The sequence below is a fragment of the Streptomyces sp. NPDC002680 genome (genome assembly GCF_042889145.1).
GTDB classification, from domain to species: Bacteria; Actinomycetota; Actinomycetes; order Streptomycetales; family Streptomycetaceae; genus Streptomyces; species Streptomyces adonidis.
Genome location: NZ_JBIAQP010000019.1, coordinates 37464 through 94246 on the forward strand (window position 1 = coordinate 37464; position 56783 = coordinate 94246).

General features: G+C 70.5%; 53 protein-coding genes (1 of these 53 only partly in view). 20 read left to right on the top strand and 33 right to left on the bottom strand.

Going from position 1 to position 56783, the window contains the following annotated elements; genetic code table 11:
- Positions 1-104 precede the first annotated feature (104 nt).
- The 16 genes from ACFYXF_RS39065 to ACFYXF_RS39140 all read right to left on the bottom strand — a co-directional run bounded on the left by ACFYXF_RS39065 (position 105) and on the right by ACFYXF_RS39140 (position 15667).
- On the bottom strand, positions 105-767 hold the full coding sequence (locus tag ACFYXF_RS39065; protein ID WP_389356745.1) for an antibiotic biosynthesis monooxygenase family protein: 663 nt from the start codon (positions 765-767) through the stop codon (positions 105-107).
- Positions 768-778: 11 nt separating this feature from the next.
- Complete coding sequence (locus ACFYXF_RS39070; protein WP_389356746.1) at positions 779-1372, bottom strand: NADPH-dependent FMN reductase; 594 nt, start codon at positions 1370-1372, stop codon at positions 779-781.
- A 22-nt stretch (positions 1373-1394) separates the two neighbouring features.
- Positions 1395-2630, bottom strand: a complete 1236-nt coding sequence (locus ACFYXF_RS39075; RefSeq protein ID WP_389356747.1) for an MFS transporter — start codon at positions 2628-2630, stop codon at positions 1395-1397.
- Positions 2627-3595 (bottom strand): LLM class flavin-dependent oxidoreductase, encoded by a 969-nt coding sequence (locus ACFYXF_RS39080; RefSeq protein WP_389356748.1) that lies wholly within the window; start codon positions 3593-3595, stop codon positions 2627-2629. Before ACFYXF_RS39080 ends, ACFYXF_RS39075 begins: the two co-directional genes overlap by 4 nt.
- A 30-nt stretch (positions 3596-3625) precedes the next feature.
- Complete coding sequence (locus tag ACFYXF_RS39085) at positions 3626-3853, bottom strand: acyl-CoA carboxylase subunit epsilon (protein ID WP_389356749.1); 228 nt, start codon at positions 3851-3853, stop codon at positions 3626-3628.
- The gene (locus tag ACFYXF_RS39090) at positions 3850-5382 is read right to left on the bottom strand and encodes an acyl-CoA carboxylase subunit beta (RefSeq protein WP_389357006.1); all 1533 of its coding nucleotides are present in this window, start codon (positions 5380-5382) and stop codon (positions 3850-3852) included. Before ACFYXF_RS39090 ends, ACFYXF_RS39085 begins: the two co-directional genes overlap by 4 nt.
- A gap of 84 nt (positions 5383-5466) precedes the next feature.
- On the bottom strand, positions 5467-6237 hold the full coding sequence (locus tag ACFYXF_RS39095) for an SDR family oxidoreductase (protein ID WP_389356750.1): 771 nt from the start codon (positions 6235-6237) through the stop codon (positions 5467-5469).
- Positions 6234-8213: an SDR family oxidoreductase gene (locus ACFYXF_RS39100; protein ID WP_389356751.1), complete on the bottom strand. Its 1980-nt coding sequence runs from the start codon at positions 8211-8213 to the stop codon at positions 6234-6236. The genes ACFYXF_RS39095 and ACFYXF_RS39100 overlap by 4 nt, the downstream gene beginning before the upstream one ends.
- 3 nt (positions 8214-8216) lie before the next feature.
- Positions 8217-9164 (bottom strand): aromatase/cyclase, encoded by a 948-nt coding sequence (locus tag ACFYXF_RS39105; RefSeq protein ID WP_389356752.1) that lies wholly within the window; start codon positions 9162-9164, stop codon positions 8217-8219.
- 19 nt (positions 9165-9183) lie between these two features.
- A complete protein-coding gene (gene fabG, locus ACFYXF_RS39110; RefSeq protein WP_389356753.1) occupies positions 9184-9969 on the bottom strand; it encodes a 3-oxoacyl-ACP reductase FabG in 786 nt (261 codons plus the stop codon).
- 28 nt (positions 9970-9997) lie between these two features.
- Complete coding sequence (locus ACFYXF_RS39115; RefSeq protein ID WP_389356754.1) at positions 9998-10252, bottom strand: acyl carrier protein; 255 nt, start codon at positions 10250-10252, stop codon at positions 9998-10000.
- A 22-nt stretch (positions 10253-10274) separates the two neighbouring features.
- The gene (locus ACFYXF_RS39120) at positions 10275-11495 is read right to left on the bottom strand and encodes a ketosynthase chain-length factor (protein WP_389356755.1); all 1221 of its coding nucleotides are present in this window, start codon (positions 11493-11495) and stop codon (positions 10275-10277) included.
- Positions 11492-12766 carry a beta-ketoacyl-[acyl-carrier-protein] synthase family protein gene (locus ACFYXF_RS39125; RefSeq protein WP_389356756.1) on the bottom strand — a complete coding sequence of 425 codons (1275 nt, stop codon included), beginning with the start codon at positions 12764-12766 and terminating at the stop codon, positions 11492-11494. Before ACFYXF_RS39125 ends, ACFYXF_RS39120 begins: the two co-directional genes overlap by 4 nt.
- Positions 12763-13089: a TcmI family type II polyketide cyclase gene (locus tag ACFYXF_RS39130; RefSeq protein WP_389356757.1), complete on the bottom strand. Its 327-nt coding sequence runs from the start codon at positions 13087-13089 to the stop codon at positions 12763-12765. The genes ACFYXF_RS39125 and ACFYXF_RS39130 overlap by 4 nt, the downstream gene beginning before the upstream one ends.
- 67 nt (positions 13090-13156) lie before the next feature.
- The gene (locus ACFYXF_RS39135; protein ID WP_389356758.1) at positions 13157-14614 is read right to left on the bottom strand and encodes an FAD-dependent monooxygenase; all 1458 of its coding nucleotides are present in this window, start codon (positions 14612-14614) and stop codon (positions 13157-13159) included.
- A 213-nt stretch (positions 14615-14827) separates the two neighbouring features.
- Positions 14828-15667 carry a helix-turn-helix transcriptional regulator gene (locus ACFYXF_RS39140; protein WP_389356759.1) on the bottom strand — a complete coding sequence of 280 codons (840 nt, stop codon included), beginning with the start codon at positions 15665-15667 and terminating at the stop codon, positions 14828-14830.
- 105 nt (positions 15668-15772) lie between these two features.
- Between ACFYXF_RS39140 and ACFYXF_RS39145 the strand changes: the two genes are divergently transcribed.
- Complete coding sequence (locus tag ACFYXF_RS39145) at positions 15773-16480, top strand: SDR family oxidoreductase (protein WP_389356760.1); 708 nt, start codon at positions 15773-15775, stop codon at positions 16478-16480.
- 585 nt (positions 16481-17065) lie between these two features.
- Complete coding sequence (locus tag ACFYXF_RS39150; protein WP_389356761.1) at positions 17066-17770, top strand: response regulator transcription factor; 705 nt, start codon at positions 17066-17068, stop codon at positions 17768-17770.
- A gap of 58 nt (positions 17771-17828) precedes the next feature.
- Here the strand turns inward: ACFYXF_RS39150 and ACFYXF_RS39155 are convergent, their stop codons facing one another.
- The 4 genes from ACFYXF_RS39155 to ACFYXF_RS39170 all read right to left on the bottom strand — a co-directional run bounded on the left by ACFYXF_RS39155 (position 17829) and on the right by ACFYXF_RS39170 (position 24465).
- A complete protein-coding gene (locus tag ACFYXF_RS39155; RefSeq protein WP_389356762.1) occupies positions 17829-18554 on the bottom strand; it encodes a class I SAM-dependent methyltransferase in 726 nt (241 codons plus the stop codon).
- Between the two features lie 228 nt (positions 18555-18782).
- Positions 18783-21260, bottom strand: coding sequence for a SpoIIE family protein phosphatase (locus ACFYXF_RS39160; protein WP_389356763.1), 2478 nt, complete (start codon positions 21258-21260; stop codon positions 18783-18785).
- Between the two features lie 210 nt (positions 21261-21470).
- Positions 21471-23855, bottom strand: a complete 2385-nt coding sequence (locus ACFYXF_RS39165; RefSeq protein WP_389356764.1) for an MFS transporter — start codon at positions 23853-23855, stop codon at positions 21471-21473.
- Positions 23856-24021: 166 nt separating this feature from the next.
- Positions 24022-24465: an SRPBCC family protein gene (locus tag ACFYXF_RS39170; protein WP_389356765.1), complete on the bottom strand. Its 444-nt coding sequence runs from the start codon at positions 24463-24465 to the stop codon at positions 24022-24024.
- A gap of 175 nt (positions 24466-24640) precedes the next feature.
- Here ACFYXF_RS39170 and ACFYXF_RS39175 point away from each other — a divergent pair, with 175 nt between their 5' ends.
- Together ACFYXF_RS39175 and ACFYXF_RS39180 are read left to right on the top strand one after the other, a co-directional pair.
- Entirely contained in the window at positions 24641-25699 is a 1059-nt protein-coding gene (locus tag ACFYXF_RS39175) for an Rv2578c family radical SAM protein (protein WP_389356766.1), read from the top strand.
- 64 nt (positions 25700-25763) lie between these two features.
- Positions 25764-26300, top strand: a complete 537-nt coding sequence (locus tag ACFYXF_RS39180; RefSeq protein WP_389356767.1) for a GNAT family N-acetyltransferase — start codon at positions 25764-25766, stop codon at positions 26298-26300.
- A 4-nt stretch (positions 26301-26304) separates the two neighbouring features.
- Here the strand turns inward: ACFYXF_RS39180 and ACFYXF_RS39185 are convergent, their stop codons facing one another.
- Positions 26305-26886, bottom strand: coding sequence for an adenylosuccinate lyase (locus ACFYXF_RS39185; protein ID WP_389356768.1), 582 nt, complete (start codon positions 26884-26886; stop codon positions 26305-26307).
- 356 nt (positions 26887-27242) lie between these two features.
- Between ACFYXF_RS39185 and ACFYXF_RS39190 the strand changes: the two genes are divergently transcribed.
- The 9 genes from ACFYXF_RS39190 to pssA all read left to right on the top strand — a co-directional run bounded on the left by ACFYXF_RS39190 (position 27243) and on the right by pssA (position 38226).
- Complete coding sequence (locus ACFYXF_RS39190) at positions 27243-29048, top strand: 3-hydroxyacyl-CoA dehydrogenase family protein (RefSeq protein ID WP_389356769.1); 1806 nt, start codon at positions 27243-27245, stop codon at positions 29046-29048.
- 196 nt (positions 29049-29244) lie between these two features.
- A complete protein-coding gene (locus tag ACFYXF_RS39195) occupies positions 29245-30057 on the top strand; it encodes a TetR family transcriptional regulator (RefSeq protein ID WP_389357008.1) in 813 nt (270 codons plus the stop codon).
- 426 nt (positions 30058-30483) lie between these two features.
- The gene (ccrA, locus tag ACFYXF_RS39200) at positions 30484-31821 is read left to right on the top strand and encodes a crotonyl-CoA carboxylase/reductase (RefSeq protein ID WP_389357010.1); all 1338 of its coding nucleotides are present in this window, start codon (positions 30484-30486) and stop codon (positions 31819-31821) included.
- A gap of 9 nt (positions 31822-31830) precedes the next feature.
- A complete protein-coding gene (locus ACFYXF_RS39205; RefSeq protein ID WP_389356770.1) occupies positions 31831-33858 on the top strand; it encodes a protein meaA in 2028 nt (675 codons plus the stop codon).
- Positions 33855-34820, top strand: a complete 966-nt coding sequence (locus ACFYXF_RS39210) for a CoA ester lyase (RefSeq protein WP_369031318.1) — start codon at positions 33855-33857, stop codon at positions 34818-34820. Before ACFYXF_RS39205 ends, ACFYXF_RS39210 begins: the two co-directional genes overlap by 4 nt.
- 15 nt (positions 34821-34835) lie before the next feature.
- A complete protein-coding gene (locus ACFYXF_RS39215) occupies positions 34836-35348 on the top strand; it encodes a MaoC family dehydratase (protein WP_383950957.1) in 513 nt (170 codons plus the stop codon).
- A gap of 2 nt (positions 35349-35350) precedes the next feature.
- Complete coding sequence (locus ACFYXF_RS39220) at positions 35351-36556, top strand: acyl-CoA dehydrogenase family protein (RefSeq protein WP_389356771.1); 1206 nt, start codon at positions 35351-35353, stop codon at positions 36554-36556.
- Positions 36557-36725: 169 nt separating this feature from the next.
- Entirely contained in the window at positions 36726-37382 is a 657-nt protein-coding gene (locus tag ACFYXF_RS39225) for a phosphatidylserine decarboxylase (RefSeq protein ID WP_053747193.1), read from the top strand.
- A gap of 22 nt (positions 37383-37404) precedes the next feature.
- Positions 37405-38226, top strand: coding sequence for a CDP-diacylglycerol--serine O-phosphatidyltransferase (gene pssA / locus ACFYXF_RS39230; protein ID WP_389357012.1), 822 nt, complete (start codon positions 37405-37407; stop codon positions 38224-38226).
- A 78-nt stretch (positions 38227-38304) separates the two neighbouring features.
- Here pssA and ACFYXF_RS39235 read toward each other — a convergent pair whose 3' ends face one another.
- From ACFYXF_RS39235 to ACFYXF_RS39255, 5 genes are read right to left on the bottom strand one after another with little or no spacing between them, the layout of a single operon-like run.
- Positions 38305-39576 (bottom strand): ABC transporter substrate-binding protein, encoded by a 1272-nt coding sequence (locus ACFYXF_RS39235; RefSeq protein ID WP_389356772.1) that lies wholly within the window; start codon positions 39574-39576, stop codon positions 38305-38307.
- Positions 39573-40676: a branched-chain amino acid ABC transporter permease gene (locus ACFYXF_RS39240; RefSeq protein ID WP_389356773.1), complete on the bottom strand. Its 1104-nt coding sequence runs from the start codon at positions 40674-40676 to the stop codon at positions 39573-39575. Before ACFYXF_RS39240 ends, ACFYXF_RS39235 begins: the two co-directional genes overlap by 4 nt.
- On the bottom strand, positions 40669-41559 hold the full coding sequence (locus tag ACFYXF_RS39245; RefSeq protein WP_389356774.1) for a branched-chain amino acid ABC transporter permease: 891 nt from the start codon (positions 41557-41559) through the stop codon (positions 40669-40671). The genes ACFYXF_RS39240 and ACFYXF_RS39245 overlap by 8 nt, the downstream gene beginning before the upstream one ends.
- On the bottom strand, positions 41556-42362 hold the full coding sequence (locus tag ACFYXF_RS39250) for an ABC transporter ATP-binding protein (RefSeq protein WP_389357014.1): 807 nt from the start codon (positions 42360-42362) through the stop codon (positions 41556-41558). Before ACFYXF_RS39250 ends, ACFYXF_RS39245 begins: the two co-directional genes overlap by 4 nt.
- A 15-nt stretch (positions 42363-42377) precedes the next feature.
- Positions 42378-43277: an ABC transporter ATP-binding protein gene (locus ACFYXF_RS39255; protein ID WP_389356775.1), complete on the bottom strand. Its 900-nt coding sequence runs from the start codon at positions 43275-43277 to the stop codon at positions 42378-42380.
- A gap of 198 nt (positions 43278-43475) precedes the next feature.
- Here ACFYXF_RS39255 and ACFYXF_RS39260 point away from each other — a divergent pair, with 198 nt between their 5' ends.
- The gene (locus tag ACFYXF_RS39260; RefSeq protein ID WP_389356776.1) at positions 43476-44717 is read left to right on the top strand and encodes a PucR family transcriptional regulator; all 1242 of its coding nucleotides are present in this window, start codon (positions 43476-43478) and stop codon (positions 44715-44717) included.
- 126 nt (positions 44718-44843) lie between these two features.
- Here the strand turns inward: ACFYXF_RS39260 and ACFYXF_RS39265 are convergent, their stop codons facing one another.
- Positions 44844-45962 carry a glycerate kinase gene (locus tag ACFYXF_RS39265; protein WP_389357016.1) on the bottom strand — a complete coding sequence of 373 codons (1119 nt, stop codon included), beginning with the start codon at positions 45960-45962 and terminating at the stop codon, positions 44844-44846.
- Between the two features lie 209 nt (positions 45963-46171).
- Here ACFYXF_RS39265 and ACFYXF_RS39270 point away from each other — a divergent pair, with 209 nt between their 5' ends.
- From ACFYXF_RS39270 to ACFYXF_RS39280, 3 genes are read left to right on the top strand one after another with little or no spacing between them, the layout of a single operon-like run.
- Positions 46172-47251, top strand: coding sequence for an ADP-ribosylglycohydrolase family protein (locus ACFYXF_RS39270; protein WP_389356777.1), 1080 nt, complete (start codon positions 46172-46174; stop codon positions 47249-47251).
- Between the two features lie 51 nt (positions 47252-47302).
- Complete coding sequence (locus ACFYXF_RS39275) at positions 47303-47794, top strand: NUDIX domain-containing protein (RefSeq protein WP_389356778.1); 492 nt, start codon at positions 47303-47305, stop codon at positions 47792-47794.
- Positions 47795-47853: 59 nt separating this feature from the next.
- Positions 47854-48591 carry an NAD-dependent deacetylase gene (locus ACFYXF_RS39280; protein ID WP_389356779.1) on the top strand — a complete coding sequence of 246 codons (738 nt, stop codon included), beginning with the start codon at positions 47854-47856 and terminating at the stop codon, positions 48589-48591.
- Here ACFYXF_RS39280 and ACFYXF_RS39285 read toward each other — a convergent pair.
- The 5 genes from ACFYXF_RS39285 to ACFYXF_RS39305 all read right to left on the bottom strand — a co-directional run bounded on the left by ACFYXF_RS39285 (position 48588) and on the right by ACFYXF_RS39305 (position 54578).
- Entirely contained in the window at positions 48588-49388 is an 801-nt protein-coding gene (locus ACFYXF_RS39285) for a response regulator transcription factor (RefSeq protein WP_389356780.1), read from the bottom strand. The genes ACFYXF_RS39280 and ACFYXF_RS39285 overlap by 4 nt on opposite strands.
- Before the next feature lie 402 nt (positions 49389-49790).
- Entirely contained in the window at positions 49791-50195 is a 405-nt protein-coding gene (locus ACFYXF_RS39290) for a hypothetical protein (protein ID WP_389356781.1), read from the bottom strand.
- 116 nt (positions 50196-50311) lie between these two features.
- Entirely contained in the window at positions 50312-50800 is a 489-nt protein-coding gene (locus ACFYXF_RS39295; RefSeq protein WP_389356782.1) for a methylated-DNA--[protein]-cysteine S-methyltransferase, read from the bottom strand.
- Between the two features lie 28 nt (positions 50801-50828).
- On the bottom strand, positions 50829-52346 hold the full coding sequence (locus tag ACFYXF_RS39300) for an AlkA N-terminal domain-containing protein (protein WP_389356783.1): 1518 nt from the start codon (positions 52344-52346) through the stop codon (positions 50829-50831).
- A gap of 201 nt (positions 52347-52547) precedes the next feature.
- A complete protein-coding gene (locus ACFYXF_RS39305) occupies positions 52548-54578 on the bottom strand; it encodes a heavy metal translocating P-type ATPase (RefSeq protein ID WP_389356784.1) in 2031 nt (676 codons plus the stop codon).
- A gap of 56 nt (positions 54579-54634) precedes the next feature.
- Between ACFYXF_RS39305 and ACFYXF_RS39310 the strand changes: the two genes are divergently transcribed.
- Positions 54635-55012 (top strand): ArsR/SmtB family transcription factor, encoded by a 378-nt coding sequence (locus ACFYXF_RS39310; protein ID WP_389356785.1) that lies wholly within the window; start codon positions 54635-54637, stop codon positions 55010-55012.
- Positions 55013-55027: 15 nt separating this feature from the next.
- Here ACFYXF_RS39310 and ACFYXF_RS39315 read toward each other — a convergent pair whose 3' ends face one another.
- On the bottom strand, positions 55028-55438 hold the full coding sequence (locus ACFYXF_RS39315) for a winged helix-turn-helix transcriptional regulator (protein WP_389356786.1): 411 nt from the start codon (positions 55436-55438) through the stop codon (positions 55028-55030).
- 92 nt (positions 55439-55530) lie between these two features.
- Between ACFYXF_RS39315 and ACFYXF_RS39320 the strand changes: the two genes are divergently transcribed.
- The gene (locus ACFYXF_RS39320) at positions 55531-56385 is read left to right on the top strand and encodes an SDR family oxidoreductase (protein ID WP_389356787.1); all 855 of its coding nucleotides are present in this window, start codon (positions 55531-55533) and stop codon (positions 56383-56385) included.
- A gap of 53 nt (positions 56386-56438) precedes the next feature.
- Positions 56439-56783 carry the 5' end (the start) of an SDR family NAD(P)-dependent oxidoreductase gene (locus tag ACFYXF_RS39325; RefSeq protein WP_389356788.1) on the top strand. It continues 474 nt past the right edge of the window, so the window shows 345 of its 819 coding nt (coding positions 1-345); it begins with the start codon at positions 56439-56441; the stop codon falls past the right edge of the window.

The following is a 56783-nucleotide window of genomic DNA, read 5'->3' on the forward strand; positions in this document are numbered from 1 at the left end:
CGGCCCCCCCCGGCCGGCCCGGCCCCCCCCCCCCCCGCCGGGGGCGGGGGGGCGGGGGGGGGGGGGCCCCCCGGCCGGGGGCGGGCCCCCCCCCTCCGACTGTGTCAGACGCCGATGCTCCGGTGGAGGTGGTAGCGCTTGAAGCCGATGGGGCGCACCCCCGGGGTGTCGTCGCTGACGCGCCGGGTCGTGGTGTGCGTCGCGCCCGCCAGGAAGGCGCGATGCGCCTCGTCGGACGTCCACTCCGCGTAGTTGAGCACCCGGGTGCCGTCCCTGCTGACATGGAAGTTGGCCGACAGCAGTCCCGGATCACGCCGGCCGGCCGGGTCCGCCACGGTGTCCGCGACGGCCTCGACGATCAGCTCCTGGCGGTCCGGGCCGTCCACGTCGAACATCGCCACGATCACACAGCCCGGAGTGGCCGTGGAGTCCAGCACGACGCTGCGGTGCGGCCGGTACTCGACGGCCTCCGCCCGTGCCACTCCCCCGAGGGCGTCCAGCATCCGGCGGTAGGCGCCCGGTTCGGCGCACTGGGTGTACGTCAGCACGGTGTCGTCGTCCGTGCCGAGGAAGCAGCTGAAGGAGAGCACCTCCTCGGGCCACGGGGTGGTGGTCCACTGCGCCACGAGGTCGTGGAGGTCGGCCAGTCCGCGTTCCCGGTCCGGGACGTACCAGTGGCTGACGTGGACGGACACCACGTCCGGGCGCCGCACCCGCGGCATGTCGAGCCCGGCCGGGCGGACGGCTGTCCGGGTCGGCTGGTTCATCGGTCTCTCCCTCAGCGCTCGTAGGGGCGTTCGGTACGTGCCTCACGCAGGGCGTGTCCCCACCAGACCAGCCGGTCCAGCATCACCTTCGCCGCCCCGGTGGCGTCCTCGGCGTCGCGGGGCCGGCCGTCGGTGTCGAACCGGTCCCAGGCGTTGTGGAAGCTGACCGACTCGCGCACGGTCACCGCGTGCAACTCGGCGAAGACCTGGCGGAGTTGCTCCACGGCCCGCAGCCCGCCGCCCATTCCGCCGTACGAGACGAAACCGACCGGCTTGGCCGCCCACTCGTCGAAGAACCAGTCGATGGTGTTCTTCAGGGCGGCGGGGCAGGCGTGGTTGTACTCGGGTGTCACCACGGCGAAAGCGTCCGCGGCGGCCAGCTTCGCGGCCACGGTGTCACGTATCTCCGCCACGCCCGCCGGCGGCCGCAGCCCGGGTTCGGGCATCACCAGGGGCAGCGGATGGTCGAGGACGTCGAGGACGTCCACGGTCGTCTCGGCGTGGGTGCGCGCCTCCCGCGCGAACCAGTCGGCCACCGTGGGGCCGAATCTTCCGTCGCGGACGCTGCCGACGATGACGAGCAGCGAGAGGGGACGCCCGGTCATGGCACAACCTTTCCTGGTGGGATCACTGCGGAGACTTTCGGGGTGCCGCCCCGGCGCCGCGCAGCCCGCTCAGCGCGACCAGCAGGCCCGCGCCGGCCGCCGCCAGGACGAGCAGCAGCGCCGGCCGTGCGGTGTCGGAGGAGCTGAGCAGCAGGGCGGTGGACGGGAGCAGCGCGACGGCCCCGAGCTGGACCGCGGCCTGATAGAGCGGGACGGCGGCGGAGCGGTCCGCCGCCGGGACGGTCGAGGTCGCCTGGATGTTCAGCGGGGCGAAGGCGAACACGAAGCCCGCGCCGAGCAGGAGCAGGGTCGGGAGCGTCCCGCTCGCGTACGACGCGTCGGCGGGACGCCAGAGGTGGAAGGCGCACCCGGCGAACGCGGCTGCGGCGCCCAGGGCGATCGGCCGGGCCGTACCGAACCGGGCGACCGGGCGGCCCGCGAAGGGCACCGTCAGCGCCAGGGGCAGACAGGCGGGCAGGAGGGCGAGCGCGGTCTGCCAGGGGGCCCAGCCGAAGCGGTCCCGGCAGTCGAAGGTGATCATGACGAGCAGGCTGTGGTAGGTGCCGTTGAGCACGGCCGCGCCCGCCGCCGCGCGCAGCAGCGGACCGTTGCGCAGCACCCGGGCGCCGAGCCGTGCGGGGACGACGCGGCCCGTGTCGCGCGGGACGAGGCGCAGCCCGAACATCAGCAGGGCCAGCGCCACCGGGGCGGGGAAGAGGAACGTCGGGCGCCAGCCGGCCTGGAGCAGCGCCCCGGAGAGCAGCAGCCCGACGGTGAACCCCGCCGCGCCGAACAGGGAGTACACCGTGACCGCGCGGCGCTGCGCCGGTCCCTCCTCGAAGGTGGTGCTGATGATCGCGAGGCCGGTCGGCGCGGTCAGCGCCGCACACGCCCCCTTGACCACGCGGGTGGCGATGAGCAGGGCCGCGCTCCCGGTGAGGCCGCCGACCAGTGATGCCACCGCGAACAGCAGCATGGCGGCGAGATAGGAACGGCGCCTGCCCCAGCGGGCGTTGATCCGGGTGCCGAGCACGAGCAGGGCCGCGAACCCGATCGCGAAGCCGCTCATCATCCACTGGACGTGGAGCAGCGACAGGTCGAGGTCCGAGCCGATGGTGGGCAGCGCGACGAGCACCAGGGACACTTCGAGGGCGTCTAGGACCATGTTCCCTGACAGGACGAACAGCAGGCCCCACCGGCGGCGGTCCCACCGCCCCGTCCCGGTGGACTCGGCGGACGGGGCCGAGAGGGCGGTCATGACCCGATCAGCGCCGGCAGCTTCTCGGTGACCAGCTGGATGTTCTCGGCCACGAGGTCGTCCGGCATGCCGGCGATGCTCGCCCAGAAGATGAGGTGCCGCACGGGCAGTCCCTCGGTCATCTCCAGGATCTGCGCGGCGGCGTCCTCGGGGGTGAGGATCTTCAGCGCTCCCCAGGGGGCGTTGGAGGTGCGGTCGCGGAATTCGTCGGGGTGGATGAGCGGCGGCGTCGGCTGGTCGGTGCCCTCGACGGAGGCCCGCCGGTAGCTGTTCATCTGGTGTGCCAGATAGGGGGCGACCCTCGGCCAGGCGGCCTCCGGGTCCTCGGACAGGATCATCGGCAGCAGGTCCGAGACACGGGCGCTGTCCGGGTCGTGGCCGCCCTCGACCAGACCGGCGCGGTAGTGCTCGAACTTGTCGCGCGAGATGTGCAGCAGCCCGATCCCGAGGCGGCCGGCGATCCGGGCCCCCCGCGGTCCGTAGAAGCCGCCCCACAGGGGCACCGGGTCCTGGATCGGTCCCGGGGTGAGGGCCCCCTCCGCCCAGAGCCGCTGGACCTCGCGGATGTTCTCCTCGGTGCGCGCGAACCGGCCCTTGAACTCGGTGTCGTACAGGGCGTATTCGGGCACGCGGTAGCCGGCGCCGAGTCCGAGTTCCAGTCGGCCGCCGCTGATCAGGTCGACGATCGCGGCCTCCTCCGCGAGGTGAGCGGGTTTGCGGAGGGCGGGCAGCAGGACGGAGGTGCCGATCCTGGCGTGCCGGGTACGGGCCGCGGCGGCTGCCGCCAGGGTCAGCGGCTGCGGCAGATAGCCGTCCTCGAAGAGGTGGTGCTCGGTGAACCAGAGGCCTCCCGCACCGCGCTGGTCGGCCTCCTCGCAGAACTCCAGGGCCCGCGCGTAGTGGTCCGCCCAGGGCCGCTTCCACTCCTCGGGATTGCGCATGTCGAACAGGAATCCGACGTCCATCGGTTCAGCTCCTCAAAGCGATTCGGGGGTTCACTGCCGCCAGGTCCTGGGGCTCTCGAAGCCCGGGCCGCGTTCGGGCCGGCGCCAGCGGGCCGTCCGCCCCCGGTGCCCCTCGGGTGCCGCCTGCCCGGTCGCGGCGGCCCGGGCGAGCAGCACCACGGTGAGCGCGGCCAGTTCCTCCCCGCTGGGGCTGCCCCGCTCCACACGCAGGCGGTACGGCAGTTCACGTACGTCCATCTCGGTCTCCTGTTCGCTCACTGCGGCGGGTTTCCGTGTTTGCGGCGCGGCAGGTCGGCGTCCTTGGTGCGCAGCATGGCCAGGGAGCGGATCAGTGCCGCCCGGGTGTCGCGCGGGTCGATCACGTCGTCGACGAGGCCGCGCTCGGCCGCGTAGTACGGGTGGACCAGTTCGCTGCGGTACTCCTCGATCTTCCGGGCCCGCATGGCGTCGGAGTCCTCGGCGGCGGCGATCTCCCGTCGGAAGACCACGTTGGCCGCGCCCTCCGCACCCATCACCGCGATCTCGTTGCCGGGCCAGGCGAGCGCGATGTCGGCGCCGATGGAACGGGAGTCCATGACGATGTAGGCACCGCCGTACGCCTTGCGCAGCACCACCGAGATTCGGGGCACGGTGGCGTTGCAGTAGGCGTACAGCAGCTTCGCGCCCCGGCGGATGATGCCCTCGTGCTCCTGGTCGACCCCGGGCAGGAACCCGGGTACGTCCACCAGCGTGACCAGGGGAATGTTGAAGGAGTCGCAGAACTGGACGAAGCGCGCCGCCTTTTCGCTCGCCTTGATGTCGAGCACGCCGGCCATCGCCCGGGGCTGGTTGGCGACGACGCCGACCGTCTGGCCGTCCAGGCGGGCCAGCGCGCAGACGATGTTGGGTGCCCAGGCCGCGTGGACCTCCATGAGGTCGCCGTCGTCGACGAGTTCCTCGATCACCGCGCGTATGTCGTACGAACGGTTGGCGTCCGCCGGGACCAGGTCGAGCAGCGCGTCGCCGGACCGGTCCGCGGGGTCCTCGCTGTGAGTCGCGGGGGCCAGTTCGCGGTTGTTGGCGGGCAGCAGGCAGAGCAGGTAGCGCACCTCCGCGAGACAGCTCTGCTCGTCGTCGTACACGAAGTGCGCGACGCCGGAGACGCCGCCGTGGACGTCGGCGCCGCCCAGCCCGTTCTGCGAGACCTGTTCGCCGGTGACGGCCTGGACGACGTCGGGGCCGGTGATGAACATCTGTGAGATGTCCCGGACGGCGAACACGAAGTCGGTCAGGGCCGGCGAATAGGCCGCGCCTCCGGCGCACGGGCCGAGCATCACGCTGATCTGCGGGATCACCCCGGACGCCCTGGTGTTGCGCCGGAAGATGCCGCCGTAGCCGGCCAGGGCGGAGACGCCCTCCTGGATACGGGCGCCGGCGCCGTCGTTCAGGGAGACCAGCGGCGCCCCTGCGGCCAGGGCCATGTCCATGGTCTTGTGGATCTTCTCGGCGTGGGCCTCGCCGAGGGCACCGCCGAAGATGCGGAAGTCATGGGCGTACACGAAGACCGTACGGCCCTCCACCGTGCCCCAGCCGGTGACCACACCGTCGGTGTGCGGGCGCTTCGCCTCCAGACCGAAACCGGTCGCCCGGTGCCGGCGCAGTGCCTCGATCTCGGTGAAGCTTCCCTTGTCCAGCAGGAGTTCGATGCGCTCACGGGCGGTCAGTTTCCCTTTGGCGTGCTGGCGTTCGGTGGCCTCGGGGTCCGGTCCCCGCCGCACCAGCGCCTTGAGTTCGCCCAGTTCCGTCAGCCGGTCGGTGCCTGCGGACGGAGCCTTCACGGTGGTCACGGTCTCTCCCCCGGTCGTCGGGTACGGGTGGTCACGCGGTCGCGGTCACCAGGACAGGCGCTGTCCGGTCGGGGTGGCGTCCTCCCCCACGAAGGTCCCCGTGGGACCGTCCGCGCCGAGGGTCGCAAGGAGCACCGGGATGCGCGCGCCCTCCTCGGGCGTCAGGACTCCCTGGTGGCCGTTGATGTCGGTGGCCACGAAGCCGGGCGAGACGGCGTTGACCAGGATTCCGGTGCCCCGCAGCTCGTTGGCGTAGGTGACGGTCACCGCGTTGAGCGCCGCCTTCGACGTGTTGTACTCCAGCAGCGCCGGGAAGACCCCCGGGGGAAAGACCCCGGTCGGGTCGTCCAGGGCCGCCGCGTGTGTCAGGGAACCCAGGACACTGCTGACGTTGACGATCCGGGCGGCCGGGGAGCGCCTGAGGTGGGGCAGGAGCGCGTTGGTCACGGCGATCACGCCGAAGACGTTCGTCTCGTAGGTACGCCGCACCTCGTCCACCGGGACCTGGCTGGGCGGCAGCGCGGAGCCGCCGACGCCCGCGTTGTTCACCAGGGCGTCGAGCCCGCCGGTCTCCTGGGCCAGCCGTTTCGCGGCCTGGGCGACCGACGCCGCGTCGGTGACGTCCAGGTGCAGGAAGCGCACGTCGAGTCCCTCGGCGCGCAGTTCGCGCTCGGCGGCCAGGCCGCGCTCCTCGTCCCGGGCCCCGAGGTAGACCCGCATGCCGAGCTGGGCCAATCGGCGGACGACGGCGCGTCCGATGCCCTTGTTGGCGCCGGTGACGACGGCCGTGCGCGCGATGTCAGTGGGGGCGCTCATCCGAGGAGGGTCCCGCCGGTCGCGTCGAGGAAGGACCCCGTGATCCAGCGCGCCTCGTCGGTGGCGAGGAAGGTCACCACGTCGGCGACGTCCTTCGCCGCGCCCACCCGCTTGAACGCGGAGAGCTGGGACATCTGCTCCACCGCCTCGGGGATGTCGAAGACCGCGCTCCCGTTGTCGGTGATGCCGGGCGCCACGGTGTTGACGGTGATGCCACGGGGGGCCACATGGCGGGCGAAGTGCAGGGTGAGCTGCTCGACGGCGCCCTTGGTCATCGAGTACGCCACCTGCTCGGGGTTGGCGAACCGGGTGAGCCCCGAGGAGATGTTGATGATGCGCCCGCCGTCGGGCATGACCTCGAGGGCACGCAGCACCGTGAAGTACGGCGCCTTGGCGTTGACGGCGAAGTAGCGGTCGAACTGCTCGGGTGTGACCTCCTCGGGTGCGACCCCGTTGGTGGTCTCGCCCGCGTTGTTCACCAGGATGTCCAGCCGTACCTCGCCGATGCGCTCCTTCAGCCCCTGTTCCAGGCCGAGGAACAGCTCGTGCACATCGCCGGGGACGCCGAGTTCGGCGCGGACCGCGAAGGCCTGGCCGCCGTCCTTCTCTATCTGCTCGACGGTGTCCCGGGCCGCTTCCTCGTTGTGCGCGTAGTGGACGGCGACCAGGGCGCCCTCACGGCCCATTTCGAGTGCGGTGGCCCGTCCGATCCCTCGGCTGGATCCGGTGATGAGGGCTGTCTTGCCGGTGAGCCTGCTCATGGGGGAACTCCTGAGTGTGGTCGGGGTGGCGGAGGGGGAGGCGGTACGCCCGGCCGGCCCCGGTGTCTCCCGGGTGTCGAGGCCGCTGATGGTGCGGGCCAGATGGCGGCGGACGACGTCGGACTCCAGCAGTTCCCGGAAGACCGACCGCAGCGCGTCCACCTCGGGGCCGCCGAGCAGCAGCCGTGCCTGCGCCTGGATGTGGGTCAGGGTGCGCTCGCCGACGGGGTGGCGGTCCGCGTGGTAACTGTCGAGGAGTTCGTCGTCGGCCCCGCCGGTGACCCGCGCGCCGAGCTTCCGGCCGAGGTTCGCCGCGTCCTGGAGCCCGAGGTTGAGCGCCTGGCCGCCGACCGGCATCTGGACATGGGCGGCGTCCCCGGCGAGCAGGACCCGGCCGCGTCGGTAGGCGGTGACCTGACGGCGGGCGTTGTCGAGGGTGTTGAGCCACACCGGGGTTCCGGCACCGATGTCCTCGCCGGTGACCTCGGCCCACGCCTCGACGACCTCGGTGAACTCCGGGGCCCTGGTACGGGGTCCGGGCTGTTGGCCGTAGCGGTGCACCATGATGCGCGTGGTGCCGTCGGGCCAGCGGAACGCGGTGGCGAGCCCGTTCGGCAACCGCTCGAAACGCCGGTCGGGTACGTCGATGCCCGCGACGTCGGCGCGGAGCATCTCCCGGGTCGCGTCCTGACCGGAGAGGCCGAACCCGGCGAGTTGCCGAACGGTGCTCAACTCGCCGTCGCAGCCGACCAGATAGCCCGCGGACAGCCGGTAGGGCGAACCGCCGAGCGGCATCACCAGGGTCTCCACCCGGTCGGCGCGCTGGTCGAGACCGGTCACGACGTGGCCGCGCCGGACCTGCGCGCCCAGTTCGGTGGCCCAGGTGTGCAGGACGGCCTCCAGCCTGGTCTGGGGGCACTTCCACTGTCCCGCGTACGGATGGCGCGGGTCGGCGGCGGTCAGGTCGAGCCGCAGACCGCCGAAGTGGCCGGGGCCGCCGCTCGGCAGGGTGCCGAGGCGGTCCAGCAGTCCGCGTTCGGCGAGGATCTCCATGGTTCTGGTGTGGAGGGTGGAGGCGCGCGACTCGGTGGTGGGTTCGACGAGCTGTTCCAGGACGGTCACCCGGGCGCCCGCGGAGCGGAGTTCACCGGCGAGCAGCAGCCCGACCGGGCCGGCGCCGGCCACGACGACGTCGGTGTCCCGTGTGTCGTCCATGGATCAGCGCCGCGCTTCCGCGTAGGCCTTGGCGTGTCCCAGGGTGGCGGTGCTGTTGGTGCCGAGGGCGGTACGGATGAACTCGCGGGCCTCGGGCAGCCCGGCGTCCGGTCCGAGGATCTCGGCGATCTTCTCGGTCCTGATGACCACCGTGTGCTGCGAGGTGGCGGTGGTCACGCCGTCGGCGTCCTCGTCCAGCTGCCAGTAGCCGGTGTGCAGGTCCATCAGCGCGGGCAGGGTCGTCTGCTTGTAGGCGATGCGGTGGTGCGGGAAGCACACCCGCACCGACTCCGTGGTGTGCGAGGAGCCGTCCTTGGTGAGGGTGTCCATCCGCAGGATCTGGAGGCCGGGGGTGTCCTCGGTGAGCCGTACCTCGGCGACGTGCGGAAGCCGTTCGGACCACAGTCCGGCCTCGTTGATGAAGTCGTAGACGTCCTTGGCGGATCCGTCGACGCGGACGCTGTCCTCGAAGGAGAGGGTCCGTTCGTCGGCCTGCGCGGCGAGTTCCACGTTCGCCTTCAGCGACGGGAGTTCGGCCCGGCTGTTGGTGTCCACGGCCTTGTCGATCCAGGCGAGTCCCTCCGGGTCGTCGTCGACGGCGCGGAAGGTGTGCAGCAGCCGTACCCGGGTGCGGTCGGCGGCGACCGGCTCCAGGATCCACGTACCGCTCATCTCGGCCACCGGCGGGGTGAAGACCTCCTGCCGGAAGGTGATGCGCAGTCCGTCGGGGTCCAGTTCGCGGCGCGAACTCCAGCTCTTCACCTCGCCGTTGGCGGTGGCGAAGATACGGATGCGTTCGCTGTCCCCGCTCTGTTCCAGGTACTCGACGTAGACGGAGGGCGGAAAGAGCCGGGGCCAGTTCTCGACCTCCGCCAGGAGGCGGTACACGTCCTTGGCTGCGGCTTCGACCGTGATCTCGTGTTCCACCGCGCGGGTTGCCTGATCGGTCATTCCCATCTCCTTCGGTGCGTCAGAAGTTGCCGAGCCCGCCGCAGACGTTGAGCGCCTGCGAGGTGATCGAGGCCGCGGTGTCGGAGGCGAGGTATCCGACGAGGCCGGCGACCTCCTCCGGCGTGGAGTAGCGGCCGAGGGGGATCTTGGCCTGGAACTTCACGAGGATCGCGTCCTCGGAGGTGTCGTAGGCATCGGCGTATCCCTGGCGGACGCGCTGTGCCATGGGGGTCTCGACATAGCCGGGGCAGACGGCGTTGACGGTGATCCCGGTCGGTGCCAGTTCGTTGCCGAGCGCCTTGGTGAAGCCCACGACCCCGTGCTTGGAGGCGGAGTAGGGGGCGCCCAGGACGACCCCCTGCTTGCCGGCCGTCGAGGCGATGTTGATGATCCGGCCGCGCTTCTTGTCGCGCATGCCGCCGCTGGTGAGCACCTCGCGGGTCATCAGGAAGACACTGTTCAGGTTGGTGTCGATCACGTCGAACCAGAGTTCGTCGCTGATGTCCGCGGTGACTCCGCCACCGCTGCGGCCGGCGTTGTTGACCAGTACGTCGATGGTCCCGAACCGCCGGACGGCGGCCTGGACGACGTTCTTGATGTCGTCCCTGACGCGTACGTCCGCCGCGACCCCGTCCGCTTCGTGCCCGGCGTTGCGCAGTTCCTTGACGGTACGGGCGACCGCGTCCTCGTCGCGGGCGCAGAGGAAGACCCGGTGGCCCTGCTCCGCGAGCAGCCGGCTCGATGCCAGCCCGATCCCGCTGGTGCCGCCGGTCACGAGGGCCACCTTGTGTCCTTGTTGCGTCATGTCGAATCTCCCGGAGTGTGAAGGCTGTTCAGGTCCCGACGGCGGCCAGGTGGGTGTTGACGACCTCGATCAGGGAGTCGGGGGTCCGTACGGTGTCCAGGGCGTCCTCGTCGAGACTGATGCCGTACTCCCGCTCGATGCGCGTGTACGTCTCCAGCAGGGCGAGCGAGTCGTAGCCGAGCTGTTCGAACTCCGCTTCGGAGGTGATCTCTCCGTTCTCTCCGGCCGCCTCGCGCAGGATCCGTGTGAGGTCGTCGAGGGTGAAGGGGATGGCAGTGCTCACCGGTGCTCTCCTCTGGGTGGGGTCAACTCGGTACCGCGCGCACGACCACGGCCGAGTTGAAGCCGCCCTGGCCGCGGGCGAGGATCAGGGCGGTGCGGATCCGGGCTTCGCGCGGGGTGTCCGGGACGAGGTCGATGTCGTAGGAGTCGGACAGCGTGGAGCCGACGGTCGGCGGGATCACACCGTCCCTGATGCTCAGGAGGGCGGCGGTCAGGTCCAGCGGCGCGGCGCCGGAGTACAGACGGCCCGTCATGGTCTTGGGCGCGGTGACCGGGACACCCCGGGGGCCAAAGATCTTGGTGATCGTCTCGGCCTCGATCCGGTCGAGGTCGGGCATGGCGGCCGCGTCCGCGAAGACGACGTCGATGTCACCGGGCGCCGTCCGCGCGTCGGCCAGGGCCAGTTCGACCGCCCTGCGCAGACCGGGTTCCCGGCCGCTGCCCGGACGTGGGTCGAGGGTGGCCGCGTAGCCGGCGATCTCGCCGTAGATCCGCCGGGCCCCGCGGTCCCGCGCGTGCTCGGCGTCCTCCAGGACGAGCAGGGCGCCGCCCTCCCCGGGCACATGGCCCGAGGCCGCGTCGTCGAAGGGGAGATAGGCGCGTTCCGGATCCTCCTGGGTGCTCAGCCGCCCGCCGGCGAGCTGGGCGACCCAGCCCCACGGGCAGATCGAGGCGTCGACGGCCCCCGCGAGGACGAGGGGCGTTCCCTTGCGGATCTGGCGGCGCGCCTGGGCCACCGCGTCCAGACCGCCCGCCTGGTCACTGACGACGACGCTGCTGGGGCCGCGCATGCCGTTGCGGATCGAGATCTGGCCGCTGTTGACCGCGTAGAACCAGGCGAACGACTGGTACGCGCTGACGTACTGGCCGCCCTTGCTCCACAGGGCCCGGAGTTCGTTCTGGCCGAACTCGAAGCCGCCGGAGGAACTCGCCGTGATCACGCCCATGTCGAACTCGGGCAGCTCGCCCGGCACCACACCGGCGTTCTCCAGCGCCCAGTCGGCGGCGGCCAGCGCGATCCGGGTCATCCGGTCGGTCTGGGGCAGCAGCCTGGCCGGCAGATGGTCCTCGGCGACGAATCCGTCGATCTCGCCCGCGAGCCGGGCCGGATAGGAGACGGGATCGAAGCGGGAGACCGTGCCGATGCCGCTCTCGCCCGCCAGCGTCGCCGACCAGTAGGCCTCCAGGCCCAGGCCGTTGGGCGAGGCCACACCCAGCCCCGTCACCAGGGTGCCCTCGCTCACCGCAGGCTCCTCTCGACGTCGGCGAGCACGACCGCGCTCTGGAATCCGCCGAATCCGCTGCCCACCGAGAGCACGGCGTCGGTCCGCCACTCGCGGGCCGTGAGCGGTGTGTAGTCGAGGTCGCACTCGGGGTCCGGGGAGTGCAGATTGGCCGTCGGCGGTACGGTGTTGTGCTCCATGGCCAGCACCGAGGCGGCGATCTCGATGGAACCGATGGCCCCGAGCGAGTGGCCGACCATCGACTTGATGGAGCTGACGGGCGTCCGGTAGGCGTGGTCGCCGAGGCTCCGTTTGAAGGCCTCGGTCTCGTGCCGGTCGTTCTGTTTGGTGCCGGAGCCGTGTGCGTTGATGTAGTCGATCTCCTCGGGGTTGAGGCGTGCCTCGTCGAGCGCGACCCGGATCGCCTCCGCCATCTCCCGTCCGTCGGGGCGCAGTCCGGTCATGTGGAAGGCGTTCGAGCGGGTCGCGTAGCCGGCCACCTCGGCGTAGATGTGCGCGCCGCGCCTGCGGGCGCTGTCCAGCTCCTCCAGGACGAAGACGGCCGAGCCCTCCCCCAGGACGAAGCCGTTGCGGCTCGCGTCGAAGGGGCGTGAGGCCGTCGCGGCCTCGTCGTTGCGGGGTGTGGTCGCCTTGATCGCGTCGAAGCAGGCCACCGTGATCGGTGAGATGGGGGCGTCGGTGGCTCCCGCGATCATCACGTCCGCGGAGTTCTCACGGATCACCTCGGCGGCGTGGCCGATCGCGTCGAGCCCCGAGGTGCAGCCCGTGGAGACGACGGTGCTCGGGCCCTCGGCACCGGCGGCCCAGGCGACCTCCGTCGCGAAGGAGCTGGGCACGAGGTAGTTGTACAGGTGCGGTACCGCGTACTCGTGATCGACGAGTTCCAGCCGGCCGCCGTCGCTGACCGTGCGGTACTCCTGGTCCAGCCCCATGGTGGCGCCGACCGCGCTGCCGATGGTCACGCCGGTGCGGTGCGGGTCCATGGCGTCGGACTCCAGTCCGCTGTCCGCGATGGCCTCCCTGGCCGTCACCACCGCGAACTGTGCGGCGCGGTCCATCCGCCGGATCTCCTGCGGTCGCAGCCCGAGCAGTTCGGCGTCGAAGTCCGCCTCGGCGGCGACCTGGGAGCGGAACGGCGAAGGGTCGAAGAAGGAGATACGACGCGTGGCCGTGCGCCCGTCGGCGAGCAGCTGCCAGAAGTTCTTCACCCCGATCCCGCCCGGGGCGGTGACCCCCACACCGGTGATCACCACCCGGCGACCGCCGCTCACCGGGCGTCCCAGTCGTAGAAGCGCCGCGCCATGGCGTCCGCGGGCGAGCGCCAGGTGGCCGGGTCGTAGGCCTGGATGAACGGTTTGAGGTCCTCGCTGATCCCGACGAACCTCGGATCGGACTTGGCCTTCTCTATCCGCTCACCGCCGTCCTCGAAGTCGAAGTCCTGCAGATGGAAGTAGAGCCCTCGGTACGAGAAGAGCTGGCGGCGCCGGGTCCCCATCAGATGAGGCATCTCGGTCCGGTCGAACGCGGCGAACTGCCGCGCGACCTCCGCCGCCGACTCGAGCTCCATTCGCGCCACGATCAACGTGCTGTGCATCGGTTCCCTCTCCGAACGTTCGGTGATTCGTCGCTGTACGCGGTGCCGTGCCGGTCCGCCCGTGTGCTCAGCGCGCGGGTCCGAACCAGCGCTCCAGTGCGGTGGCCAGGTCGAAGTGGCTGCCGGGCGCGATCCAGGCGACATGGCCGTCGGGGCGGATCAGCACCCCGCCGGTTTCCTGGAGTTCGCCGGAACGCGGCAGTTCCCCCGGCCGGGCGGTGACGATGTCGATCCGGTCGGCCCAGTCGGCCGCCCGGCGGCGCAGATGCGGGTTGTCCGCCAGGTCGAGCAGCACGCCCCGGCCCGCGCGGAGCAGGGCGGTGCTGCTGGTGCCGCCCAGTTCGAGGTGCGGCATACGCGCTCCGAGCAGGGGATGGGTGCCGCCGCCGACGTCGTAGCGGATGTCCAGGCCGCTCGCCTTGGCGGCGAGATGCCGGGCGACCTCCTCGTACCGCACGAGTTCGGCGAGCACGTCGCGCAGCGGCTGTACGTCCGTACCGCCGAGGATGAGCAGGCTCTGGGCCCGGGTGTTGAGCAGCAGTCGCCGACCGACCTCGTGGCGTTCGCCGTGGTAGGTGTCCAGCAGCTCGGCGGGGGCGGTGCCGCGCAGGACCGCCGCGAGTTTCCAGCCGAGGTTCACCGAGTCCTGGATGCCGGTGTTCATGCCCTGGCCGCCGGCCGGGAGGTGCACATGTGCCGCGTCTCCGGCCAGCAGCACCCGGCCACGCCGGTATTCGGTGACCTGCCGTGCGGCGTCGCCGAAAGCGCTGACCCACACCGGTTCGGCGTGCGAGATGTCGATGCCGGTGAGGCGTTTCCAGGCGTCGGCGACCTCCCCGAACGGCGGTGGCCCGTCGCGGCGTTGCGGGGGCGCCCCGTGTTCGCTGACGATGATCCGGTACAGGCCGCCGCCCAGGTTCGCGGTCATCACCATGCCGCCCACGACCCGGTCCGCGACCATGCGCGGCTCCAGCTCGACCCCGCGGACATCGGCCAGGAACAGTTCGGTGGTGGCCTCGGTGCCGGGGAAGTCGAAGCCCGTCGCCTTGCGCACCTGGCTGCGCCCGCCGTCGCAGCCCACCACGTACCGGGCGCTCAGCGTCCGTTCGCCCGACTCCTCCCGCACGCGCACCTCGGCCCGGTCGCCTAGGTTCCGCACCGCCACCACTTCGTGGCCACGCCGGATTCCGGCGCCCAGCTCACGCGCCCACCCCTCGAGCACCGTCTCGGTGATGGACTGGGGAACGGTCCTGGCCGCCCTGTGCGCGGCGCCGAGCAGGGCGAGGTCCAGTGGGATTCCGCCGAAGTGGCCATGGTTGCCTGTCTCGATTTCTCCGAAACGGGGCAGGAGGCCACGCTGGTCGAATACTTCCATGGTGCGTGTGGTGAATCCGATGCCGCGGGACTCCCCGGTGCGTTCGGCAAGGCGGTCGAGGACGATGACGTCGACGCCCGCCAGGCGTAATTCACCGGCCAGCATGAGTCCTGCCGGCCCGGCTCCCACCACGATGACCGATGCGTCCATACAACTACCCCGATCGTCGATGCCATTGACCAATTCTCCGGCGACAGCGGCCGGGACACAGTTTCCGGAAAGACACCGACAATCCTCTTCGCTGCACCCCCGGCAGCTCAAGCAAAGAATTCAAGGACCTCTGCAAGGAACTGTCAGCGGAGCGTCAACTTCACAGAGAAGACTCAGCGGTCGTCAAAGACGAAACCAGGCTGGGGGGTCGGGTCAGCAACCCGCGGCGGCGTAGAGGCGCTTGAGCTTGTCCGAGGCGTCACTGCCGGGGGCGGCGGTGTGGGTGACGATGCGGATGTCGCTGTCCGGCACCATGAGCACATGGCCGTCGACGTGCAGCGGCCCCACGACGGGATGGTGGAGCGTCTTGCGGCTCATGGTGTGCACCGCGATGACATAGGCGTCCCAGAGACCGGCGAACCTGGGGCTGGCGGCATGCAGGTCGGCGACCAGGTCCCGCAGTTCACCGTCGTCGGGGTAGCGGATGGTCGCGGCGCGCAGATCGGACACGAGCGCGGCCTCCAGACGTGCCTGCTGCTCCTCGGTGTGCGTGACCAGGTCCGTCCGGCCGGTGAACTGGCACCACACCACGTTGCGGTCCCGTCCCCGCAGTCCGCCGGCGTCACCGTTGAGCGCGATCCAGTGCCGGTTCCAGCTGATGAGGTTCCAGGCGGCGTCGTACGCGCTGGCCGCCACGCCGTCCAACTGCTCCAGCAGTCGGTGCGCCCCGAGCGACAGGGCGGACGCATGGCGGTCCCTGGGCGGGGACTGACCGGCCAACAGGAAGAGGTGCTCCCGCTCCGCCTCGGAGAGCCGCAGTGCCCGGGCCAGTCCGGCGAGTACCGGCGGCGAGGGCGAGAAGGACCTGCCCTGTTCCAGTCGAGTGACGTAGTCCACCGAGACACCGGCCAGCAGAGCGAGTTCCTCGCGGCGCAGTCCGGTGGCCCTGCGCCGTTCCAACGCCCCGACGGTGTCGGGGAGTCCGGCTCCCTCCGGGGTCAGTCGATCGCGCCAGCGCCGCAGCGCGATCCCCAACTCCCGCGAACCGCTCATCACATCAGTATGCAGGGGGTGACCGCAGGTGCGCATCCTGGTACTGCCGTTCCCAGGAAGCGGGGGGCACTACCTGGAGAGCGCTCGTACGGCAAAGCTGGCTGTATGACCACCACTCTGATCACGGGCGCCAACCGGGGCCTCGGCAGGGAGACCGCGAGACGGTTGATCGCCGCCGGGCACCGGGTCTACCTGGGCTCCCGCGACGAGCGGCGCGGCCGGGAGGCCGCGGCCGGGCTCGGCGCCCGGCCGGTGGTCATGGACGTCACCGACGACGCCTCCGTCCGGGGCGCCGCAGAACTGGTCGGCGCGGAGGCCGGCCGGCTCGACGTACTCGTCAACAACGCCGGTGTCGTCGGGCTGGGCAACGACGCCCACGAGGCCACGGCCGACCAGGTCCGGATCACGTACGAGACGAATGTCTTCGGCATCGTACGGGTCACCCACGCCTTCCTTCCGCTGCTGGAGCGGAGCGCGGCCCCGGTGGTCGTCAACGTGAGCAGCGGTCTGGGCTCACTGGGCATCGCCGACGCCCCTGAGCGCCACACGTCGCTCCTGCCCGTCTACTACGCCGCGCTCGCCTACAACTCGTCCAAGGCCGCGCTGAACATGCTCACGGTGCAGTACGCGCGCAGCCATCCGGGGATGAGGATCAACGCCGTCGACCCCGGACACACCGCGACCGACTTCAACGGCCACCAGGGACCACAGACCGTCGCCGAGGGCGCCGAGGTCATCGTCCGCATGGCCATGATCGGCCCCGACGGGCCATCGGGTGGATTCTTCGGGAACAACGGACCGGTCCCGTGGTAAACGGGCACGGCAAGCCGACGAAATCCAGCCAAACGATCGAATCACCCTCTCACCTTGCTGCGCCCGAAATACCGCGTGACGGCACCACCGAAATCTGGCCACGCTGCGAGGAGGCCGTACGAGCCACCGGATGCGCTGTTGTCTAGACCCGTTGTCTGAGAGAGGATGAGTTACGGCGCAGTAGGAATCGAGTTGCCACGGGGGCAATCATGAACTTCGCGGAACAGTGGTACGCAGGGCCACCTTCCGGGCATCCGGCATTCCATCCGTGCAGCGCGCGCCCTTTCTTTTGCCCGAGTTCCCGGCCGTGTTGAGGCCAGGGAATTTTTTGCGCTTTCACGGAATCGCGAATTTCATCCGAGCTTAATCCTCTGGAAACTTATTCGGCAACTAATGGGAGCCGAGGCATATGCCTGCAAGTTCCAGCTTTCCCCCTGACGCACACTCATCGTCAAGCGACACGAGCCATCCTCACGTCGTCTCCCCATGTGATGACAGCGGTCTGAGCACTGAACACCCGTCGGCTCCGCGCGCCCTACAGGACGCCATGCCCTACGGACCTGGTGACAAAAGACGGAAGGCGTTATGGAACTGCTGATAGTGGCTGGTCACGAAGCCATGTCCCAACAACTCGCACCGCGGCTCGAACGGCATGGATTCGACGTCGTGACGGTCATGAGCGGTGCCGCCGCGCTGGAGGCCAGCGACAGCGCGGAGTTGATCCTGCTCGACCTCGAACTCCCCGACATCGACGGCTTAGAGGTCTGTCGCCGCATCCGTCACACCAGCGACACCCCGATCATCGCCTTCGCCGATCGCGGGGCCGATCTGGACCGTGTCCTGGGGCTGCAGGCGGGCTCGGACGACTGTCTGGACAAGCCGTACGAGTTCCGTGAGCTGATGGCGCGGATCGAAGCGGTGATGCGCCGTGCCTGGCGACCACGCGAACAGGCGACCCGCGCGCCGGCCGGACTGCTCACCGTCGGGGACATGTGCATCGACGGGGCCTCGCGGGAGGTGCGGCTGCGTGGCGTGCCGGTCCAGCTCACCCGCAAGGAGTTCGACCTGTTGTACTACCTCGCCCGGCACTCCGACGCCGTGGTCACCCGGCGTCGGCTGATGACCGAGATCTGGGACGACGCCTCGAACCATGCCCTGAGCCCGCGTGCCAGCCGCACGATAGACACCCATGTCAGTTCGCTGCGCAGCAAACTCGGGAACAGCGGCTGGATCCTCACCGTACGAGGGGTGGGTTTCCGGCTCGGCCCGGGACAGCGCACCCTCAGCTGAACCGGGCGCCCACAGCAGGTCGTTCCCCCGCCGCGGCATCCCCCGAGCCGCGGCAGGCTCAGTCGGCCCGCTTCACGACCACCCACGTCGACGGCAGCACGACCCGCGTCCCCTCCGAGGTGTACTCCGTCGTGGTGAGCGGGAGTTGGCCGCTCGCGAGGATCTCCAGACCCGCCGCGCCCAGGTACACGGGTACGGCCGAGTCCGCCACCTCGCCGGGTGCGATGCCGTGCTGGAGGATCGGACGCAGCTTGGGCGGCGGGCCCTCGGGGCTCTCGGCGAGGCCCATCAGGATGGGGCGCGCGTCCTGCGACAGCTCGACCAGGAAGGCCCGGCCACGCCGCCCGATCAGGGCGGCGATGCCGTCGACGAGGGTCTGCCGGTCGTCGGCGTCGCACTGGTGGAGCACCCCGCGCATGTACACGTTGGTGTCGCCGAGCTTCGCGTGCAGTTCGTCGACCTCGGTCTTCTCGGCGCAGTCGAGCAGTTCGTACTCGGCGGCGCCTTCCGGGTCGGCGCGGCGGGCGCGGTCCAGGGCCGCGGGCGAGAGGTCGGCGCCGATGACGCGGGTGAAGCGGTCGGTGAGGAAGCGGGTCTGGGTGCCGTTGCCGCAGCCGAGGTCCAGCAGGGGCAACTCGAAGTCCGCCATGTGCGGTTCGAAGACGGCGAGGTGGAGGCCGGCGGTCAGCATCGGCTCCGAGTCCCAGAAGACGGCCCCCTGGCCGTGGGGAGCCTCGCGCCAGAAGCCTTCCCAGGACTCCCTGTACCGACTCGACACGCTCATGGCCATCTCCCCAGGGTGCGACGACGACCCGTCCGAGGTGACGGGCCAGTTCGGTCTACCGCGCCCCGGTTGCGCCGACAAGCACACCGCGCATACCTTCACTGCTCGTTCGAGAGGTATACGCCGGTGTGCGTCTCGCACGCCTCCCCCGACCCCGTGGCACGATCAATCCAAACACAGGGCACTGACAATCCCCGAGCAGCCCCACTGGCCGCCCCGGTCGGGGTGTCAGCGCCGGCGGGGCAATGTCAGTTCGAACCACACGGTCTTGCCCGCGCCCGTACGGCTCGTGCCCCACTCCCGGGCCAGCGTGCTCACCACGCGCAGTCCGCGCCCGAACTCGTCCGTGGGCTCGGCGCTGAGCAGTGTGGGCAGGCTGTGGTCGTCGTCGTCCACCTCGCACAGCAGTGTCTCGCCGCGCACGAGCCGCAGTTCGAGCGGGCGCCCGTGGGAGTGCCGTACGGCGTTGGTGACGAGTTCACTGACCAGCAGTGAGGCGCTGTCCACCAGCTTGTCGAGGCCCCAGTCGTAGAGCTGTTCGCGGACCACGGCACGGGCCCTGCCGACCTCGGCCGGGTCGAGGGCGAGCCGCCATTCGGCGACGTCGTCGGGTTCGATGCCGTTGAGCCGGGCCAGCAGCAGCGCCACGTCGTCCTTGCGGCCCCCGGCGGTGTTGAGGGCGCGGATGATCGTGTCGCAGGCGTCGTCCATGGAGGCGGCCGGGTGGGCGGCGGACTCGCAGAGGGTCGCCAGGCCCACGCCGATGTCCTCCCCGCGCACCTCGACCAGCCCGTCGGTGCACATGACGAGCCGGTCGCCGGGCTGCACGCGCACGCGTACCGCCTCGAAGGGCACTCCGCCGACGCCGATGGGCGCACCGGTGGGCAGGTCGAGCAGCTCGCTGCCGCCGTCCTCGGCACGGACCAGCACGGGCGGGATATGGCCCGCGTTGGCGATGTGCAGCTCGCTCGCGATCGGGTCGTAGACGGCGTACAGGCAGGTCGCGAGGTAGGTGTCGCCGAGCCGCTGGGCCAAGTCGTCCAGATTGCGCAGGAGTTGGGCGGGCGGGATGTCCATGGCGGCCATGGTCTGTACGGCCGTACGCAACTGGCCCATCATCGCGGCCGAGTTGAGGCCGTGTCCCATGACGTCGCCGACGACGAGCGCGGTGCGGGCGCCCGGCAGTTTCACCGAGTCGAACCAGTCGCCGCCGACCCGGCCGAGCAGTGTGCCGGGCAGATAGCGGGTGGCGATGTCACAGCCCGCCATGCGCGGCGGGATGTGCGGCAGCATGCTGTCCTGGAGGGTCTCGGCGACGCTCTCCTGGTAGGTGTACATACGCGCGTTGTCGAGCACGAGGCCCGCGCGGGCGGCGAGTTCGGCGCCGGTGACACGGTCCATGTCGTTGAACTCGACGCGCTCCGGGTGGCGCAGCAGGATCATGAAGCCGAGGACGACATTGCGGGCCTTCAGCGGTACGACGAGCATGGAGCGGCCCGTGATCAGCGGCCGGATGTCGCGCTTCTCGAACTGGGACGCGATCATGTGCCCCATCTGCTCGCTGATGCGCGGCACGAGGACGGGCTGACCGCTGGTCATGCACTGGAAGAACGGGGTGTGCGCCGGGAACGGCATGGCCTCGCCGACCGGGACGACGTCGTCCCAACGGCCCGGTTCGTCGGTGTGTTCGAGGGCGACCCGGTGCCACATCGTCGTCGTGTCGGGCACGCCGTCGGGGAACCCCTCGCCCGCGACGACCTGTTCACGCAGATAGGTGCCCGCGACGTCCGTGAAGCGGGGTACGACGGCCTTGCTGACCTCGATGATCGTGCGGGACAGGTCGAGCGAGGTCCCGATGCGTCCGCTGACGTCGTTGAGGAACTCCAGCCGCTCACGCACAGCGGCGTATTCGAGGTCTTCGACCTCGTCCTGGAGGTCCTCGGGCAGGGGTTCGCCGGCCTGCGCCGCGCGGGCCGCCCGCTCCTGGCGTGCCTTGCGCTCGGCGCGCCGGGGCACGCCCCAGTCGGGGGTGACCGGCACCAGGTCGTTCTGGCTGAACTCCAGCACCGGATAGCCCAGTTCGAGGATCTGGGCGACGATGCGGGCGCTTTCCCCGACGCTCATGCTGGGCAGGATCTCGGGCAGCCTGCGGGCGAGTTCCTCGGCACCGGGGAAGTTGGTGTGCAGGGCGAACCCGGGCGCGATGCGCTCGACGGATATCTCGTCGTCCTCCTGGCGCAGTACGTCGGTGTCGGCGGCCAGCACCAGCAGGCGCCCATGGCCGGGGCCCACCAGGGGGTAGGCCCACCACAGGACGTCCACGCGGTCGCGCCCCGGCACGGTGAGGCGGGCGCGGCCCGACGCCGGGTAGGACAGCCGGCCGTCGAGGGAGGACTCCAGGTCGGGTCCGAGGCCGTCGTCGGTCAGGTGCGCCCCGTACGGCGCGGTGTCCTCGTCTCCGTCGCTGTCGCCGTCGTCGGGGAGCGCCCCGGAGACGGGCAGCAGATCGACGGCGGGCTGGCCGAGGGCCTCTTCCTTGGAGGCGCCGAACAGGCGCCGGGCGCCCCGGCTCCAGTGCGAGACGAGGCCTTCGCGGTCGACGACGACCACGGCCAACGGGATACGGCCCACTGCGGCGTGCTCCGCCGGTTCGCCCTCCCCGGCCCCGCGGCCGGGAGTCGCGCCCGTCTCGGTGCCACGGTCCATGGCGCAGGCCCCTTCTTCCCACGGCTCCGCAAGATCTGTGCCGTCGCCACCACGGTACGGCGCCGGTCCGTCGCGATGTGTGGCAATCCGCTAATTGGTCTTCACCGGTCCGCTCCGGCGCACGGCCGAGCGCCCCGCACGCCGGTACGGCCGGACCGACCGGCCGGTCGGCGCCCTGTTCGACCCTTGTTCGGCACCCTTACCTGGAGCTCAGCCCTCGTACCCGAGCTGAAGGTCGCGTTCCGTACGGTCGCCGCCGGCCACCTGGAGGACCGTGGCGACCGGCGGGTAGCCGGAGGCGATGACCGTGTACTCGCCGCAGGACAGGTCGACGAACCGGAACGTTCCGTCGGCTCCGGTGGTGAGCGTGTCCACGACGTTGCCGGCCGCGTCGAGCAGCGTCACCCGCGCGTCCTCGACCGGCCGTCCCCCTCCGGCCCGCACGGTGCCCTTCAGGACGGCGCCGCCCGCGAGTTCGACGTCCTGGCGGGTCTCCCGGGAGGCCCGCACCAGGACGGGGAGCGCGGTCGGGCGGAACGCGGGCGCGCTGGCGGCGAGGGTGTACTCGCCGGCCACCAGCTCGGTGATGACGTACCCGCCCTCGCGTCCGCTGCGGGTGGTGGCGACGACCTCGCCGTGCGCGTTGGTGAGCGTGACGGTGGCGTCCCGGACCGGCGAGCGGTCCGCGGTCAGCACCTGGCCCACGAGATGCCCCGCACCGCCGAGGACGACGTCCAGCTCGACGGGACGCTCGCCGACGGTCACGGTGACCGCCTGCGGCTGGTGGCCGCCCGCCGCGGCGATCAGGACGTACGCCCCCGCGCCGGGCGTGGACAGCGCGTACCGCCCGTCCTCGGCGCTCGCACCGCGCCCGATCTGCGCCCCCGTGACGTCGATGAGGGTGAGCGCCGCGCGCGGTACGACGGTTCCGTCCGGGTGCTGGACGGTGCCGCACACCGGGATCCCGGCGGTGTACGGCGCCCGGGCCTGCGGGATCGCCAGGGGGGCCGTGGGTCCTGGGGAGTCGAGGTCGGCGGGGGCGGTGTGGTGGGACACCAGCGGTTTCTCCTTGAGGAAGAAGGCGATGAGGAGGCCGAGGACGAGCACCGGCACGAGGTACAGGAAGATGCGCGGCATGGCGTCCGCGTACGCCCTGATGTAGCTGTCGCGCAGCGCCGGGGGGAGCGCGTGGACGAGCTGCGGCGTGATCGAGTCGGGGTCGGGAAGACCGGCACCCGCGCGCGTGGGAAGGCTGTTCTCCAGGGACTCGGCGAGCCGGTTCGCGAAGAGCGTGCCGAAGATCGCGGCGCCGACGCTGCCGCCGATCTGCCGGAAGTAGTTGTTGGCGCTGGTCGCGGTGCCGAGGTCGGCCGGGCGCACGGAGTTCTGCACGGCGAGGACGAGGACCGGCATCACCATGCCGATGCCGGCGCCGAGGACGGCCATCCAGAGGCTGTAGTGCAGCCGGGGCGTGTCCACTTCGAGGCGGGACAGCAGCCACATGCCGAACACGGACAGGGCGCCGCCCAGGACCGGCCAGATCTTGTAGCGGCCGGTGTGGCTGATGAGCTGCCCGGAGACGATCGACGCGCCGACGATCCCGGCCATCATGGGCAGCATCAGCAGTCCGGACTCGGTGGCGGTGGCACCGTCGACCATCTGCAGGAAGGTCGGCAGATAGCTGGCGGCGCCGAACAGCGCCACGCCGATCACCAGGCCCACCAGACCGGTGACGTTGAAGACGGAGTCCCTGAACAGCCGCAGCGGGATGAGGGGTTCGGGCGCGAAGTGCTCGGCGACGAGGAAGAGCACGGTGGCGACGACCGCTCCGGCGGCCAGCCCGAGGATCTCGCGCGAGCCCCACGCGTACTCGGTGCCGCCCCAACTGGTCAGCAGCACCAGGCACGTCGAGGCCACGGCGAGCAGCAGCGCCCCGAGGAGGTCGAACCGGGCCCTGACCGCGGGCTTCGGCAGCTTGAGCACGGCGGTGACGACGGCGAGCGTCAGCAGCCCGAACGGGACGTTGAACCAGAAGCACCACCGCCAGGAGAGATGGTCGGTGAAGTAGCCGCCGAGGAGGGGCCCGGCGACCGAGGCGAGGCCGAACGCGGCGCCGATCAGGCCCATGAAGCGCCCGCGTTCACGCGGCGGCACGATGTCGGCGATGATCGCCTGCACACCGATCATCAACCCGCCCGCGCCGACGCCCTGGAGGGCGCGGAAGGCGATGAGCTGGTCCATGGTGCGCGCCCAGCCGGCCAGCGCCGAGCCGGCGACGAACACGACGATCGCGAACTGGAAGACGCCCTTGCGGCCGAGGAGATCGCCGAGTTTGCCGTAGACCGGCAGTCCGACGGTGGCGGTGAGCAGATACGCGGTGATCGCCCAGGACATCCTGTCCAGGCCGTGCAGCTCGCCGACGATCTTCGGGAGCGCGGTGGCGACGATCATCTGCTCGAGCGCGGCGAGCAGCAGCGCGAGCATGAGCCCGAGGAACACCAACCGCACCTGGCGCGGGCCCAGTTGTGGGGGTTCGGCCGGGGGCGGCGCGGGTGCGGTCGTCGGCTCGTCCTGCACCAGAGTGATCCCGCCCATGTACCGCTCCCCTCGTCGCACCTACCGCACAATTCCCGCTTTGGGCGACAACTGTGAGCAAGCGCGACGAGTTACGGCGTACCGGTGCACGGGGGCGGAGATCCACTCGAACCGGTGAGGGGTACGAAGGCGCGCGCCAACGCCCCTTGAGGGGTTGACCCTTGGGCTACTTCTCCACCTCGGTGGCGAGCTTGTCGAGGACGGCGTCGTAGATGCGGGCGAGGCCCTTGGGGGCGAAGGTCCGCTCGAAGAAGCCGCCGATGCCGCCGGCGCCGTTCCAGACGCTGGTGACGACGACCCGCGACTTGCCCTCGCCGGCCGGGGTGACACGCCAGGTGGTGACCATCGAGGAGTTGCGGTCCTTCTCGACGAGTTCACCGTCGGTGGGCTCGCTGACCTCCAGGAGGCAGTCCCGGACGCGCTTGCTGGTGGCCTGGAGCTTCCAGTGGACGAGGGTGCCCTCGCCGTCGCCGCCCTCGCGCACCTCGTACTCGCTGAACTGCTCCGACAGCACCTTCGGGCGCGTGCCGCTGTAATCCGCGAGGGCGTCGAACACCGTCTCCGCGTCCGCCGCGACGATGCGCTCCGTGGTGGCCTCGACCTGCGCCATTGCGTTCCTCCAGCAGCTGGGTGTTCGGGGGTTCGCGCTCACCCAACCACCCCGCCGCCCGACCACCCAAATCGGGGTCCGGACTATCGAGGAGCTTCACAAGACTCGAACATACGATCGCACGATCAAGGGAACATGTGTTCTATTCTCGGGTCAGTGCTACCGAGGAGGTGTCATGCGCTGGGAGAACCTCACAGTGGAATCCGGCTCCGGCTCCAGCCGGACCGACGCCGCGTTGTTCGGCGCGGACGCGGTGACCACCCGTACCTTCGACTCCCCCGAGTTCCGCGGGATCACCTTCCACGAGATCCGGGCCCGTTCGATCATCAACCGCGTACCGGGGGCCTCCCGGATGCCGTTCGAATGGACGGTGAACCCGTACCGGGGCTGCACGCACGCGTGCGTGTACTGCTTCGCCCGCAAGACGCACAGCTATCTGGACCTCGACACCGGTCTCGGCTTCGACTCCCAGATCGTCGTCAAGGTGAACGCGCCGGAGCTGCTGCGCCACCAGCTCGGTTCCCGCCGCTGGCTGGGCGACCACATCGCGATGGGCACCAACGTCGACTGCTACCAGCGCGCGGAGGGCCGCTACCGGCTGATGCCGGGCATCCTCTCCGCCCTGCGCGACCACGCGAACCCCTTCTCGATCCTGACGAAGGGCACGCTGATCCTGCGCGACCTCGACCTCCTGGTGCAGGCGTCGCAGGTCACCGATGTCGGCATCTCCGTCTCCGTCGGCTTCACCGACCCGGTGCTGTGGCGCACGGTCGAGCCGGGCACCCCCGCTCCGGAACGGCGCCTGGACGTCGTACGGACGCTGGGCGAGCACGGCATCGGCTGCGGGGTGCTGATGGCCCCGGTACTGCCCTTCCTCAGCGACCATCCGGCACAGCTGCGGGCCACGGTGCGGGCGATCGCCGCCGCCGGGGCGACCTCCGTGACCCCGCTGGTGCTGCATCTGCGCCCCGGCGCCCGCGAGTGGTACATGGCGTGGCTCGGGCACCACCACCCGCATCTGGTGCGCCGGTACGAGCGGTTGTACGCGGAGGGCGCCTACGCCCCCAAGTGGTACCAGCGCCGGATCACCCGCCAGGTCCACGACCTGGCCCAGGAGTACGGAATAGGCCCCACGCGCGCGGGGATGCCCCGCAGGATTCCGCCGCCCGTCGAGACCGATCCCGTCACGCCCGTGCCCGCGGTGCCCGAGCCGGTCCAGCTGACCCTTCTCTGAGGACCCTGAAGAGGACCCGAAAATTCGGAGGTCTCCGCGCGGGCGGTACGCCTAGGGTGCCGCCATGAACGACCCGAACGACCCGGTCCTCGTCCGCGAGATGACCCTCGACGACTGCGAGCGCGTCTCCGAGATCCGCATCCGGGGCTGGCAGCACGCCTACAAGGGCCTGATGCCGCAGCCGTATCTCGACGCCCTCAGCGTGACGGAGGACGCCGAGCGCCGGCGTACGTTCTTCGTGGGCGCCGGCTCCGAGGTCGTGAACCTCGTGGCCGAGCGGGCGGGCGAGGTCGTCGGCTGGGCCTGTCACGGGCCCTACCGGGACGGCGAGTTCCGCACCGAGCACGCCGAGCTGTACGCGATCTACGTGGACGTCGGGCAGTTCGGCGCCGGGGTCGGGCCGGCGCTGCTGCGGGAGTCGGTCCGCCGGTGCGCCGATGCCGGGCACCGGCGCATGCTCCTGTGGGTCCTAGAGGGCAACGACCGCGCGCGGCGGTTCTACGAGCGCGAGGGGTTCGCCGCCGACGGCGCCGAGGAACCCTTCGACGTTGACGGGGTCGCCGTACCGGAGGTGCGGTACGCGCGCGTGCTGCCCGGCTGACGGCTCACCGCTGCTTGGGGATGCGCGCCAGCGCGTGCACCGCCGCCTCCGCGAGGGCCGGGTGCGCGAGGGCCTCGTTCAGGACCGGGGCCGCGCGCCGGTCCCCCAGCGTGCCCAGCCCCTCCACACAGGCGAGCGCCACCCGACGGTAGGGGTCGTGCGGTTTCAGCCGGCGGGCCAGTGTGGTGATCAGCGCGGGCACGGACTCGGGTGCGTGCAGCTCGGCCAGCAGGCGGACCGGGTGCAGGGCGTAGGCGACACGCAGCTCGTTGGTCGCGAGGGCCGCCGCCGCACGGGCCGTACGCGGGTCGCCGAGGCGGGCCAGGGCGTACGCGGCGGAGGCACAGCGCTGCGGGTCACGGTGGTTGAGGAGGAGGACGAGGGCCTCGAAGGCACGCCGGTCCCCCACGAGCCCGAGCCGGAAGGCGGCCAACTCCCTTGCCCACAGCGGCTGCCCCGGTGCGGTGAGGACATCGGCCAGCGCGTCCGGGTCCCCGGTCGCCGCCAGGTCCTCGTACTCCTTCGAGGCACCTGCCCCGGCCTCGGCCCGTAAGCGCTCCGTGAGTGATCGCAACTCTTCGTCCATGAAACCGAGGTTAGGTGCGGCAACAGGGCCGCGTGGGCAGGATCTCGGGACGTACATCACAAATTCGGGGGCTGGCGCGCTCGTTACCCACCGGTTAAGCTCAGACGAGCGAGTTACCCACTCGCATGATTGCTTACGACGGCCTGGTGACGCAGCCGTCGTGAGTGCTGGTCGGTTCGGTACGTCAAGTACCGCAGTACGGCACGGCCTTGGGACAGGGGCCGTCGGATCCACCCTTCTCCGGGCGTGTGCGCTCGCGGCCCGGCAACACCCGCACTCCTTCTCGCACCCGGTGCGCCCCTCGGCGCACCCGTCGTGCTCCCAGTCGTCACCACCCTCATTCCTGGAGTCCCGCGATGGCCACTCCCCTGTCCCACACCTCTCCGTCCGCGCTCATGACCGTCGCCGTGGTCGGCCTCGGCACGATGGGCACCGGCATCACCGAGATCCTCACCCGGGCCGGCCGCGAGGTCGTCGGCATCGACATCAGCGAGGCCACGACCGTGAAGGCCGTCGCCGCCCTGGAGTCCTCGACCGCCCGTGCCGTGGTGCGCGGCCGGCTCACCGAACAGGAGCGCGCGGACCTCCTCGCCCGCTTCCGCACCTCCACCGATCTGCGCGCGGCGGCCGACGCCGACCTGGTCATCGAGGTGGCCCCGGAGTCGTACGAGATCAAGCACCAGATCTTCCGCGCCCTCGACGACATCGTGCGCCCCGAGACGATCCTCGCGACCGGCACCAACGCCCTCTCCGTGACCCGTCTCGCGGCCGACTCGGCGCGGCCCGAGCGCGTCCTGGGCCTGCACTTCTTCAACCCGGCGCCGGCGATGAAGCTGGTCGAGGTGGTCTCGTCGGTGCTGACGGCGCCGCAGGCCGTCGCCGCGGTCACCGATTTGGCGATCGAGCTGGGCAAGGAGCCCGTCGCGGTCGGCGACCGCCCCGGATTCGTCGCCGACGGGCTGCTGTTCGGCTATCTCAACCAGGCCGCCGCGATGTACGAGGCGAAGTACGCCTCCCGGGAGGACATCGACGCGGCGATGCGGCTCGGCTGCGGTCTGCCGATGGGCCCGCTCGCCCTGCTCGACCTGATCGGCATCGACACGGCCCGTACGGTCCTGGAGGCCATGTACTCCGAGTCCCGCGACCGGCTGCACGCCCCGGCGCCCGTCCTCAAGCAGCTCAGCGAGGCGGGCCTGACGGGCCGTAAGTCGGGGCGCGGCTTCTACTCGTACGAGGCGCCCGGCAGCGCGACGGTCGTGGCGGACGCGCTGACCCCGCTCTCCGGCGCTTCCGAGACGCCCGGCCGCACGGTCCGCTCCGTCGGTGTCGCCGGCTCCGGGACCATGGCCTCGGGCATCGCGGAGGTCTTCGCCAAGGCCGGGTACGAGGTGGTCCTCGCCGCCCGCAGCGAGGAGAAGTCGCAGATCGCCAAGGCCAGGATCGGCAAGTCCCTGGCGCGCTCCGTCGACAAGGGCCGGCTGACCGCCGAGGCCGCCGCGCAGACCCTCGACCGGATCACCGCGGCGGGCTCCTACGACGCCTTCGCGGACGTCGATCTGGCCGTCGAGGCCGTCGCCGAGGACCTGGAGATCAAGCGGCAGCTGTTCGCGACGCTGGACAAGGTCTGCAAGCCGGGCGCGGTGCTGGCCACCACCACCTCCTCGCTGCCCGTCGTCGCGTGCGCCCGTGCCACCTCGCGTCCGCAGGACGTGATCGGCATGCACTTCTTCAACCCGGCGCCGGCGATGAAGCTGGTCGAGGTCGTCCGTACGGTGTTGACGGCCGACGACGTCCACTCAACGGTTCGCGAGGTCTGCGTCAAGATCAAGAAGCATGCGGTGGACTGTGGTGACCGAGCTGGATTCATCGTCAACGCATTGCTTTTCCCGTATCTCAACAACGCGATCAAGATGGTGCAGGAGCACTATGCATCTCTTGACGACATTGACGCGGCGATGAAGCTGGGCGGCGGCTACCCGATGGGCCCGTTCGAGCTGCTGGACGTGGTCGGGCTGGATGTCTCCCTGGCCATCGAGAAGGTCCTGCACCGCGAGTTCCGGGACCCTGGCCTGGCCCCCGCACCGCTCCTGGAGCACCTGGTGGCCGCGGGCTGCCTCGGCCGCAAGACGGGCCGCGGCTTCCGCGAATATGCCCGCCGCTGACGGGGAGGGCGACCGGTTCGGACAGGACCCCGGACACGGCCCAGGCCGTGTCCTCGGGCCCGGCTTCGAACCCGCCTTCGGGCACGACGAGGACTGGGGCGGACTGCTCGACCCGGCCTCGGCACCCCCGCCCGTACAGAGCGGGGGTGGCCCGGGACGTGCGCGCCACCCTGCACACATGCAGTACGTTCGGGTCATGTCCCAGGCCGCCAAGTCCTCCCGTACCACAGCCACTCCCGACGCACCGGAAAGCGCCGCGGGCAGCCGTGCCGCCGCCCAGCGGCTCAAGATGCGCCGAGAGCTGGCGGCCGCGGCGATGGAGCTGTTCTCGACCAAGGGCTACGAAGGCACCACCGTCGACGAGATCGCGGCCCGGGCCGGCGTGGCCCGCCGTACCTTCTTCCGGCACTTCCGCTCCAAGGAAGAGGCGATCTTCCCGGACCACGACGACACGTTGATCCGGGCCGAGGCGGTGCTCAACGCGGCACCCGCACACGAGCACCCCCTTGACACCGTGTGCCGCGGCATCAAGGAAGTCATGAAGATGTACGCGGCCCGGCCGGAGATCTCGGTCGCCCGCTACAAGCTGACCCGCGAGGTCCCCACCCTGCGCGAGGCGGAGATCGCGTCGGTGGCCCGCTACGAACGCCTCTTCACCCGCTATCTCCTGGGCCACTTCGACGAGCACGCCCACGACGACGACGCGAACGACGACCCGCTGCTGGCCGAGGTCGCCGCATCGGCCGTGGTCACCGCCCACAACCACGTCCTGCGGCGCTGGCTGCGCGCGGGCGGCCAGGGCGACGTCGAGAGCCAGCTCGACCACGCCTTCGGGATCGTACGGAAGACCTTCGGTACGGGCATCGGCGCCGGGCGTGACACCGCGCCCCGGACGACGCCGGCCTCGGTGACCTCGCAGGGCGAGGTGCTGGTCGCGGTCGCGCGGACCGACGCGCCGCTCGACGAGGTGATGCGGACGATCGAACAGGCGCTGAAGGAACGGTCGTAGAGAAACCGCAGGACGGAAGAGGCGGGCCGCAGGAGCTGCGGCCCGCCTCTTCCGCGTCCCGCTGCTATGCCCCGCGAGGCCTACTCTCCAGTAGCCGTTGATCGATCATCGCTCATTTGTTACGTAAAGATTTCATTTGAGGCCACTTTCTGGCACCCAGTGCCTTGCTACCTGACACGGGGTGCCATACCTTGAAGGTGTCCGGGCGGCCGGCGTGCAGAGACCATTCGTACGCCGGCTGTCCCCGCAAACCACGTGCTTGCGCGCCCGGACGCCTGCGTCACAGGCAACCTCCCGCGCCACCACGCGCTGCCGGAAACACCACCGCCGAACCGACGGCACGTCTCACCCCAACCCTCAGCAGCACCGACGTAACCCTCAGCGTCTTCCCTCAAGACGCCATTCGCCGGAGGCAACACCGTGACCGTGAAGGACATCCTGGACGCGATCCAGTCGCCGGACTCGACTCCGGCCGACTTCGCCGCCATTCAGCTTCCCGAGTCGTACCGTGCGATCACCGTGCACAAGGACGAGACGGACATGTTCGCGGGCCTCGAAACCCGCGACAAGGACCCCCGTAAGTCGATCCACCTGGACGACGTCCCGGTGCCGGAACTCGGCCCGGGCGAGGCCCTGGTGGCCGTCATGGCATCGAGTGTCAACTACAACTCGGTGTGGACGTCGATATTCGAGCCGCTGTCCACCTTCGGCTTCCTGGAGCGCTACGGCAGGCTCAGCGAGCTGACCAAGCGGCACGACCTGCCGTACCACGTCATCGGTTCCGACCTCGCGGGCGTCGTCCTGCGCACCGGTCCCGGCGTCAACTCCTGGAAGCCCGGCGACGAGGTCGTCGCGCACTGCCTGAGCGTCGAGCTGGAGTCCTCCGACGGGCACAACGACACGATGCTCGACCCCGAGCAGCGCATCTGGGGCTTCGAGACGAACTTCGGCGGCCTAGCCGAGATCGCCCTCGTCAAGTCCAACCAGCTGATGCCCAAGCCGGACCACCTGTCGTGGGAGGAGGCCGCCGCACCCGGTCTGGTCAACTCCACCGCGTACCGCCAGCTGGTGTCGCGCAACGGCGCCGGGATGAAGCAGGGCGACAACGTCCTCATCTGGGGCGCGAGCGGCGGCCTCGGCTCGTACGCCACGCAGTTCGCGCTGGCCGGCGGCGCCAACCCCATCTGTGTCGTCTCCAGCGAACAGAAGGCGGACATCTGCCGGAAGATGGGCGCCGAGGCGATCATCGACCGCAACGCCGAGGGCTACAAGTTCTGGGCGGACGAGCACAACCAGGACCCGCGCGAGTGGAAGCGCTTCGGCAAGCGCATCCGTGAGCTGACCGGCGGCGAGGACGTCGACATCGTCTTCGAGCACCCCGGCCGCGAGACCTTCGGCGCGTCGGTCTACGTCACCCGCAAGGGCGGCACGATCGTCACCTGCGCCTCGACCTCGGGCTTCAACCACGAGTACGACAACCGCTACCTGTGGATGTCCCTCAAGCGCATCATCGGCTCCCACTTCGCCAACTACCGCGAGGCCTGGGAGGCCAACCGCCTGGTCGCCAAGGGCAAGATCCACCCGACGCTCTCCAAGGTGTACGCCCTGGAGGAGACCGGGCAGGCCGCCTACGACGTCCACCGCAACCTCCACCAGGGCAAGGTCGGCGTCCTGTGCCTGGCCCCCGAGGAAGGCCTCGGTGTGCGCGACGCGGAGAAGCGCGCCCAGCACATCGACGCCATCAACCGCTTCCGGAACATCTGAGAGGCGTAAATGAGCGAGCGTCAGAAGGACCGGCCGTGGCTCATGCGCACGTACGCCGGTCACTCCACGGCCGAGGCGTCCAACGAGCTGTACCGGCGCAACCTCGCCAAGGGCCAGACAGGTCTGTCGGTGGCCTTCGACCTGCCGACCCAGACCGGGTACGACCCCGACCACATCCTCGCCCGCGGCGAGGTCGGCCGGGTCGGCGTGCCCGTCTCGCACCTCGGTGACATGCGCCGGCTGTTCCAGGACATCCCCCTGGACCAGATGAACACCTCGATGACGATCAACGCCACCGCCATGTGGCTGCTGGCGCTCTACCAGGTCGTCGCCGAGGAGCAGGGTGTCGACATCACCACGCTCCAGGGGACGACCCAGAACGACATCGTCAAGGAGTACCTGTCCCGGGGGACCCACGTGTTCCCGCCGGGACCCTCGCTCCGGCTGACGACGGACATGATCTGCTACACGGTCAACCACATCCCCAAGTGGAACCCGATCAACATATGCAGCTATCACCTCCAGGAGGCGGGGGCGACCCCGGTCCAGGAGATCGCGTACGCGATGTCGACGGCCATCGCGGTCCTGGACGCCGTACGGGATTCGGGGCAGGTGCCGCCCGAGAAGTTCGGTGATGTCGTCGCCCGGATCTCCTTCTTCGTGAACGCGGGTGTCCGGTTCATCGAGGAGATGTGCAAGCTGCGGGCGTTCGGGCGGATCTGGGACCAGGTCACGCGCGAGCGGTACGGCATCGAGAACCCCAAGCAGCGCCGTTTCCGCTACGGCGTCCAGGTCAACTCCCTCGGGCTGACCGAGGCGCAGCCGGAGAACAACGTCCAGCGGATCGTGCTGGAGATGCTGGCGGTGACGCTGTCGAAGGACGCACGCGCGCGTGCCGTACAGCTTCCGGCCTGGAACGAGGCGCTGGGGCTCCCCCGGCCCTGGGACCAGCAGTGGTCGCTGCGGATGCAGCAGGTGCTCGCCTACGAGAGCGATCTGCTGGAGTACGAGGACATCTTCGCGGGATCTCATGTGGTCGAGGCGAAGGTGGCCGAGCTGGTCGAGGAGTCGCTCGCCGAGATCGGCCGCATCGAGGAGATGGGCGGCGCGATGGCCGCCGTCGAGTCGGGCTATCTGAAGTCGCAGCTCGTGGCGTCCCACGCCGAGCGCCGGGCCCGTATCGAGTCGGGTCAGGAGAAGATCGTGGGCGTCAACATCTTCGAGTCGACCGAGCCGAACCCGCTCACGGCGGACCTCGACGCGGCGATCCAGACCGTCGATCCGGCCGTCGAGGCCCGGGTGACCTCGGCACTCCAGGGCTGGCGCGACACGCGCTACCAGCCGCCCTTCAACCACCCACGCCCGTGCAAGGCGCTGGAGCGGCTGAAGGAGGCCGCGAAGGGCACCGACAACCTCATGGAGGCCACCCTGGAGTGCGCCCGCGCCGGGGTCACGACCGGTGAGTGGGCCGGGGCCCTGCGGGAGGTGTTCGGGGAGTTCCGGGCGCCGACCGGGGTCTCGTCCGCGCCGGTCGCGGTGACCGCCGGGGAGGGCACCGCGATGGCGCTGGTGCGCCGCAGGGTGGAGGCCACGGCGCAGGAGATGGGCGTCGGCAATCTCCGCTTCCTCGTGGGCAAGCCGGGTCTGGACGGGCACTCCAACGGGGCCGAGCAGATCGCCGTACGCGCGCGTGACGCCGGCTTCGAGGTGGTGTACCAGGGCATCCGGCTCACCCCGGAGCAGATCGTGGACGCGGCCCTCGAAGAGGACGTGCACGCGGTCGGCCTGTCGATCCTGTCCGGATCGCACGCGCAGCTGGTGCCGGACGTACTGGAACGGCTCCGTGTGGCCGGTGCCACAGATATACCCGTCATCGCCGGTGGGATCATCCCCAATGGTGACGCCGAACAGCTGAGGGCTGCGGGCGTGGCCGCGGTCTTCACCCCGAAGGACTTCGACATCACCGGAATCATCGGCCGCATCGTCGACGAGATCCGGAAAGCGAACAAGCTCGACCCCCTGGAGGTCCCCGCATGACCACGCCCGTCAACCGTCTGCGCCCCCGGCGTTCCTGTCTCGCGGTCCCCGGGAGCAACCCCCGCTTCCTGGAGAAGGCCCAGGGGCTGCCGGCCGACCAGGTCTTCCTGGACCTGGAGGACGCGTGCGCGCCGCTCGCCAAGCCCGAGGCGCGGCACACCATCGTCAAGTTCCTCAACGAGGGCGACTGGACGGGCAAGACGAGGGTCGTGCGCGTCAACGACTGGACGACGGAGTGGACGTACCGCGATGTCGTCACGGTCGTCGAGGGGGCCGGCCAGAACCTCGACTGCATCATGCTGCCGAAGGTGCAGACCGCCCAGCAGGTCGTCGCCCTGGACCTGCTGCTGACGCAGATCGAGAAGACGATGGGCTTCGAGGTCGGCAAGATCGGCATCGAGGCGCAGATCGAGAACGCGCAGGGCCTCAACAACGTCAACGAGATCGCGACGGCCTCCCAGCGTGTCGAGACGATCATCTTCGGCCCGGCCGACTTCATGGCGTCGATCAACATGAAGTCGCTGGTCGTGGGCGAGCAGCCGCCCGGCTACCCGGCGGACGCCTACCACTACATCCTGATGAAGATCCTGATGGCGGCCCGCGCCAACAACCTCCAGGCGATCGACGGCCCCTACCTCCAGATCCGCAACATCGACGGCTACCGCGAGGTCGCGCAGCGCGCCGCCGCGCTCGGCTTCGACGGCAAGTGGGTGCTGCACCCGGGCCAGGTCGAGGCGTCCAACGAGATCTTCTCGCCCTCGCAGGAGGACTTCGACCACGCCGAACTGATCCTGGACGCCTACGACTTCTACACGTCCGAGGCGGGCGGCAAGAAGGGCTCGGCGATGCTCGGCGACGAGATGATCGACGAGGCCAGCCGCAAGATGGCGCTGGTCATCTCGGGCAAGGGCCGGGCGGCCGGCATGGAGCGCACGTCCAAGTTCGAAGCCCCCCTCGGTTAAGGAGCCCTGAGCACCATGCAGTTCGGACGCACCTACGAGGAGTTCGAGGTCGGCGCGGTCTACAAGCACTGGCCCGGAAAGACCGTCACGGAGTACGACGACCACCTCTTCTGTCTCCTGACGATGAACCACCACCCGCTCCACATGGACGCCAACTACGCCGAGAACACCACGGATTTCGGCAAGAACGTCGTGGTCGGCAACTACATCTACTCCCTGCTCCTGGGCATGTCCGTGCCGGACGTGTCGGGCAAGGCGATCGCGAACCTGGAGATCGAGTCGCTGAAGCACGTGGCGCCGACCTTCCACGGCGACACGATCTACGGCGAGACGACGGTCCTCGACAAGACGCCGTCCCGGTCGAAGAACGACCGCGGGATCGTCTACGTCGAGACCAAGGGCTACAAGCAGGACGGCACGCTGGTCTGCGTGTTCCGCCGCAAGGTGATGGTGCCCACCGAGACGTACATCAAGGAGCGCGGCGGCGAACAGCCCGGCCGGCCCCAGCTCAAGGAGCAGGAGAAGTAGCCATGGCGCGACTCGCCCAGACCGCCGGTCTGACCGACATCCAGCAGGAGATCCTGTCCACGGTCCGGGACTTCGTGGACAAGGAGATCATCCCGGTCGCGACCGAACTGGAGCACCGCGACGAGTATCCGCAGCAGATCGTCGACGGCCTCAAGGAGTTGGGCCTGTTCGGCCTGATGATCCCCGAGGAGTACGGCGGTCTGGGCGAGTCGCTCCTGACGTACGCGCTGTGCGTCGAGGAGATCGCGCGCGGCTGGATGTCGGTCTCCGGGATCATCAACACGCACTTCATCGTGGCGTACATGCTCAAGCAGCACGGCACGCAGGAGCAGAAGGACCACTTCCTGCCGAAGATGGCTCTGGGCGAGATTCGCGGCGCCTTCTCGATGTCGGAGCCGGGGCTCGGCTCGGACGTGTCGGCGATCACCTCCAAGGCGGTCAAGGACGGCGACGAGTACGTCCTCAACGGCCAGAAGATGTGGCTCACGAACGGCGGAACGTCCAACCTGGTCGCAGTACTCGTCCGAAGTGACGAAGGACACCCGGAGGGGACCGCGCCCCACAAGTCGATGACCACCTTCCTGGTCGAGAAGGAGGCGGGCTTCGGTGAGGTCCGGCCCGGGCTCACGATCCCGGGGAAGATCGACAAGATGGGCTACAAGGGCGTCGACACGACCGAACTCATCATGGACGGACTGCGCATTCCGGCCGATCGCGTACTCGGTGGCGCCACCGGCCGGGGTTTTTACCAAATGATGGACGGCGTCGAGGTGGGCCGCGTCAATGTGGCCGCACGTGGTTGCGGGGTCGCCCAGCGTGCGTTCGAGCTGGGTGTCTCCTATGCCCAGCAGCGTCACACTTTCGGCAAACCGATCGCCCAGCACCAGGCGATCCAGTTCAAGCTGGCCGAGATGGCTACCAAGGTCGAGGCCGCGCATGCGATGATGGTGAACGCGGCACGCAAAAAGGACTCGGGAGAACGAAACGACCTTGAGGCAGGGATGGCGAAGTACCTCGCCTCCGAGTACTGCAAAGAGGTCGTGGAGGACGCCTTCCGGATCCACGGCGGCTACGGCTTCTCCAAGGAGTACGAGATCGAGCGCCTCTACCGCGAGGCTCCGATGCTGCTGATCGGCGAAGGTACCGCCGAGATCCAGAAAATGATCATCGGGCGCAGGTTGCTCGAAGAGTACAAATTCCAGGGCTGATTGTCCGGTTCGGGGTGTTTTCTTCGAGAAGAAGATCACACCCCGTCAGCACTCTTCAGCCGCCGACTCGGCTTCCTGGCTTACCCAGTTGTGGCTGTGAGCCGCTACGATCGCCGGAAAGCCGCCGTCCCCTGATACAGCGCGGCATCATCCGCTACGAAGGTCATCCATGCCCCACAGCCAAACCTCTGCACCTCGCGACAGCCTGGCAGGCGTACGCCTGGCGCGCGGAGCATCGCCGTGGCTCCTCCCGACCGTCGCCACCGCAGCCCTCAGCCTGGTACGCGCGCGCAAGTCCGGCGCCGCCAAGGCCGTGGCCGTACCCGCCACCGCGCTGGCGGCGGGCATGCTGTGGTTCTTCCGTGACCCCGAGCGCGAGATCACCCAGGGCCGGGTCATCTCTCCCGCCGACGGCGTGGTGCAGAGCATCATGCCGTGGAAGGACGGCCGCACCCGCGTCGCGATCTTCATGAGCCCGCTCAACGTACACGTCAACCGCGCGCCCCTCTCCGGCACGGTGACGTCCGTCGAGCACATCCCCGGCGGGTTCGTTCCGGCGTTCAACAAGGAGAGCGAGAACAACGAGAGAGTCGTCTGGCACTTCGACACCGAACTCGGTGACATCGAGATGATCCAGATCGCCGGTGCGGTCGCTCGCCGCATCGTCCCGTACGTCCCGCAGGGCACGAAGGTCGAGCAGGGCGACCGGATCGGCCTGATCCGCTTCGGCTCGCGCGTCGACATCTACCTCCCCGAGGGTGTCGAGGTCGCGGTCGAGGTCGGCCAGAAGACGGTGGCAGGGGTGACTCGCATTGACCGTGATTGATCCCGAGACACAGGCCGGCTGGGTGCCGGAGGCCGACGAGGTGGGTGACGACGAGGAGGAGATGCCCCTTTCTCTCCGCCTCTCAATAGCGGACACCCTCACCCTCGGCAACGCCACCTGCGGCTTCATGGCGGTGTACTTCACCACCACCGGCATCCTGATCCCGCACCTCACCGGCAGTGACGAGTCGGGCATGGCCCGTCACTCGGCGGCGTCCGCGGTGATCCTGATGCTCTGCGCGGCGGTCTTCGACCTCTTCGACGGTCTGGTCGCCCGCAAGCTGCGCTCCTCCCCCATGGGCGCCGAGCTGGACAACCTCTCCGACCTGATCAGCTTCGGTCTGGCACCGGCGTACTTCGTCCTGGTGTACGGCATGGTCGCGGACGACGCGTACCAGAAGGTGGCCGCGGTCGGTGCGATCGTCGTCCTGCTCGCGGTCGTGCTGAGGCTCGCGAGATTCTCCTGCGTGACGGTGAAGGACGGCACCTTCCAGGGCATGCCGAGTCCCTTCGGCGCCCTGACGGTCGTCTCGATCGTGCTCCTGGAGCTGCCGTTCGTGGCCACGCTCATGGCCATCGTCGGCACCGCCTGGCTGATGGTGAGCCGGGTCGAGTACCCCAAGCCGCGGGGTCCGCTCGCGGTCGCGATGCTCTCCTGGATCGTCGCCGCGATGGGTCTCCTGGCGGCCTGGGCCTTCGACGCCCCCGGCGGCCAGCTGCTCCTCCAGACCGGCTGCGCCCTGCAGCTCGTCCTGGGCGCGGTGATCCCGCTCTTCGCCACGGCCCGCCGCGTGAACAACTTCCGCGGCAACCGCCGCGAGGCACGGGCGGCACAGCTGCCGTAAGCGACACGCTCGTACGGAGGGCCCCGAACCGGATGACGGTTCGGGGCCCTCCGCGTTGTGCGTACGGCGTCCCGGGGGTCACTCGGCCGGCGAGTAGCCCTCCGCGACGGACGACGCCTCGGACTCCCGTACGACCTTCATGCCGCCCGTGACGCTCTTGTCGGGCTGGAGGATCACGCTCTCCTTGGAGGAGGGCGATTTCGGGTCGCTGAAGTCCTGCGGGCTGCCGAAGCCGACGTCGAACGCGTTGATCGTCAGCAGGGCCTTGTCCACACCCTCGCGGGTGAGGTCCTTGCTCGCGCAGGCCTTCTTCAGTGCCTCGCCGAAGACGGAGACCGCCGTCCAGCCGGCCACCACACCGTTGTCGAGCGAGTCGCTCGGGTACGCGGCCTGGTAGTCGGCCACCAGCTTCTTGGCCTCCGGGGTGTCCGCCCCGATGGGCAGGGACGGTGAGGCGACCCAGTAGTTCTTGGAGAGGGCCGGGCCCGCCTGGGTGGCCAGGAGCTGCGGGGCGAAGGCCGAGTTGTTGCCGATGACGGGGACATTGAAGCCACCGGCCGCGGCCACACCCACCAGCGAGGCGGCCTGGCGCGGTCCCGCACTGATCACGATCGCCTTGACGCCCGCCTGCTTCAGCGCGGCGACCTGGGCGGTCATGTCGTTGTCGGTCGGCTTGATCTTCTGCTCGACGACCGTCAGCCCCGATTGCTCCGCCATGTACTTGGAGCCGACCAGGGCGCTCTCGCCGTAGTCCCCCTCGAAGTAGACATGACCGATCTTGTCGCCCTTCTTGATCCCCTTCTCATTGATCAAGAAATCGACCGCATTGATCGTCTCAATGTCGTACGTTGACCCGATCACGCGTATGTACGGGCTGCCGAGCAGCGAGGCGGCCCACGCCTGTGGCAGCACGAGGACCTTGTCCTGGCCGTCGACACGCTGTTTCACCGCCGCGACGAACGGCGAGCCGATGAACTGGGCGAACCCCAACACGTCCGGTTCCAGCTCCGTGTAGCCGGAGACTGCCTTCTGCGGGTCGTAGCCGTGGTCGCGGACGGTGAGGGTCACCTGGCGCCCGCAGACCCCTCCGGCGGCGTTCAGCTGCTTCACGTAGAGCTGCTGGGCCTGGGTGACGCTCTTGCCGAGGGTCGCGTAGACCCCGGTCATGTCGGTGAGCGCGCCGAGCGTGATCGTCTTGGCGGACACGCCGACGTCGGTCTTGACGCCGCCCGCCGAGGCCGAGCCCTTGTCGCCCCCGTCGTCGTCCTTGGCCTTGGAGCTGCACCCGGCCACTGCGAGCAGCACGGCGAGCGCGCCCGCGGCGGCTCGGGCCGCGTATCTCGTGGTCATCGTTCCTCCCCTGTTGTGCGTCCGACGCGGCGCCGGGCGGCCACCCTGACCAGGCCGCCCGGCAGGAAGAGCACCACCGCCACCACGGCGGCGCCGTACAGGTACCGGGACGCCTCGCCCGGTGCGATCCCGCCCGTGCCCGGGGCGGAGACCAGGGGCAGCGCGTCGCTGTAGCGGGTCAGCAGCTGGGGCAGCAGCGAGACGAAGGCCGCGCCGATCACCGCCCCGGAGACCGAGCCGAGCCCGCCGATGACGATCATGGCGAGGTACTCCAGCGACAGCGTGATGCCGAAGTAGTCGGGCACGGTCCGCTGGAAGACGAGGGCGAGCAGTACGCCCGCCAGCCCGGCGTACATGGAGGACAGGACGAAGACGGCGGCGCGGTAGCGGGCCACGGGCACGCCGATCACGCCTGCGGCGATGCGGTGGTCGCGGATGGCGTTCATGGCCCGCCCGGGCCGTCCGCGCAGGACGCCACGGGCGAACAGCGCGCAGCCGAGCAGGAGGACGAGTCCGGCGTACCAGAGCTTCTCGGCGGAGCCGAACGGCACGTTCGCGACGAGGAGTTCGCTGTCGTCGAAGGTGAGGCCGAAGAGGCTCAGCGGGGGTACGTCACGGCCGTTGAAGCCGCCGGTCAGCTCGCGGGCGTTGAACAGGACGTGCTGGCCGATGAAGATCAGGGCGATGGTGGCGATACCGAGGTAGGGGCCTTGCAGGCGTCCGGCGATCGGGCTGAACAGGCCGCCCGCGACGCCCGCGACGAGGGTGGCCAGGACGGCCGCGAGCCAGGTGGGCAGCCCGAGTCCGGTCAGGCCGTCACCGCCCTCCGCCGCGAAGACGCAGTAGCTGTAGGCGCCGACCGCGAGGAAGAAGGCGTGGCCCATGGAGAGCTGCCCGGTGGCGCCGGTGAGGAGGTTGATGCCAATGGCGCCGATCGCGGCGGCCATGGCGAACAGCCCGGCCAGGAGCCAGAAGCGGTCCACGTAGAACGGAAGGGCGAGGAGCAGCAGAGTGCCCGCGGCGGCCACGTACGTGCGCGCGTGCGGCTGTCGGAGTGTGCGCCGGGGCTTGGCGGCCGTGTCGGCGAGGACGTCAGACACGGGCGAGCTCCTTCGTGCCGAAGAGCCCGGCGGGCCGGACGAGCAGGATCGCGACCATGACCAGGTAGGGCACGAGGTCGCCGAGGCCGCGGCCCATGAAGGTCAGGTCGCTCTGGTAGCCGGTGGCGAGGGACTCGGTGACACCGACGACCAGGCCGCCGACTAGGGCGCCGGTCGTGGAGTCGAGGCCGCCGAGGATGGCGGCCGGGAAGGCCTTGAGCGCGGCGAGGGAGGTGGCCCGTTCCAGGCCCGGGGTCGGGAAGACGGTGAGGAACAGGGCGGCGACGGCCGCGAGTCCGCCCGCGACGGCCCAGGCACCGAGCGAGACCCGGCCCAGCCTGACCCCCATGAGAGCGGCCGTCTCGCTGTTCTCGGCCGCCGCGCGCATCGCCACGCCCCAGGTGGTGTAGCGGAAGGCGAGCAGGAAGGCCGTGATGAGGAGGGCGGCGGCGACGAAGGCGGCGATCCTGGTGTGCGCGAGGGAGATCGGGCCGAGGGTGAGGACGGCGTCGCCCCAGGGGTCGCCGAGCGCGAGGACGTCCGTACCGAGGCGGCGGGTGAGTTCGGTGGTCAGCAGGATGTCGACGCCGATGGTGACGATGGCCAGCACGCTGTGGTCGTTGCCCCGGGAGCGGCGCATGACGAGGAACTCCACGGCGGCGCCGACGAGCGCGGCTCCGGCGATGCCCGCAAGGAGCGCGGGCCAGAAGCCGATGTCGTCGTGGAGGGACGCGGTGACATAGCCGCCCGCGAGCAGCAGCGAGGCGTGCGCGAAGTTGACGACCTCGGTGGCCCGGAAGATCACGACGAAGCCGAGGGCGATGAGGGCGTAGACGGAGCCCATGGAGATGCCGTTGAGGAGCAGTTCGGCGAAGGTGCTCACGGGGTGGCCTCCTCACCGAGATAGGCCCGTACGACCTCCGGGTCGTTCTGTACGTCCGACGGGGCGCCGTCCGCGATCAGTCGGCCGAAGTCGAGCACCGTGACGGTGTCCGCGAGTCTCATCACCACCCCCATGTCGTGCTCCACCAGGACGATCGAGATGCCGAGGCTGTCGCGGACACCGGCGATGACGGCCGCGACCCGGCGCCGTTCGTCGGCGGTCATCCCGGCCACCGGTTCGTCGAGAAGCAGCAGCCGTGGCTCCATGCACAGGGCTCGGGCGAGTTCCGCGAGTTTCTGTAGCCCGTAGGGCAGGGAGCCTGCGGGACGCCCCAGGTACCCCTCCAGGCCGACGAACTCGGCGATCTCCCGCACGCGCGCGCGGTGCCGGCGTTCCTCGCGTGCCGCCGACGGCAGCCGGAGTCCGGCGGCGACGAAGCCGGTCCTGGTGAGGCGGTGGCGGCCGAGCAGCAGGCTGTCCTCGACGGTGGCGTGCGGCGGCAGGGCGAGGTTCTGGAAGATCCGGGCGACCCCGAGGGCGGCGATGCGGTGCGGGGGCATGCCGGTCAGCTCGTGCTCGCCGAAGCGGACGCTGCCGGAGGTGGCCCGGTAGACCCCGGACAGGACGTTGAAGCAGGTGGACTTGCCGGCGCCGTTGGGGCCGATCAATGCGTGCACGGTGCCGGGGTTGACCGTGAAGGTGACGTCGTCGAGGGCGAGGAGGCCGGCGAAGCGGACCGTGAGGTGGTCAACGTGGAGGGCGGGAACGGCATGGGCGTCAATGATGGACGGCGATCCGTCAATGGTGGTCAATGTGGATCAACCCTCCCATCTGGTCAACCTCGACATGGACGGGGTCAACCCGGGTGCGGCCGATCCACCCGTCGCATGCGTCGCATCCATCGCCCCGGCCGCATCCGCCGCCGCGTCCTCGTCCACCACGCCCAGATAGCGGCGCCGTACCTCGTCGGAGGCGGCGAGTTCGGCGCAGGGGCCGGAGAGGGTGACCTCGCCGACCTCCAGGACGTATGCCTGGGTGGCCAGCCGCAGGGCCAGGGCGGCGTTCTGTTCGACGAGCAGGACGGAGGTGCCCTGGGCGTTGATCTCGCGCACGGTGTCGGCGATGCGCGCGGCCATCAGCGGGGCGAGGCCCAGTGACGGTTCGTCGAGGAGCAGCACCTTGGGGGTCGCCATGAGAGCACGCGCGACGGCGAGCATCTGCTGCTCGCCGCCCGACAGCAGTCCGGCGCGCTGCTGGGCGCGGTCGGCGAGGACGGGGAACAGTTCGTGGACGCGGCGCAGGGCGGCGGCCCGGTCCGCGCGTCCGCCGCGTGCGCCGAGGGCTCCGGCGCGCAGATTGTCGGCGACGGTCATCCGGGCGAACACCCGGCGCCCTTCGGGGACTTGGGACACCCCGGCGGCCACCACGCGGTCGGGGGCGAGCCCGTCGATCCGGCGTCCGCCGAGCGTGACGGTGCCGCCGGTCGTCGCACCGCCCTGGAAGGAGAGGGTGCGGCTGATGGCGCGCAGCAGCGTGGACTTGCCCGCGCCGTTGCCGCCCAGCACGGTCACGACGGCCGCCTCGGGGACCTCCAGCGACACCTGACGCAGGGCGCGCACGGGCCCGTACCCGACCGACAGATCCCGTACGACGAGATCGGCGCCGCCCGGAGATCCCCTTCCTGAACTCCCCGGAGATCCCCTCGTTCCACCGCCCATGGCGTCCGCCCCCTCCCGCACACACGTCCGGTGTGGCGCTCACCCCAGCACCGGGACGGGCGTCCGTCCACGGGTCGCGGGCGAAACTCCGCCGAAACGTGGCCGGTGACCAGCGGACGCCACCACCCGTTGTGCGCGAGCACAACACTGCGTGTCAGAGGCCTGCCGCAGGGGCGCGGCGGGTGGCATCCTCCGCTCATGGGCCCCCGCAGAAGGCGTACCGGTCATGACTGGAAGGTGCTCGCGGAGTCCTGCGCGGCGCTGCTGGAACGGGTGCCGGAGCTGGTCGACGAGCATCTGCGGCAACTGACGGAGCACTCCCCCGTCTACGGCCAGGTCCTCCCGTACGACCAGCAGTGGCGGGAGTCGGAGGAGGCGATGCGGATCGGCATCGGGACGATCTCCGCGCCCCGGGGCTCACCGCGCCTCGACCTGGAGTACGCGGAGGACGCGGGCCGGCGCCGCGCCCAACAAGGCCTGCCGCTGGAGCTGTTGGTGCACGCGTACCGGAGTGCGGGCTATCTGGTCTGGGACGCGCTGCTGGAGGGCGCGGGCGGTCAGGAGACGGAGCGGCTCGCCGTGCTGATGCGGTCGGCGACCCTGGTGTGGTCGGCGATCGACGCGCAGGCGGCGGTGGCGTCGGAGGCGTACCGGGCGACCGAGATGGAGCTGCGGCGGCGTACGGACGAGCAGTTGCAGGCGTTGCTCGACGCGCTGCTCGACGGCCAGGAGTCGCCGGGGCTGGCCGCGCGTGCGGCGGCGGGGCTCGATCTGCCGGAGCGGGGCGCGTACGCCGTGGTGGTGCTGCGGGCGGACCGGCGGGACCCGAGGGAGGCCTTCCACCGGCCGTTGCGGGGCGCCGGGTACCGGTTCGTGTGGCGGATGCGGGCCGACCAGGAGGTGGGCGTGGTGCTGCTGGGACCCGACCAGGGGCTCGACGCGGTGGCGCGGGCGCTGAGCGGGCGGTGCTCGGGAGCGGGCGGGATCAGTCCCGTCGTACCGGGACTGGCGGAGCTGGGGCGGGCCCGGCGGCTGGCCGAACTGGCGTTGCGCACCTGCCCGCCGGACGCGAGTGAGGTCGTACGCCTTGATCAGCGCATGCCGACGGCCCTGGTGGTGAGCCAGCCGGAACTCGCGAACCGGCTGGTGGCGTCCGTCTTCGGCGCCCTGGTCGGACTGGAGCCCGCCGACCGGGAGGTGCTCCTGGAGACCCTCGACGTGTGGCTGGCCTGCGAGGGGTCGGCGGGGCGGGCGGCCGGACGCCTGTACTGCCACCGCAACACGGTCTTCAACCGATTACGACGGCTGGAACAACTGACGTCCAGGTCCCTGGCCAGGCCGCGCGACCTGATCGAGATGACGCTGGCGCTGGACGCGTATCGGTTGTCGGGGCCGGCGGGGGTGCCGGAGGAGGCCACGCGGCTCGCCGGGAGCGGATGAGGGGACGCGGCGCGGCGGGAGTGCGGGACGCGGTCGCCGGCCTCCGAGCCTCAGCCCTCCGGCCCCTCCCTCTCTCCGGCCCGCCGGCCCGCCCTCCGGCTCACCTGCTCACCTGCTCACCTGCCCTCAGACCAGGAAGTCCCGCCCGATGTTCTCCGCGACCCGTTCCAGGATCGGTCCGGCGTCGGCGATGCACTTGGCGAGGTCCGGCTCGACGTCCGTCAGGGGGTAGGCGCGGCGGATGCCGGCCCGGCCCAGGGCCTCGGGGCGCAGGGCGAGGCGGCCGCAGACCGCGACGACCTCGCGGCCCTCCGCGCGGGCCGCCGCGGCGACCCCGGCGGGGGCCTTGCCGTGCAGGGTCTGTTCGTCGAGGGAGCCCTCGCCGGTGATGACGAGGGTGGCGCGGTCCAGGGCGGGCGCGAAGCCGAGGACGTCGAGCATGACCTCGATGCCGGGCCGGAAGCGGGCGCCGAGGACCAGGGCGCCGTAGCCGATGCCGCCGGCGGCGCCCGCTCCCGGCGCGGCGGCGTACTCGGCGGCCTTCGGGCCGATCGCCGCCTCCAGGATCTTCGCGTAGTGGGCGAGGGCCGCGTCCAGGGCGGCCACGTCGTCCGGGGAGGCGCCCTTCTGCGGGCCGTACACCGCGGGCGCGCCCTTCGGCCCGGTCAGCGGGTTGTCCACGTCGCTGGCCAGCACGAAGTCGACGTCCGCGAGGCGGGGGTCGAGGTCCGAGAGGTCGGCCGTGGCGAGGCCCTCAAGGCCGCCGCCCCCGGGCGGCAGCGGCTCGCCGTCGGCGTCCAGGAAGCGGGCGCCGAGCGCGGACAGCATGCCCGCGCCGCCGTCGGTGGTGGCGCTGCCGCCGACCCCGAACACGATCGTGCGCGCACCCGCGTCCAGCGCGGCCCGCAGCAGTTCTCCGGAGCCGTACGTCGATGCCGTGAGCGGCGCGAACACGCCCGCGGGCAGCCGTTGCAGCCCGCTCGCCTCCGCCATCTCCACCACCGCGGTGCCGTCGCGCAGCGCGAACGCGGCGCTCACCTCGTGCCCGAGCGGCCCCGCGACCCGTACCTCACGCCGTTCGAATCCGGCGGCGACCGCGGCGTCCACGGTCCCGTCGCCGCCGTCGGCCACGGGCAGCGACTCGACCTCGACATGGGGGGCGGCCTTGCGCAGCCCGGCGGTCACCCGCTCGGCGACCTGTACGGCCGTCAGCGACCCCTTGAACTTGTCGGCGGCGATCAGCACCCGAGCCGCCCGCACACCCGTCACCTTCGCCGTACCCGCCGTACCCGAAGCGTCCGCCACCCTGCACATCCCTTGCTTTCCGGCCCCGTCAACGTCAGGGCAGTCGCGCCGCTGCGACCTTAACCGCAGGAGGCGCACCCCGTCATGCCTTCTTGACCGCCCACAGTCAGGGCACAGCCGACGGCCGCACATGGTGGTAGACCGGAGCCATGACCCATGCAGGCACCGAGCCCGACCTCGCGGACCGTGTTCTCGGGGGCTGGCTGGGCCGGATCGCGGGCAACATGCTCGGCAAGCCGGTCGAGCGGGGCGACTACTGGACGCGCGACCGCATCGACCGCTACTTGCGACGGACCGACGCCCTCCCCCTCACCGACTATCTGCCCGAGCCGCCGCCCGGAGCCGAGAACGACGGCTTCGAACTGCGCCCCGAGTGGCGTGAGTGCGTACGCGGCCGGATCCACGGCAGCTGCCGCGACGACGACGTCGACTACGCGATCCTCGGCCTGGACCTGCTGGAGACGCACGGTTTCGACTTCAGCACCGAGCAGGTCGGCGACCTGTGGCTGCTGCGGCTGCCGTTCCTCCAGACCTTCACGGCGGAACGCGCCGCCTACCGCAACCTCGCCGCCGGTCTCAAGCCACCGCTGACGGCCACGCACGACAACCCGTACCAGGAGTGGATCGGCGCCCTGATCCGCGCCGACATCTACGGCTGGACCTGTCCCGACGCCCCGCACCGCGCCGCCTACCTGGCCCGCAGGGACGCCGTCCTCTCCCACACGGGCAACGGCGTGTACGGGGCGATGTTCGCGGCGGCCCTGATCTCGGCGGCGTTCACGGCACCCACCGTGCGGCACGCGCTGGACACGGCGCTGACGGTGATCCCGGCGAGCAGCCGCCTGGCCCGCACGGTACGCCGGGTCATGGCGCTGCACGAGACCCGGATGACCTGGGAGGACACCCTCACCACGGTCTCCGCGGAGACCGCCGGGCTCGGCTGGATCCACACGGTCCCGAACGTCGGCGTCCTCACCGCCGGGCTCCTGTACGGCGACGGCGACTTCACCCGCACGATCACCCTGACCGTCCGGGGCGGCCTGGACACCGACTCGAACGGCGCGACCGCGGGCTCGGTGGCCGGTGTGCTGTGCGGCGCGCAGGCGATCCCGAGCCGGTGGAAGGACCCGCTGGAGGACACCGTACGCAGCGCTGTGTTCGGTTTCGACGGAGTGCGGATCAGCGAACTGGCGACGCGGACCGTGCGGTTGAGACACCCGCAGGTGTGACGGGACGCCGATGGGCGGCTGTCCGTCATCTCCCCTGGTTACGCTTCCGGGATGACCATTCAAGACTTCGCCACATACATCGCCGGCCTGCCCCGCGTCCTCGCCGGAGCCGCCGCGCTCTTCCGTGACGCCGACGGACGGATCCTGCTCGTCGAGCCCAACTACCGTGAGGGCTGGGCCCTTCCGGGCGGCACCATCGAGTCGGACGACGGGGAGACTCCACGGCAGGGCGCGCGCCGGGAGACCCAGGAGGAGATCGGCCTCGACCGGGAACTGGGCCGGCTGCTGGCCGTCGACTGGGTCCACATCGCGGGTCACATGCCGCTGGTCGCATATCTGTACGACGGTGGCGTCCTCGACGAGGAGTCCCTCAAGTCGATCAGACTGCAGGAGGAGGAGTTGCTGTCCTGGCGGCTGGTGGCCCGCGAGGATCTCGGCGAGTACCTCCTGGGTTCCCTGGGACGGCGGGTACTGCACGCCCTCGACGTGCTGGCGGAGGGCACGGGAACGGTGGAGCTGGAGAACGGGGACCGGGTGGTCTGACGGGCACCGGGCCGTTAACCGGTCGCCGCCCCCGAACCCCGCGACCTACCCTCGGCACCATGACCAAGCCCCTCGTCGCCGTCCTGAGCGGCGCCGGAATCTCGACCGACTCCGGCATCCCCGACTATCGCGGCCCCAACGGCCTGTGGCGGCGTGATCCCGAGGCCGAGAAGCTCGTGACGTACGAGTACTACATGGGCGATCCCGAGATCCGGCGCCGTTCCTGGCGGATGCGGCGCCAGAACCGGACCCTTCAGGCCGAGCCCAACGCCGCGCATCTGGCCGTGGCCGAGCTGGAGCGGGCCGGGGTGCCGGTGCGGGTGATCACGCAGAACGTGGACGGGCTGCACCAGCTCGCCGGGTTGCCGGCCCGCAAGGTGCTCGAACTGCACGGCACCGCGCGGGAGTTCGTGTGCACCGGGTGTCATGCGCGCGGGCCGATGGAGGACGCCCTCGCCCGGGTCGACGCCGGTGAGGACGACCCCGCCTGTCTCACCTGCGGCGGGATCCTGAAGTCGGCGACCGTCATGTTCGGTCAGCGGCTCGACCCGGTCGTCCTCGGGGACGCCCTCGCCATCACCAAGGCCTGCCAGGTGTTCATCGCCGTCGGGACGAGCCTCCAGGTCCAGCCCGCCGCCGGGCTCGCCGGTGTCGCCGCCGACCACGGCGCCCGGCTCGTCATCGTCAACGCCGAGCCGACCCCGTACGACGACCGGGCCGACGAGGTGATCCGGGAACCGATCGGGACCGCGCTGCCCGAGTTGCTGCGGACGCTCGTCGTCGAGGACGGCTCCTAGTCCGCCGTGGGGACCAGCCCCAGGTCGCGGGCGACCAGCACGGTGGTGAGGCGGTTGGTGGTGCCGAGTTTGCGGTAGACGCGCTCCAGGTGGGTGTTGACGGTGTGCACGGAGATCGACAGCCGACGGGCGACCGCGGCGGCCGTGAGACCTTGCGCCAGCAGGGACAGGACCGTCAACTCCCGGGGTGTGATGCCGTGTTCGACGGCCCGTTGCTCCGGCTGAGGGGTGTCCGGCGCCGACGATCCCGCGCGCAGGCGCTGCAGTTCCCTGAGGTGGCTGTCGATCCGTATCAGCAGGGGCTGGATCCGGCGGGCGTAGAGCCGGTCCTGCTCCGTCACGCGTTCACCCGTGGGCCGGCAGAGCAGGAAGGACCGGATCTGGCCGGCGGGGGCACGCAGCGGCAGGGCGATCTGGTCGTTCACGTCGAACAGGGTGCGCATGGTGCGGTAGGTGGGGGTGCGTTTCCAGTGCCCCGGGCCCGCCACATCCTCGATGCTGACCGGTATCCGCTCGGCGCAGGTGGCGTAGTGCGCGGCGATCGGGTGGGCGCCCATGTTGGCGTGCAGGAGCATGTCCCAGGAGAGGCTCTCGAACCGGGGGTCGGCGGGCGCCCACGCCCTGACGTGCCCGGCCCGCTGCATGAAGCGGACGTCGTCGAGAAACAGGCAGAGCCCGCCGTGCAGGACCTCGTTGAGTTCCGTCGTGGCGAGCGACCAGTCGGGGTCGGTGCTGTCCAGCAGAGCCACCGCGAGGTCGAGCATGCGGCGGTACACACGCGCTTCCAGGTCCGTCATGCCCGACAGAATGCCGTTGCGACCGGTCGTGCGGTCCCGGCCGTTCCCGGGGGTTCGGCCTCCGGTTGCGTGGGGACGGCGGGCGCGCGGGCCGGTGCCGCGATCGGGCCGGCGTGCGAGCGCCGGTCACCCCTGTCACGTCGATGGCCACGAGGACGCGGCAGGGTGTCGACGTCCCGGCAGCGGCGCGCCCTGTCCGGTACCGGTCGCCCCACCGGACCGCTGTCGTTGGACGGGCGGACCGGGTCCGGCACCACTCGGCCGCGGCGGAACGTCGACGCCCTGCCGACCCCCGTGTCCCCGTTGCGGCAGGCCCGTACTCCTGCGGTTGACGGGCCTGGACCGCGGTCCCCGCCGACGACGGCTCCGGCACCTCACGGATGCCGGAACCGCTCGGCGGGATCAGAAGACCTCGGAAGAGACAACGAACGGCAGGCTGCGCGCCACCGAGACGATGCTGTTGGCACCCGCGATCACCCGGTATGAGGCCACGACTTCCAGGATGTCACCGTCGTCCGCGGTCCACGGGTCGTCGAAGTCCACCCTGAGCTCCAGCCGGCGCTTGCGGTTCTTCTCCGCCGCCAGCTTTTCGCTGAAGCGCTGGCCGGCGAGAGTCGTCGACTTGCTGAGGTTGCGCACCGACACCCACAGGTCGTGCGCGTCGACGTTCTGGTTGGTCGCGTCACCGATCTCCACATTGGCGATGACGTCGAAAGGAGTGCCGCTCGGGATGCTGTCGACGGTGAAGAAGGTGCCGTCGTCGACCGGGTAGACCAACTTGATCTCGGCGTCCAGCGATCCAGCCATAATTTCCTCCGTTTTGTTCTGCTTGCCCTGATCGAAGGTGCTTCGTTCAGCTGGAATGTACGGACGTCCCACCGCCTTCCGGATCGGAAGAACTCCCCATTGACAGAACGGAGTTGTCAGAAGAGCGCGGACCCCCGTTCGAAGTCCAGCAGCCGCTGCTTGCGCTCCAGCCCGCCCCCGTACCCGGTGAGACCGCCGTCCGCGCCGACCACCCGATGGCAGGGCACGATGATGCCGACCGGGTTCTTGCCGTTGGCGAGCCCCACGGCACGGGAGGCCTTCGGATTGCCGAGGGCGTCCGCGAGTTGGCCGTACGAGCGGGTCTCGCCGTACGGGATACGGCACAGCTGCTCCCACACGCTGCGCTGGAACTCCGTTCCCGACAGCCGGAGTCGCAGCGTGAACTCCTTCAACTCGCCCTCGAAGTAGGCCTTCAGTTGGTCGACCGTCTCCCCGAAGGGCGTGTCGTCGCGGGCGCCGAAGTTCTCCTCGGGCGGGCGGTGACGCTGGTCGACCATGTAGAGACCGCAGAGGACTCCGTCGTCGGCGACGAGGGTGAGGGCGCCGTACGGGCTGTCGATGACCGTGTGCTGCTTCGTGTTCATGGGGATTCCTCGTTGTTCCTCAACGTCGTTACACCGGCAGGAAGTTGATCGGGTGACCGTCCGTCGCCCACAGGTACTGGACCGCGTACGCCCGCCACGGCCGCCAGGCCGCTGCCCGTGCCGTCAGCGCGGCCGGCGTCGACGGCAGGCCCAACTCCTGTGCCGCGCGCCGGATTCCGAGGTCCGTGGGGAGGAACGCGTCAGGGTCACCGAGGGCACGCATCGCGATGACGTCGACCGTCCAGGGGCCGAAGCCGGGGAGGGCGAGGAGCCTGGCCCGAGCTTCCGGCCAGTCGCTCTCGACGCCCAAGTGGAGTGTTCCGTCGGCGAGTTGGGCGACGAGTGTCGTGAAGGTGGCCCGTCGGGTACGGGGCATGGCCAGGGACTCGGGGTCGAGGGCGGCCAGGGCCCGCGGGGTCGGGAAGAGGTGCGTGAGGCCACCCTCCGGATCGTCGACCGGGTCGCCGTACGCCGTGACGAGACGGGCTGCGTGGGTACGGGCGGCGGTCGTGGAGACCTGCTGGCCGAGCACCGCCCGTACGGCGAACTCCGCCTCGTCGACCGTACGCGGGACGCGTCGCCCCGGGGCCTTCGCGACGAGTGGCGCCAGCACCGGATCCGTACGCAGTTGCTCGTCGACCGCGACCGGATCGGCGTCCAGGTCGAGCATCCGGCGGCAGCGGCTGATGGCGACGGGCAGGTCGCGCAGGTCGCTGAGAGTGAGGCGGCACGCGATGTGGTCGGGCTTCGGGGTGAGGGCGGCGATGCCGTGTCCGTACGGGAGGCGCAGGGTCCGGCGGTAGGCGCCGTCGCGCCACTCCTCCACACCGGGTACGGCGGTCGCGGCCAGGTGGCCGAAGAGGTTGTCGGGGTTGAGCGGGGCACGGAAGGGGAGGCGGAGGTTGAGCGCGCCCGGTGTGCCAGCCGGTGCGCTGACGGTCGTACCCCCACCGCCCGTCTGTGCACGTGTCCTCGGGAGGCGGGCGCGGAGTTCGCTCGGGGAGAGGGCGAAGACCTCACGGACGGTGTCGTTGAAGGTGCGGATCGAGGCGAAGCCCGCCGCGAAGGCGATCTCCGCCATGGGCAGCGCGGTCGTCTCGACGAGGAGCCGTGCGGTCTGGGCGCGCTGGGCGCGGGCGAGGGCCAGCGGGCCGGCGCCCAGTTCGGCGAGGAGTTGCCGCTCGATCTGGCGGGTGCTGTAGCCGAGGCGGGCGGCCAGGCCCGGAACGCCCTCGCGGTCCACGATGCCGTCGCCGATCAGCCGCATCGCGCGGGCCACGAGGTCGGCCCGCTGGTTCCACTCCGGTGAGCCGGGGCTGGTGTCCGGGCGGCACCGCTTGCAGGCCCGGAAGCCCGCCTGCTGACAGGCCGCCGCGCTCGGGTAGAAGGTCATGTTCTCGGGCTTGGGCGGGACGACCGGGCAGCTGGGGCGGCAGTAGATCCGGGTGGTCAGGACCGCCGTGAAGAACCAGCCGTCGAACCGCGCGTCCTTCGACCGGACGGCACGTACGCAGTGCTCGGTGTCGGTGTGCATCGCGTTCCGCATACGTCCAGCATCGGCGATGGGCCGGGGCGGGGCTGGCGGAAATCCGACATCAAGGTGGCGTGTCCAGGGGCGTTCCGGATCACTCTCCGTCTGTCAGCCCATGGCTCAGTGGCTCAGTGGCTTACTGGCTGATCCACTCGCTCACTCACTGGCTCACTGGCTCACTGGCTCACTGGTCGACCCACTCACCGGTTCGCCCACTCACCCACTCACCGCATCCTGCCACGCCGCCTCCCGCAGCAGCCGCATCCCGTTGAGACCGACCAGGACGGTCGAGCCCTCGTGACCCGCGACGCCGAGCGGAAGCGGCAACGTGCCGATCAGGTCCCAGGCGACGAGGCCCGCGATGAACGCCCCGGCGATCACCAGATTCTGCACGACCAGACGTCCGGCCCGCCGCGAGAGGACGATCACGGCGGGCACGGTGGTGAGTTCGTCCCGCACGATCACCGCGTCCGCCGTCTCCAGCGCGAGGTCGGAACCCGCCCGCCCCATGGCCACGCCGATGTGGGCGGCGGCCAGTGCCGGCGCGTCGTTGACACCGTCCCCGACGACCATGACCCTGCGTCCGGCCGCCTCCAACTCCCGTACTGCGCCCAGCTTCTGCTGGGGAAGCAGCCCGGCCCGTACGTCCTCGATCCCGACCTCGGCGGCCAGTCGAGCGGCGGCACGCGGGTTGTCGCCGGTCAGCAACACGGGTGCGGTACCGGTGAGTTCGGTGAGCGAGGTGACGGTGGCGGCGGCACCGGGACGGAGCCGGTCGGCGAGACCAAGGACTCCGACCGGCAGGTTGTCGGCGACGACGAGGACGGCCGTACGACCGGACGCCTCAACCTCCTTCACCATCAGCCGAGTTGCCGAACCGTCCGACACCCCGGCACCGTCCGGCGCCCCCACACCGTCAAGCAACCGCCCCGCCGCCCCCACCGCGACCACACGCCCGTCCACGGCGGCCGTCACGCCCACTCCCGGCGTCGAGTCGAAGTCCTCCGCCACGGACAGCACGAGCCCCTGCTCCCGCGCCGCCTCCACCACGGCCCGGGCCAGCGGGTGTTCGCTCGGGTGCTCGGCAGCCGCCGCGAGCGCGAGCAGGCCGTCCTCGTCCAGGTCCGATCCGGGCAGCGGCCGTACGTCCGTCAGCCTCGGCGTGCCCTCGGTGAGGGTGCCGGTCTTGTCGAGGGCGACGGCGTCGACCTGTCCGAGACGTTCCATCACCACCGCCGACTTGACCAGGACGCCGTGTCGCCCGGCGTTGGCGATCGCCGAGAGCAGCGGCGGCATGGTGGCGAGCACGACCGCACAGGGCGAGGCCACGATCATGAAGGTCATGGCGCGCAGCAGGGCGTCGGTGAGGTCCGTGCCGAAGGCCAGCGGTACGGCGAACACGGCGAGGGTCGCGGCGACCATGCCCAGCGAGTAGCGCTGCTCGACCTTCTCGATGAACAGCTGGGTGGGAGCCTTGGTCTCGGACGCTTCCTCGACCAGGCGTACGATCCGGGCGATCACCGAGTCGGACGCGTCGCGCTCGACCCGTACGCGCAGGGCGCCGGTGCCGTTGAGGGTGCCCGCGAAGACCTCGTCGCCCGGCCCCTTCGCAGCGGGCAGCGGTTCGCCGGTGATCGTCGCCTGGTCGACCTCGCTCGCACCGTCCAGCACGCGGCCGTCGGCCCCGACTCGTTCTCCGGGGCGTACGAGGATGGTGTCGCCGACGGTCAACTCGTCGACTGGGACAACCAGTTCATGGCCGTTGGGGTGCAGTCGAGTCGCCGTGGCGGGGGCCAGGTCGAGGAGACCGCGTACCGAGTCGGCGGTGCGGGCGGTGGCCAGGGCCTCCAGGGCACCGGAGGTCGCGAAGATGACGATCAGCAGGGCGCCGTCCATCACCTGGCCGATCGCCGCGGCGCCGAGGGCGGCGACGATCATCAGCAGGTCGACGTCGAGGGTCCGTCCCCGTAGCGCCTTCAGGCCTTCCCGGCCGGGCTCCCAGCCGCCGGTGGCGTACGCCAGCGCGTAGAGCGCGCCCCAGGTCCAGGCAGGCGCGTCGGCCAGTTGCAGGGGCAGCGCGAGCAGGAACAGGGCCGTGGCCGCCGTGGCCCAGCGGGCCTCGGGGAGCGCGAGGACCCGGGTGCGGCGGCGGGGTGCGGTTGGCGCGGTGGACGAGGGGACGCCCGGGGCGTGGGGTGAGGACGAGGGTGGGGGCGAGGCAAGGGTGGCAGACACGGGAAGCACCATACAGGAACACATGAACACTCATTCATTCGTTCATGTGCGATGAGTAGGATACGGCCATGGGTCATGGAGCCGTCGTCACCGCGCAGGACGCCGAGCGCGTACGCCTCGACGCGGACAATGTCGCGAAGGTGGCGACCACGCTCCAGGCCCTGTCTACGCCCTCCCGCCTGCTGATCCTGGCTCGACTGCGCGAAGGTCCGCTCCCGGCGACCGAGTTGGCGGCCGAGGTGGGCATGGAGCAGTCCGCGTGCTCGCACCAGCTGCGGCTGCTGCGCAATCTGGGCCTGGTCGTCGGCGAGCGCCGGGGCCGCTCAGTGGTGTACGCGCTGCACGACCACCATGTCGCCGAGCTTCTCGACCAGGCGGTCTACCACGTGGAGCATCTGCGGCTGGGCCTCAGCGACCCCGACGCCGAGACGGACGCCGCCGGATAACTCACCGGGGACCGCTCAGGTGCGGCCCTTCGCCGCGTCGTAGCTCTCCCGCGCCCGCTCGACCTGGCTCAGCCGCTCGTTGGTCCAGAGCGCCAGGGCGCGGACCTGTTCGGCGGCCTCACGGCCCAACTCCGTGAGGGAGTAGTCGACGTGGGGCGGGATCACCGGCTTGACGTCCCGGTTCACCATGCCGTCGCGCTCCAGGTTCTGCAGGGTCTGCGCGAGCATCTTCTCGGTCACCGGGCCGACGGACTCGCTGGAGCCGATGGCGCGGCGCAGTTCGGCGAAGCGGTGCGGGCTCTCCAGGAGGCGGATGAGCACGAGGACGCCCCAGCGGCTGGTGACGTGCTCCATGGTCAGTCGCTGCGGGCACAGGACCTTGGGGCCGACCGCCGTCGTGCCGCCCGCTGTGGTGCTAACAGCCATGTCAGTACCGTACTTCAAAGTACGTACTCACGCAGAGTGACCGCAGCTCCTAGGGTTGGCGACAGAGCCGATCACGAGGAGTTGTCCGCACCATGAGCATTGTCGTCACCGGAGCCAACGGGAATCTCGGCCGGCTGGTCGTCGAGGGCCTGCTGGAGAAGGTCCCCGCCGACGGGATCACCGCTGTGGTCCGCAGCGCTGAGAAGGGCGCCCGGTTCGAGGCCCTCGGGGTGCGGACCGCGATCGCCGACTACAACGCTCCCGGGACCTTCGAGGACCTCTTCACCGAGGGTGACCGGGTGCTGCTGATATCCAGCAGCGAGATGACCGCGGACCGCATGGCCCAGCACCGGGTCGTGATCGACGCCGCCGGGTCCGCCGGGGTCGCGCTGCTCGCGTACACGAGCGCGGCCGGCGGTCACGAGAGCCCGCTCTCCGAAGCCCATCGCCGGACGGAGAAGGTGCTGGTCGAGTCCGGTCTGCCGTACGTCCTGCTGCGCAACAACTGGTACAGCGAGATCTTCGTCGACGGGCTGGAGACGGTGGTGGAACAGGGCGTCCTGGTGCGCGCCGCCGGTGACGGCCGTATCGCCTCCGCCACCCGCGCCGACTACGCGGCCGGTGCCGTCGCGGTGCTCACCGGCGAGGGCCACGAGAACCGGACGTACGAGCTGGGCGGGGACACCGCCTGGAACTTCCCCGAGTTCGCGGCCGAGTTGGGCCGGCAGACCGGCAGGGAGATCGTCTACACGCCGGTCACCGCCGAGGCGTACACCGATCTGCTGGTCGGCGCGGGGATGCCCGAGCTGTACGCGTCGATCCTCGCGGGCGCGGACGCGTCCTTCGCCACGGGCGAACTCGCCGGTACGAGTGGGGAGTTGTCGCGGTTGATCGGGCGCCGGACGACACCGATCGCCGACACGGTCGCGGCGGCGCTGAAGCGCTGACGCCCCACGCACAATCCCAGCCACTTCAGCACCTCAGCCAGCAAGGGAACCCCATGCGCACCATCCTCGTCAGCGGCGGCAACAGCGGAATCGGGCTCCGTGCGGCGCGGGAGTTTCTCGCCCGTGGTCACCGTGTCGTCCTCCTCGGCCGCGACCGGCGCAAGGGCGAGGAGGCGCTCGCGTCCTTCGGCGACGCGGCCGACCGAGCGTCGTTCCACTCCGTCGAGCTGTCGACGCACGACGGTGTCCGGGACGCGGCCCGGCGGGTCCTGGCCGAGCACGACCGTTTCGACGCGATCCTGCACTCGACCGGCGTCCTCACCTTCAAGGAACTGCGCACGGCGGACGGACTCCACCCGTTCTTCTCGGTCAACTACCTGAGCCGCTACCACCTCACG

Coding starts and splice junctions, on each gene's coding strand:
- ACFYXF_RS39065 (WP_389356745.1), bottom strand. CDS start 767: ATGAACCAGCCGACCCGGACAGCCGTCCGCCCGGCCGGGCTCGACATG.
- ACFYXF_RS39070 (WP_389356746.1), bottom strand. CDS start 1,372: ATGACCGGGCGTCCCCTCTCGCTGCTCGTCATCGTCGGCAGCGTCCGC.
- ACFYXF_RS39075 (WP_389356747.1), bottom strand. CDS start 2,630: ATGACCGCCCTCTCGGCCCCGTCCGCCGAGTCCACCGGGACGGGGCGG.
- ACFYXF_RS39080 (WP_389356748.1), bottom strand. CDS start 3,595: ATGGACGTCGGATTCCTGTTCGACATGCGCAATCCCGAGGAGTGGAAG.
- ACFYXF_RS39095 (WP_389356750.1), bottom strand. CDS start 6,237: ATGAGCGCCCCCACTGACATCGCGCGCACGGCCGTCGTCACCGGCGCC.
- ACFYXF_RS39100 (WP_389356751.1), bottom strand. CDS start 8,213: ATGGACGACACACGGGACACCGACGTCGTCGTGGCCGGCGCCGGCCCG.
- ACFYXF_RS39105 (WP_389356752.1), bottom strand. CDS start 9,164: ATGACCGATCAGGCAACCCGCGCGGTGGAACACGAGATCACGGTCGAA.
- fabG (WP_389356753.1), bottom strand. CDS start 9,969: ATGACGCAACAAGGACACAAGGTGGCCCTCGTGACCGGCGGCACCAGC.
- ACFYXF_RS39130 (WP_389356757.1), bottom strand. CDS start 13,089: ATGCACAGCACGTTGATCGTGGCGCGAATGGAGCTCGAGTCGGCGGCG.
- ACFYXF_RS39135 (WP_389356758.1), bottom strand. CDS start 14,614: ATGGACGCATCGGTCATCGTGGTGGGAGCCGGGCCGGCAGGACTCATG.
- ACFYXF_RS39140 (WP_389356759.1), bottom strand. CDS start 15,667: ATGAGCGGTTCGCGGGAGTTGGGGATCGCGCTGCGGCGCTGGCGCGAT.
- ACFYXF_RS39145 (WP_389356760.1), top strand. CDS start 15,773: ATGACCACCACTCTGATCACGGGCGCCAACCGGGGCCTCGGCAGGGAG.
- ACFYXF_RS39150 (WP_389356761.1), top strand. CDS start 17,066: ATGGAACTGCTGATAGTGGCTGGTCACGAAGCCATGTCCCAACAACTC.
- ACFYXF_RS39155 (WP_389356762.1), bottom strand. CDS start 18,554: ATGAGCGTGTCGAGTCGGTACAGGGAGTCCTGGGAAGGCTTCTGGCGC.
- ACFYXF_RS39160 (WP_389356763.1), bottom strand. CDS start 21,260: ATGGACCGTGGCACCGAGACGGGCGCGACTCCCGGCCGCGGGGCCGGG.
- ACFYXF_RS39165 (WP_389356764.1), bottom strand. CDS start 23,855: ATGGGCGGGATCACTCTGGTGCAGGACGAGCCGACGACCGCACCCGCG.
- ACFYXF_RS39170 (WP_389356765.1), bottom strand. CDS start 24,465: ATGGCGCAGGTCGAGGCCACCACGGAGCGCATCGTCGCGGCGGACGCG.
- ACFYXF_RS39175 (WP_389356766.1), top strand. CDS start 24,641: ATGCGCTGGGAGAACCTCACAGTGGAATCCGGCTCCGGCTCCAGCCGG.
- ACFYXF_RS39180 (WP_389356767.1), top strand. CDS start 25,764: ATGAACGACCCGAACGACCCGGTCCTCGTCCGCGAGATGACCCTCGAC.
- ACFYXF_RS39185 (WP_389356768.1), bottom strand. CDS start 26,886: ATGGACGAAGAGTTGCGATCACTCACGGAGCGCTTACGGGCCGAGGCC.
- ACFYXF_RS39190 (WP_389356769.1), top strand. CDS start 27,243: ATGGCCACTCCCCTGTCCCACACCTCTCCGTCCGCGCTCATGACCGTC.
- ACFYXF_RS39195 (WP_389357008.1), top strand. CDS start 29,245: ATGTCCCAGGCCGCCAAGTCCTCCCGTACCACAGCCACTCCCGACGCA.
- ACFYXF_RS39205 (WP_389356770.1), top strand. CDS start 31,831: ATGAGCGAGCGTCAGAAGGACCGGCCGTGGCTCATGCGCACGTACGCC.
- ACFYXF_RS39210 (WP_369031318.1), top strand. CDS start 33,855: ATGACCACGCCCGTCAACCGTCTGCGCCCCCGGCGTTCCTGTCTCGCG.
- ACFYXF_RS39215 (WP_383950957.1), top strand. CDS start 34,836: ATGCAGTTCGGACGCACCTACGAGGAGTTCGAGGTCGGCGCGGTCTAC.
- ACFYXF_RS39220 (WP_389356771.1), top strand. CDS start 35,351: ATGGCGCGACTCGCCCAGACCGCCGGTCTGACCGACATCCAGCAGGAG.
- ACFYXF_RS39225 (WP_053747193.1), top strand. CDS start 36,726: ATGCCCCACAGCCAAACCTCTGCACCTCGCGACAGCCTGGCAGGCGTA.
- ACFYXF_RS39235 (WP_389356772.1), bottom strand. CDS start 39,576: ATGACCACGAGATACGCGGCCCGAGCCGCCGCGGGCGCGCTCGCCGTG.
- ACFYXF_RS39255 (WP_389356775.1), bottom strand. CDS start 43,277: ATGGGCGGTGGAACGAGGGGATCTCCGGGGAGTTCAGGAAGGGGATCT.
- ACFYXF_RS39260 (WP_389356776.1), top strand. CDS start 43,476: ATGGGCCCCCGCAGAAGGCGTACCGGTCATGACTGGAAGGTGCTCGCG.
- ACFYXF_RS39270 (WP_389356777.1), top strand. CDS start 46,172: ATGACCCATGCAGGCACCGAGCCCGACCTCGCGGACCGTGTTCTCGGG.
- ACFYXF_RS39275 (WP_389356778.1), top strand. CDS start 47,303: ATGACCATTCAAGACTTCGCCACATACATCGCCGGCCTGCCCCGCGTC.
- ACFYXF_RS39280 (WP_389356779.1), top strand. CDS start 47,854: ATGACCAAGCCCCTCGTCGCCGTCCTGAGCGGCGCCGGAATCTCGACC.
- ACFYXF_RS39285 (WP_389356780.1), bottom strand. CDS start 49,388: ATGACGGACCTGGAAGCGCGTGTGTACCGCCGCATGCTCGACCTCGCG.
- ACFYXF_RS39290 (WP_389356781.1), bottom strand. CDS start 50,195: ATGGCTGGATCGCTGGACGCCGAGATCAAGTTGGTCTACCCGGTCGAC.
- ACFYXF_RS39295 (WP_389356782.1), bottom strand. CDS start 50,800: ATGAACACGAAGCAGCACACGGTCATCGACAGCCCGTACGGCGCCCTC.
- ACFYXF_RS39300 (WP_389356783.1), bottom strand. CDS start 52,346: ATGCGGAACGCGATGCACACCGACACCGAGCACTGCGTACGTGCCGTC.
- ACFYXF_RS39305 (WP_389356784.1), bottom strand. CDS start 54,578: ATGGTGCTTCCCGTGTCTGCCACCCTTGCCTCGCCCCCACCCTCGTCC.
- ACFYXF_RS39310 (WP_389356785.1), top strand. CDS start 54,635: ATGGGTCATGGAGCCGTCGTCACCGCGCAGGACGCCGAGCGCGTACGC.
- ACFYXF_RS39315 (WP_389356786.1), bottom strand. CDS start 55,438: ATGGCTGTTAGCACCACAGCGGGCGGCACGACGGCGGTCGGCCCCAAG.
- ACFYXF_RS39320 (WP_389356787.1), top strand. CDS start 55,531: ATGAGCATTGTCGTCACCGGAGCCAACGGGAATCTCGGCCGGCTGGTC.